This window comes from Cobetia sp. 4B, from assembly GCF_018831605.1.
Lineage (GTDB): Bacteria > Pseudomonadota > Gammaproteobacteria > Pseudomonadales > Halomonadaceae > Cobetia > Cobetia amphilecti.
The window spans coordinates 457475-515145 of the sequence record NZ_CP059843.1 but is presented as its reverse complement, the minus strand read 5'-3'; the positions used below and the strand labels follow the sequence as shown (position 1 = coordinate 515145).

General features: G+C 64.1%; 42 protein-coding genes (1 of these 42 cut by a window edge). 13 read left to right on the top strand and 29 right to left on the bottom strand.

Going from position 1 to position 57671, the window contains the following annotated elements:
* From H2O77_RS02265 to fhuB, 4 genes are all read left to right on the top strand, one after another.
* Positions 1-525, top strand: the 3' portion of a protein-coding gene (locus tag H2O77_RS02265; protein ID WP_215823813.1) for an RNA polymerase sigma factor. Its footprint begins 243 nt before the window's first position; 525 of the gene's 768 nt are visible here — the last part of the coding sequence; its start codon lies off the left edge, out of view; its stop codon occupies positions 523-525.
* Positions 526-624: 99 nt separating this feature from the next.
* Positions 625-1392 (top strand): ATP-binding cassette domain-containing protein, encoded by a 768-nt coding sequence (locus tag H2O77_RS02260; RefSeq protein WP_043333135.1) that lies wholly within the window; start codon positions 625-627, stop codon positions 1390-1392.
* An 8-nt stretch (positions 1393-1400) separates the two neighbouring features.
* Entirely contained in the window at positions 1401-2444 is a 1044-nt protein-coding gene (locus H2O77_RS02255) for an ABC transporter substrate-binding protein (RefSeq protein WP_240548681.1), read from the top strand.
* Positions 2431-4551, top strand: coding sequence for a Fe(3+)-hydroxamate ABC transporter permease FhuB (gene fhuB, locus H2O77_RS02250; protein WP_240548680.1), 2121 nt, complete (start codon positions 2431-2433; stop codon positions 4549-4551). Before H2O77_RS02255 ends, fhuB begins: the two co-directional genes overlap by 14 nt.
* 133 nt (positions 4552-4684) lie before the next feature.
* On the opposite strand, the gene purU is transcribed toward fhuB, so the two are convergent.
* From purU to glyA, 6 genes are all read right to left on the bottom strand, one after another.
* The gene (purU, locus tag H2O77_RS02245; protein WP_054555342.1) at positions 4685-5560 is read right to left on the bottom strand and encodes a formyltetrahydrofolate deformylase; all 876 of its coding nucleotides are present in this window, start codon (positions 5558-5560) and stop codon (positions 4685-4687) included.
* 261 nt (positions 5561-5821) lie between these two features.
* Positions 5822-6523, bottom strand: coding sequence for a sarcosine oxidase subunit gamma family protein (gene soxG / locus H2O77_RS02240; protein WP_240548679.1), 702 nt, complete (start codon positions 6521-6523; stop codon positions 5822-5824).
* The gene (locus H2O77_RS02235) at positions 6516-9623 is read right to left on the bottom strand and encodes a sarcosine oxidase subunit alpha family protein (protein ID WP_215823812.1); all 3108 of its coding nucleotides are present in this window, start codon (positions 9621-9623) and stop codon (positions 6516-6518) included. The genes soxG and H2O77_RS02235 overlap by 8 nt, the downstream gene beginning before the upstream one ends.
* Positions 9620-9946 carry a sarcosine oxidase subunit delta gene (locus H2O77_RS02230; protein ID WP_043333138.1) on the bottom strand — a complete coding sequence of 109 codons (327 nt, stop codon included), beginning with the start codon at positions 9944-9946 and terminating at the stop codon, positions 9620-9622. Before H2O77_RS02230 ends, H2O77_RS02235 begins: the two co-directional genes overlap by 4 nt.
* A 25-nt stretch (positions 9947-9971) precedes the next feature.
* Positions 9972-11222, bottom strand: a complete 1251-nt coding sequence (locus tag H2O77_RS02225; RefSeq protein WP_215823811.1) for a sarcosine oxidase subunit beta family protein — start codon at positions 11220-11222, stop codon at positions 9972-9974.
* Between the two features lie 141 nt (positions 11223-11363).
* A complete protein-coding gene (glyA, locus tag H2O77_RS02220; RefSeq protein ID WP_215823810.1) occupies positions 11364-12674 on the bottom strand; it encodes a serine hydroxymethyltransferase in 1311 nt (436 codons plus the stop codon).
* Between the two features lie 372 nt (positions 12675-13046).
* On the opposite strand from glyA, the gene H2O77_RS02215 reads away from it, so the two are divergent.
* Complete coding sequence (locus tag H2O77_RS02215; protein WP_054555340.1) at positions 13047-13937, top strand: AEC family transporter; 891 nt, start codon at positions 13047-13049, stop codon at positions 13935-13937.
* A gap of 559 nt (positions 13938-14496) precedes the next feature.
* Here H2O77_RS02215 and nhaC read toward each other — a convergent pair.
* Positions 14497-16029 (bottom strand): Na+/H+ antiporter NhaC, encoded by a 1533-nt coding sequence (nhaC, locus tag H2O77_RS02210; protein ID WP_240548678.1) that lies wholly within the window; start codon positions 16027-16029, stop codon positions 14497-14499.
* 215 nt (positions 16030-16244) lie between these two features.
* Complete coding sequence (locus H2O77_RS02205) at positions 16245-17354, bottom strand: hybrid-cluster NAD(P)-dependent oxidoreductase (protein ID WP_043333184.1); 1110 nt, start codon at positions 17352-17354, stop codon at positions 16245-16247.
* Positions 17355-17973: 619 nt separating this feature from the next.
* Here H2O77_RS02205 and H2O77_RS02200 point away from each other — a divergent pair.
* Positions 17974-19257, top strand: coding sequence for an aromatic ring-hydroxylating dioxygenase subunit alpha (locus tag H2O77_RS02200; RefSeq protein WP_043333142.1), 1284 nt, complete (start codon positions 17974-17976; stop codon positions 19255-19257).
* 147 nt (positions 19258-19404) lie between these two features.
* Here the strand turns inward: H2O77_RS02200 and cyoE are convergent, their stop codons facing one another.
* Genes cyoE through cyoA form a run of 5 tightly spaced genes read right to left on the bottom strand, consistent with a single transcriptional unit; the run spans position 19405 to position 24209 of the window.
* Complete coding sequence (gene cyoE, locus H2O77_RS02195) at positions 19405-20259, bottom strand: heme o synthase (RefSeq protein ID WP_043333143.1); 855 nt, start codon at positions 20257-20259, stop codon at positions 19405-19407.
* Between the two features lie 13 nt (positions 20260-20272).
* Positions 20273-20602: a cytochrome o ubiquinol oxidase subunit IV gene (gene cyoD / locus H2O77_RS02190; RefSeq protein ID WP_043333144.1), complete on the bottom strand. Its 330-nt coding sequence runs from the start codon at positions 20600-20602 to the stop codon at positions 20273-20275.
* Entirely contained in the window at positions 20599-21225 is a 627-nt protein-coding gene (gene cyoC / locus H2O77_RS02185) for a cytochrome o ubiquinol oxidase subunit III (RefSeq protein ID WP_043333145.1), read from the bottom strand. The genes cyoD and cyoC overlap by 4 nt, the downstream gene beginning before the upstream one ends.
* A 2-nt stretch (positions 21226-21227) precedes the next feature.
* On the bottom strand, positions 21228-23237 hold the full coding sequence (gene cyoB, locus H2O77_RS02180) for a cytochrome o ubiquinol oxidase subunit I (RefSeq protein WP_052384476.1): 2010 nt from the start codon (positions 23235-23237) through the stop codon (positions 21228-21230).
* A 3-nt stretch (positions 23238-23240) separates the two neighbouring features.
* On the bottom strand, positions 23241-24209 hold the full coding sequence (gene cyoA, locus H2O77_RS02175) for a ubiquinol oxidase subunit II (RefSeq protein WP_084589337.1): 969 nt from the start codon (positions 24207-24209) through the stop codon (positions 23241-23243).
* Between the two features lie 1493 nt (positions 24210-25702).
* Between cyoA and H2O77_RS02170 the strand changes: the two genes are divergently transcribed.
* Together H2O77_RS02170 and H2O77_RS02165 are read left to right on the top strand one after the other, a co-directional pair.
* On the top strand, positions 25703-26332 hold the full coding sequence (locus H2O77_RS02170) for a flavin reductase family protein (protein ID WP_052384477.1): 630 nt from the start codon (positions 25703-25705) through the stop codon (positions 26330-26332).
* Between the two features lie 232 nt (positions 26333-26564).
* Positions 26565-28145 (top strand): BCCT family transporter, encoded by a 1581-nt coding sequence (locus H2O77_RS02165; protein ID WP_043333147.1) that lies wholly within the window; start codon positions 26565-26567, stop codon positions 28143-28145.
* A 127-nt stretch (positions 28146-28272) separates the two neighbouring features.
* Here the strand turns inward: H2O77_RS02165 and H2O77_RS02160 are convergent, their stop codons facing one another.
* The 3 genes from H2O77_RS02160 to H2O77_RS02150 all read right to left on the bottom strand — a co-directional run bounded on the left by H2O77_RS02160 (position 28273) and on the right by H2O77_RS02150 (position 33560).
* Positions 28273-28512, bottom strand: a complete 240-nt coding sequence (locus H2O77_RS02160) for a hypothetical protein (protein WP_043333148.1) — start codon at positions 28510-28512, stop codon at positions 28273-28275.
* A 261-nt stretch (positions 28513-28773) separates the two neighbouring features.
* On the bottom strand, positions 28774-31800 hold the full coding sequence (locus H2O77_RS02155) for a molybdopterin-dependent oxidoreductase (RefSeq protein ID WP_215823809.1): 3027 nt from the start codon (positions 31798-31800) through the stop codon (positions 28774-28776).
* The gene (locus tag H2O77_RS02150) at positions 31797-33560 is read right to left on the bottom strand and encodes an NADH-ubiquinone oxidoreductase-F iron-sulfur binding region domain-containing protein (RefSeq protein ID WP_215823808.1); all 1764 of its coding nucleotides are present in this window, start codon (positions 33558-33560) and stop codon (positions 31797-31799) included. The genes H2O77_RS02155 and H2O77_RS02150 overlap by 4 nt, the downstream gene beginning before the upstream one ends.
* Positions 33561-33981: 421 nt before the next feature.
* Here H2O77_RS02150 and H2O77_RS02145 point away from each other — a divergent pair, with 421 nt between their 5' ends.
* Positions 33982-35571, top strand: a complete 1590-nt coding sequence (locus H2O77_RS02145; RefSeq protein WP_043333742.1) for a BCCT family transporter — start codon at positions 33982-33984, stop codon at positions 35569-35571.
* A gap of 153 nt (positions 35572-35724) precedes the next feature.
* Here the strand turns inward: H2O77_RS02145 and H2O77_RS02140 are convergent, their stop codons facing one another.
* Entirely contained in the window at positions 35725-36117 is a 393-nt protein-coding gene (locus H2O77_RS02140) for a DUF4168 domain-containing protein (protein WP_043333741.1), read from the bottom strand.
* A gap of 543 nt (positions 36118-36660) precedes the next feature.
* Between H2O77_RS02140 and H2O77_RS02135 the strand changes: the two genes are divergently transcribed.
* Complete coding sequence (locus tag H2O77_RS02135) at positions 36661-37362, top strand: DUF4174 domain-containing protein (protein ID WP_215823807.1); 702 nt, start codon at positions 36661-36663, stop codon at positions 37360-37362.
* Positions 37363-37482: 120 nt separating this feature from the next.
* Here the strand turns inward: H2O77_RS02135 and H2O77_RS02130 are convergent, their stop codons facing one another.
* The 10 genes from H2O77_RS02130 to H2O77_RS02085 all read right to left on the bottom strand — a co-directional run bounded on the left by H2O77_RS02130 (position 37483) and on the right by H2O77_RS02085 (position 51452).
* Positions 37483-38388 (bottom strand): electron transfer flavoprotein subunit beta, encoded by a 906-nt coding sequence (locus H2O77_RS02130; protein WP_215823806.1) that lies wholly within the window; start codon positions 38386-38388, stop codon positions 37483-37485.
* A 33-nt stretch (positions 38389-38421) separates the two neighbouring features.
* Positions 38422-39876 carry an electron transfer flavoprotein subunit alpha/FixB family protein gene (locus tag H2O77_RS02125; protein WP_215823805.1) on the bottom strand — a complete coding sequence of 485 codons (1455 nt, stop codon included), beginning with the start codon at positions 39874-39876 and terminating at the stop codon, positions 38422-38424.
* Positions 39873-42062 carry a (Fe-S)-binding protein gene (locus tag H2O77_RS02120; RefSeq protein WP_215823804.1) on the bottom strand — a complete coding sequence of 730 codons (2190 nt, stop codon included), beginning with the start codon at positions 42060-42062 and terminating at the stop codon, positions 39873-39875. The genes H2O77_RS02125 and H2O77_RS02120 overlap by 4 nt, the downstream gene beginning before the upstream one ends.
* A 134-nt stretch (positions 42063-42196) precedes the next feature.
* Positions 42197-44275, bottom strand: a complete 2079-nt coding sequence (gene dgcA, locus H2O77_RS02115; RefSeq protein WP_043333738.1) for a dimethylglycine demethylation protein DgcA — start codon at positions 44273-44275, stop codon at positions 42197-42199.
* A gap of 272 nt (positions 44276-44547) precedes the next feature.
* Positions 44548-45084, bottom strand: a complete 537-nt coding sequence (locus H2O77_RS02110; protein WP_107335564.1) for a DUF5943 domain-containing protein — start codon at positions 45082-45084, stop codon at positions 44548-44550.
* Positions 45085-45183: 99 nt separating this feature from the next.
* Positions 45184-46194, bottom strand: coding sequence for a dipeptidase (locus tag H2O77_RS02105; RefSeq protein ID WP_215823803.1), 1011 nt, complete (start codon positions 46192-46194; stop codon positions 45184-45186).
* Positions 46195-46442: 248 nt separating this feature from the next.
* Entirely contained in the window at positions 46443-47306 is an 864-nt protein-coding gene (gene mtgA, locus H2O77_RS02100) for a monofunctional biosynthetic peptidoglycan transglycosylase (protein ID WP_234368049.1), read from the bottom strand.
* Between the two features lie 182 nt (positions 47307-47488).
* On the bottom strand, positions 47489-48670 hold the full coding sequence (locus H2O77_RS02095; RefSeq protein ID WP_240548778.1) for a GlxA family transcriptional regulator: 1182 nt from the start codon (positions 48668-48670) through the stop codon (positions 47489-47491).
* A gap of 687 nt (positions 48671-49357) precedes the next feature.
* On the bottom strand, positions 49358-50221 hold the full coding sequence (fghA, locus tag H2O77_RS02090; RefSeq protein WP_131431246.1) for an S-formylglutathione hydrolase: 864 nt from the start codon (positions 50219-50221) through the stop codon (positions 49358-49360).
* Positions 50222-50342: 121 nt separating this feature from the next.
* On the bottom strand, positions 50343-51452 hold the full coding sequence (locus H2O77_RS02085) for an S-(hydroxymethyl)glutathione dehydrogenase/class III alcohol dehydrogenase (RefSeq protein WP_043333735.1): 1110 nt from the start codon (positions 51450-51452) through the stop codon (positions 50343-50345).
* A 286-nt stretch (positions 51453-51738) separates the two neighbouring features.
* Between H2O77_RS02085 and H2O77_RS02080 the strand changes: the two genes are divergently transcribed.
* A complete protein-coding gene (locus H2O77_RS02080) occupies positions 51739-52632 on the top strand; it encodes a LysR family transcriptional regulator (RefSeq protein ID WP_054555324.1) in 894 nt (297 codons plus the stop codon).
* Between the two features lie 121 nt (positions 52633-52753).
* Here the strand turns inward: H2O77_RS02080 and H2O77_RS02075 are convergent, their stop codons facing one another.
* Positions 52754-54232, bottom strand: coding sequence for an NCS1 family nucleobase:cation symporter-1 (locus tag H2O77_RS02075; protein ID WP_225996544.1), 1479 nt, complete (start codon positions 54230-54232; stop codon positions 52754-52756).
* A gap of 4 nt (positions 54233-54236) precedes the next feature.
* On the bottom strand, positions 54237-54632 hold the full coding sequence (locus H2O77_RS02070) for a hypothetical protein (RefSeq protein WP_215823801.1): 396 nt from the start codon (positions 54630-54632) through the stop codon (positions 54237-54239).
* A gap of 488 nt (positions 54633-55120) precedes the next feature.
* Here H2O77_RS02070 and H2O77_RS02065 point away from each other — a divergent pair, with 488 nt between their 5' ends.
* Both H2O77_RS02065 and hydA read left to right on the top strand, forming a co-directional pair.
* The gene (locus tag H2O77_RS02065) at positions 55121-56023 is read left to right on the top strand and encodes a nitrilase-related carbon-nitrogen hydrolase (protein WP_215823800.1); all 903 of its coding nucleotides are present in this window, start codon (positions 55121-55123) and stop codon (positions 56021-56023) included.
* A gap of 84 nt (positions 56024-56107) precedes the next feature.
* Positions 56108-57550 carry a dihydropyrimidinase gene (gene hydA / locus H2O77_RS02060; RefSeq protein WP_215823799.1) on the top strand — a complete coding sequence of 481 codons (1443 nt, stop codon included), beginning with the start codon at positions 56108-56110 and terminating at the stop codon, positions 57548-57550.
* Positions 57551-57671: the final 121 nt, after the last annotated feature.

Sequence of the window (57671 nt, the reverse complement as noted above, 5' to 3'; positions counted from 1 at the left end):
CGCCTGACCGGAGACTGGCCCGCCAACCCGCGCGCCTGGCTGTTTCGCATCGCACGCAATCTGATCATCGACCATCACCGCCACCAGTCCCGCGCACCGGAATTCGAATCGGTGTCCGAGGGCGATGAGCGCGTGGCGGCCGCCCATCTGGACCCGGAGAGGAGCCTGGCGCGCCGCCAGAAGCTGCAGGTCGTCGATGCGGCACTCTCCGAGCTGGCGGGCCATTTTCGCCTCGCCCTGACCTGGTATCGCCTCGAGGGCCTGACCAAGCGCGAGATCGGCGAGCGACTCGGCGTGTCCGAGCGCATGGCAGGCCGCTACGTCACCCAGGCGCAGCAGCACTGCGAGATGCGGCTGGCCGCGGCGGGCTGTTATCGCAATGAAGTCAGCCGCGACTGCGCCGCCAGCCAACAGGACACCACGAACTCGCCGCCAGCCGTGCGCCAAACGTCAACCGCGCCCGGCAAGGCGCGACGACGAAGCCGGCGTGATGACGCCCCGACAGCAAGAGGCGATCAGCACTGATGGCCCCGCGGAGCACGGATGGGCGAACGTCTCCGCGTCATGTCGCCCAGAATGAATCGCCCTTAGCCTGACGCCCTGACCACGGATGACGATGCTTTCATGTTCACTCTCGACCACCTGCGCTTTGACCTCGGCGAGCGCTGCCTGCTCAAGACGCAGTCTCTCGATTTCGCCCCCGGCCAGGTGCATGGCCTGATTGGCCACAATGGCTCCGGCAAGTCGACACTGCTCAAGCTGCTGGCGCGTCAGAACACGCCGACCAGTGGCAAGCTGGCGCTGGACGATCGCCCGCTCTCGCAGTTCGGCAGTCGGGAATTCGCGCGGGCGGTGGCCTACCTGCCGCAGCATCTGCCGGCGGCCGAAGCGCTGACCGGCCGCGAGCTGGTCGCCTTCGGCCGTTATCCGTGGCACGGCCTGCTCGGCCGTCCCGGCCCCAAGGATGAAGAAGCCATCGAGCGCGCCATCGCGCTGACCCACACCGAAGCCTTCGCCGAACAGCAGGTCGATACCCTCTCCGGTGGCGAACGTCAGCGCGTGTGGCTGGCCATGCTGCTGGCCCAGGGCAGTCGTTATCTGCTGCTGGATGAACCGCTGGCGGCGCTGGATATCGCCCATCAGATCGAGGTGATGGAGCTGGTCTCGCACCTGAGCCACACCCTCGGGCTGGGTATCATCATCGTGCTGCACGACATCAATCTGGCCGCGCGTTACTGCGATCGCCTGGTGGCGCTGCACGGCGGCCAGGTGCTGGCTGAAGGCGCACCCGACGCGATGATGAACCCCGTCACGCTCAAGGATATCTACGGCGTCGAGATGCAGGTGATCACCCCGCCGCAGAGCCAGCAGCAGATCGCGGTGCCGCTATGAAGTGGCTGTTGGCACTGATCAGTCTGAGCCTGCTGTCGGTGGGGGCCGCCAGCGCTGCCACGACGGATGAGGCAGTGGCAGACGAGACAGCGGCGGACGTGGCTGCGATGAAACAGACAGCGATGAAACAGACAGCCCGGCCACCGGCCGGCTTCGTCGATCGCCCCATCGTGGCACTGGACTGGACCCTGGCCGAGACCCTGACCGGAATCGGGGTACGCGCCATAGGCGTGGGTCAGGTCGCGACCTACGCAAGCTGGGTGGCCCAACCGGCGCTGCCGCAGGGCACGCGGGATCTCGGCCTGCGCACCCAGCCGAATCTGGAGCAGCTGGCCGCCCTCGCCCCCGCCGACATCCTGATCAGCCCGATGCTGTCCAGCCTCGCGCCGCGCCTGTCGGCCATCGCGCCGGTCACCAGCATCGCCATCTATACCCCGGACGCCGACACCTGGCAGACACTGGTCAAGGCGACCCGCCAGCTGGGCAAGCTGACGCAGCGCGAGCCACAGGCCGAACAGCTGATTCGCCTGAGTACCGCTCGCCTCGCCGGTTACAACGCGGCGCTGCGCCAGCAGGCGGCACGCAAGGGTCAATCGCCCCTGCCGCTGTTGATGGTGCAATTCATGGATGACCGCCATGTGCGCATCTTCGGCGACAACAGCCTGTTCCAGGCCGTGATCGAGCGCATGGGCATCGACAACGCCTGGCAAGGGGACACCAACGCCTGGGGCTTCGCCACCGTCAGTCTCGAGAAGCTGGTGACGCTGAAGGGCCGCATGGTGGTGGTGGAGCCATTGCCGCCCGGCGGACACCAGGCACTGGCGCATAACGGTCTGTGGCAGGCCATGCCCGGCGTGCGCGAGAACAGCCAGGCCTCGGCGCCACTGTTCCTGCCGCCGGTCTGGAGCTTCGGCGCCCTGCCCTCGGCCAATCGTTTCGCCGAACTGCTCGCCAGCCATCTACTTGACGAGCATCTGCTCGCCAAGCACACGGACAAGGAGCTCGACGGCGAGTCGACACTTGAGGGGGAGACCACCGATGGCAACCACTGAGCAGGCCATGAGCACCCGCCCCGCATCAGGCCGTCGCCCGCTGCACCTCACGCCGGGCCGGGCCTGCAGCCTGTTGGCCCTGGCCCTTGTGGTGCTGGGCAGCCTCGCGCTCAACCGTGAAGGCCTGAGCCTGATGCAGGGTCTGACCGCACTGTGGGCATCGCCCGACTTCAGCGCTGCGGCCAGTCTTGGCCAGGCAGACAGTGCACTGCTTTCTGCGCAGCTGGTGGCGCATATCAGCTGGTGGCCGCGCCTGGTCTGCGCGCTGCTGGCCGGTGGCGCGCTGGGCATGGCCGGCGTGCTGATGCAGCAGGTGCTGCGCAATCCACTGGCCGCGCCCACTACCCTCGGCGTCGCCAGTGGCGCGAGCCTGGCGATGATGCTGGCGACGCTGTTCGCCCCGGCACTGATGGCCGGCACGGGTCTTGGAGGAGACGGCTTCCAGCTGGGCCGTGAATGGGTCGCGCTTGCCGGTGGCCTGGCCGCCATGGGGCTGGTGTTCGCGCTGGCCTGGGCGCGAGGCATGTCGCCGACCGTGGTGGTGCTGGCGGGGCTGGTGGTCAACCTTTACATCGGCGCGTTGGGGATGGTGCTGTTGCTGTTCAATCAGGAGGCTCTGCACGGCACCCTGGTATGGGGTGCAGGCTCGCTGGCCCAGAACAGCTGGGATGGCGTGATCACGCTGCTCACCCGCCTGCTGCCGGGCATGTTGCTGGCGCTGGTGCTGATGCGTCCGCTGGCGGTGCTGGACCTCGACGAGGCCAATGCCAGAAGCCTGGGCGTCTCGCTGCGCAAGCTGCGCCTGATGAGTCTGGGACTGGCGGTATTTCTGAGCGCCTGCGTGGTCAGCGTGCTGGGCATCATCGGCTTCATCGGTCTGGCCGCGCCAGCCTGCGTGCGCCTGATGGGCGCGCGCCGCCTGGGCCAGCGCCTGCTGTGGGCGCCATTGTTCGGGGCGTTGCTGCTGGCGGTGACGGACCAGGTGGTCGCCAGTCTCGATGGCCTGCTGCCCAACCTGATCCCGACCGGCGCGATGACGGCGGCCCTCGGCGCGCCGCTGCTGCTGTGGCTGATTCCGCGCCTCAAGATGGCGCAGGGGGCTGGCCCCGCCAGCCATCACGGCATGTCACTGACGCATCGCCATCCCCGCCCCGACCGCCTGCTCGGCTGGTTGCTGGCCGGGGTCTGCGTGGCCCTGATGCTGGCCCTGCTGGTCGGCAATGGCGCCGATGGCTGGACCCTGGGCAGTGACATGCTCCAACAGCTGATGGCCGGCCAGGCCAGCGTGCTGGACTTCCGCCTGCCACGGGTACTGGCGGCGGCAGGCGCCGGCGTACTGCTGGCCCTGGCCGGTACCCTGTTGCAGCGTCTGACCAGCAACCCGATGGCCAGCCCCGAGATTCTCGGCATCAGCGGCGGCACCGCCATCGCCCTGATGCTGACGCTGCTGCTGGTCCCGTCGCCGGGGCAGCTGACCCTGCTGGGCGCAGGCATCTGCGGGGCGCTGGCCTGTCTGGCGCTGCTGGTGGTGCTCAATCATCGCAGTGGTTTCATTCCCGAACGCGTGCTGCTGTGCGGGGTGGCGATCACGGCGCTCTACGATGCGGTGCGCGGCATCATCCTTGCCGATGGTGACCCGCGCGGTCAGCAGATTCTGGCCTGGCTGTCCGGCTCCACCTATTACGTGGGCCTCTCCGCGGCGGTCGGCGTGCTCGCGCTGGCGATCATCGCGGTCCTGCTGGTGCGTCCGCTGGCGCGCTGGCTGGATATCCTGCCGCTGGGCATGGCGAGCGCCAGTGCGCTGGGCATCGGCGTGACCCGCGCCCGCCTGGTGCTGCTGGGTGCGGTAGCGGTGCTGACCGCGCTGGCGACCCTGATCGTCGGTCCGCTGTCCTTCGTCGGCCTGCTGGCCCCGCATCTCGCGCGTCTGCTGGGGCTGAGCCGCGCCCGCGAGCACATGCTCGGCGCGGTGCTGTGCGGCGCGCTGTTGATGGTGCTGGCCGACTGGCTAGGCCGCCAGCTACTCTCGCCCTACGAGATCCCCGCCGGCCTGATGGCCTCGCTGATCGGCGGCAGCTACTTCCTGTGGAGCCTGCGCAGAAGCTGACGCGCATACGCACACGCACAAACGACGAAGCCCGCCACCGAAAGGTCGCGGGCTTCGTCGTTGGTGGACGTTTTGGAGCTCGTGAACTGCATGAACTGAGTGAACTGCGTGAACTGACGGACGCAGCTCGGGCTCAGTTTCCGAACACCACCGTGCGCTTGTCATGCAGGAAGACACGACGCTCGAGGTGATAACGCACACCACGCGACAGGGTCAGGCACTCGATATCACGGCCCTTGGCGATCAGGTCTTCGGGATAGTGGGCGTGATCCACCGTCTCGACGCCCTGGGTGATGATCGGCCCTTCATCGAGATCATCATTGATGTAGTGCGCGGTGGCACCGACCAGCTTGACGCCCTTCTCGTAGGCCTGATGATAGGGGCGCGCGCCCTTGAAGCCCGGCAGCAGCGAGTGGTGGATGTTGATCGCCCGCCCCGAGAGCTTCTCGCACATGTCGCTCGACAGCACCTGCATGTAGCGCGCCAGAATCACCAGCTCAGCCCCGGTGTCCTGCACGATCTGCCATACCTGGGCTTCCTGCTCGGCCTTGGTCTCGGCGGTGATCGGCAGGTGGTGATACGGCAGGCCATGCCACTCGGCCAGCGGTGCCATGTCCGGATGGTTGGAGATGACGGCGGTGATGTCCATCGGCAGCTGGCCGATGCGATGCCGGTAGAGCAGGTCGTTCAGGCAGTGGTCCGAGCGCGAGACCATGATGACCACCTTCATGCGCTCATCCGGCGCACTCAGGCTGACGTCCATCTCGAAGTCGGCGGCACGCGTGCCCAGGCCCTGCTCGAAACTCGCGGCATCAAAGCCGTCATCGAGGGCACCGGCCTCGGTCTGCGGACGAAATTCGGCCCGGATGAAGAAACGCCCCGACAGGCGGTCATCGAAGGAATTGAGCTCGGTGATATAGCAGCCCTGCTCGCGCAGGTAGCGTGTCACGACGTCCACCGTGCCGATGCGGCTGGGACATTGGGCGGTCAGAATCCAGGTATCACGCATACGTAGGTGCCTGTCATGTAAGGATTATCTATTGTTGGAAGCAGCAACGTCAGGGTTGCATCCGAGGCCCTGCGCGACAAACCAATATTATTGAGGCGGGCTTCAGTATTTCTGAAGCCCGCCTCCTGGCCCGGGCAAGGCCCCTGGCAGTCGATTCAGGTCATTGCGTGCGCCTGCGACAGACCTCTCTCCAGACGCAGATCTCTCCAGACGCAGACCTCAGGCCTCAGGCCTCAGGCCTCAGGCCTCAGGCCTCAGGCCTCAGGCCTTGATGCAGACCCCGAATTCCTCGCTGGCATCCAGCAGCCAGCGGCCGAGGTAATCGGCGAAGCTTCTGCGCACCACCAGCTCGAATTCGCTCTCGCTGACGCGGCGTAGCACCAGTGTCGCCTTGGCGAACACCGCCGGCACGCCACGTCCGACCGGGAAGGCACGCGGGTGCACATCAGTGGGCGTCGACTTCATCAGCACCTGACGCGCCTGGTCGCCACTCAGCGAGATGACGGTCTGGCCACCGCTGACGTTGACCACCTGATAGCGGCCGGCCAACGCCTCATGCAGCGCCTTCTCGACAGTGAAGGCTTCCTCGCCGGGTACCAGGATCAGCCACTCATCCGGTGACAGCCACTGGATCGAGCGACCGCCCTCATTCTGATGGAGGGTCGCCGGCGTCAACGGCAGCGCCAGACCCAGCGCCGCCTCGACACCCTCAGCGAAGCCCGGCTGCGCGGGGTCACCGCGCAGCGTCAGGTGACCGAGAAACGCCTTTTCCTGCAGCACGATGCCGGCATCGCCGTCATCGCGGGCCGTGAACAGATGCGCCAGCGGCGAACGGGCGCACTGAGCGTGGACCTCGGGCGTCGGGCGCTGGTCGATCACCGACGTCTGAGAACTAGTCATGTCCTGCGGCTGCGCATCGACGGCGGCACCCGCTTGCGGGTCGAGTGTGGTGGCATCAGACATGCTGGCGCTCCCCTTTCTTGTCGTAGAACACCGGTGAGGTGATTTCGGCTTCCAGCGTCGTGCCATCGGCCTGCGGCAGGAACACCGTCTCGCCGATGCGCTTGGCACCGCCCTTGACCACCGCCAGCGCAAAGCCATGTCCCAGCGTCGGGCTGTAGTAGCTGGAGGTCACGTGGCCGACCATCGGCATCGGGATGGCGTGCTCGGGGTCGAAGACGATCTGCGAGCCTTCCGGCAGCACGATGCGCTCATCGCCGGCCTTCTTGCGCGTCGGAATCAGGCCGACCATCTGCTTGCGGTCGTCGCGGCGGGTATCCGGACGCGACAGCGCACGCTTGCCGATCCAGGAATACGGCTTGTTGTAGCCGACGCACCACTGCATGCCGAGATCTTCCGGGGTGATCGAGCCATCGGTGTCCTGACCGACGATGATGAAGCCCTTCTCGGCGCGCAGCACGTGCATGGTCTCGGTGCCGTAGGGCGTGAGGCCGTACTTCTTGCCGCACTCGAACAGACGCTTCCAGACATGCAGCCCGTAGTTGGCCGGCACGTTGAGCTCGTAGGACAGCTCGCCGGTGAAGGAGATGCGGAAGATGCGCCCGGGGATGTCGGCGATCAGCCCTTCACGCACTTCCATGAACTTGAAGCTGTCACGGTCAAGGTCGATGTCGGTCAGCTCGCCGACCAGCGCACGCGCCTCGGGGCCGGTGACGGTCAGGGTCGCCCAGTGATCGGTGACGCTGGTCATCTGCACGTCCAGTTCCGGCCATTCGGTCTGGTGCCACAGCTCCAGCCATTCCAGAATCGAGGCCGCGCCACCGGTGGTGGTGGTCATCAGGAAGTGGTCTTCGGCCAGACAGGTGGTGACACCGTCGTCCATCACCATGCCGTCGTCGTGACACATCAGGCCGTAGCGCGCCTTGCCGACGCCCAGCTTGGCCCAGGCGTTGGTGTAGATGCGGTTGAGGAATTCGCGCGCATCGCGACCGGTGATGTCGATCTTGCCCAAGGTCGAGGCGTCCAGCACGCCGACCTTCTCGCGCACCGCCAGACACTCCCGCTCAACCGCGGCATGCATGTCCTCACTGCCCTGCGGGTAGTACCAGGGGCGCTTCCACTGGCCGACATCCTCGAACCTGGCGCCCTGCGCTACGTGCCATTCGTGCATCGCGGTGTAGCGGATCGGGTCGAACAGCTCGCCGCAGTGGCGGCCGACGATGGCGCCGAAGGTCACCGGCGTGTAGTTGGGACGGAACACGGTGGTGCCGGTGTCGGGGATGGTCTGCCCCAGACAGCGCGCGGCGACCGCCATGCCGTTGATGTTGCCCAGCTTGCCCTGGTCGGTGCCGAAGCCCATCGCGGTGTAGCGCTTGACGTGCTCGATGGACTCGAAGCCTTCGCGGGTGGCGAGCTCGATACCGGCGGCGGTGACGTCGTTCTGCAGATCGACGAACTGCTTGGGCGCGCGAGCGGTGGGCTTGTCATGCGGCACCTGATAGAGCGGCAGCATCGGCGTTTCCGCAAGTTCGGAGATCGCAGGCACCTCGGCCTGGGCGGTCTCGAACTCGCAGGCTTCCACCGCGGCGACACCGCTGGCATAGGCCGCGACCAGCACATCTTCCAGCGCGAAGCTGCCGTTGGCTGCGCCGCAGGCGTCGAAGCCCTTGAGCATCGGTGCGCCCAGCGCGGGCAGGAAGCCGTGGATTTCGTCGCTCCATACCGGACGCGCACCGGTGTGCGCCGCCAGGTGAACCACCGGGCTGTAGCCGCCGGAGCTTGCGATGGTGTCGCAGGCGAGCTCTTCCACTGCCCCCGTCACGCTGAAGGCATCGATATCGATGGCCGCGATGCGCGCGCCTGTCACGCGACGCTCGCCCTTGGCCTCGATCACGGCGGCGCCGGCGATGATGCGGATGCCCGCGGCACGCGCCGCCTCGACCATCACGCCGGCAGGTGCCGGACGCGCATCGGCGATCGCGACCACTTCACGACCGGCCGCCGCCCAGGCAAGTGCCGCGCGATAGGCGTGGTCGTTGTTGACCGACAGCACCAGCTTGTCACCGGCGGCGACGCCGTAACGGGTCAGATAGGTGGTGACGGCACCGGCCAGCAGGTTGCCCGGCACATCGTTGTGGCTGTAGACCAGTGGCCGCTCGTGGGCGCCGGTGGCCATGATGACGCGATGGGCACGCACGCGGTGCAGGCGTGAACGTGCCTGACGCGCACCACGGGCATTCAAGGGCGCGAGGTCGGCCTGATGCTCGGTACGGCGCTCGTGCAGGGTCACGAAGTTGTGATCGTGGTAGCCATTGGCGGTGGTGCGCGGCAGCAGCTGCACATCCTCGCAGGCTTCGAGTTCCGCAAGCACCGCGTCACGCCATTCGATGGCAGGCTGGCCGTCCAGGGTCTGATCGAGGCAGTCCGCCGACATGGAGAGCAGTGAGCCACCCAGCTCTTCCTGCTCGTCACACAGGATGACGCGCGCGCCACTGCGGGCCGCGACCAGCGCCGCCATCAGGCCCGCCGGGCCGGAGCCGATCACCAGCACATCGGTGTGCTGATGCAGGTGATCATAGATGTCCGGATCCTCCTCGAGCGGAGAACGCCCGAGACCGGCAGCCTTGCGGATGTACTTCTCGTAGGTCATCCACAGCGAGGCCGGCGCCATGAAGGTCTTGTAGTAGAAGCCCGGCGGCATGAACTTGCCGCCCAGCTTGCCGACCTGCGGCAGGAAGCGGCTCATCAGGTCCTTCTGCGCCTTGACCCAGCCGCTGACGGCGTGGGCTTCCAGGCCGTCGTAAAGCGCCTGCTGGGTAGCACGCACGTTGGGCACCTGGCCGGCTTCGGTGCTGCCCAGCTGCAGGATGGCGTTGGGCTCTTCAGCACCGGCGGCGACCAGGCCGCGCGGACGCGCATACTTGAAGCTGGCGTTGAGCACGTCGAGGCCGTTGGCCATCAGTGCCGAGGCGAGGGTATCGCCTGCCAGGCCCTGATAGCGCTTGCCATTGAAGGTGAAGGTCAGCGGCGTGGCGCGGTCGATGCGTCCACCCGAGGCGAGACGGCGCGGGGCAGCGGCGGTCTGGTTGTCTTGCTGGCTCATGCGCTCACCCCCTTGGCTTGCGTGGTCGGATCGGCTTTCGTCTCACCGGTGATGGTGGGCTGCTCGCCCATGCGATAGGTCTCGAGAATCTCGTAGGTCACGGTGTGGCGGGTGATGTTGAAATACTTGCGACAGCCCACGGCGTGAATCCACAGCTCGTGGTGGACGCCACGCGGGTTGTTGCGGAAGAACAGATAATCCCCCCACTCGGCATCGGAGCAGGCTTCGGGGTCCTTCGGGCGCTCGATATGCGCCTGGCCCTTGACGTGGAATTCCTCTTCCTCGCGCAGCTCGCCGCAGTAGGGACAGAAGATATGCATCATGGTCGGTCGTCTCCTGACGGCAGGTTCAGTGCGCGACGCCAGCGGCGCCGTGTTCGTCGATCAGCTTGCCCGTGTTGAAACGGTCATAGGAGAAGGGTTCTGCCAGCGGATGGGTGCGCCCCTTGGCCAGTGTCCAGGCAAAGACGTTGCCAGAACCCGGCGTGGCCTTGAAGCCACCGGTACCCCAACCGCAGTTGAAATAGAGCCCCTTCACGGGCGTCTTGGAAATGATCGGACAGGCGTCCGGACAGGTGTCGACGATGCCGCCCCACTGACGGTTCATGCGCACCCGCGAGAAGATCGGGAACATCTCGACGATGGCCTGCAGGGTGTGCTCGATGGTCGGGTAGCTGCCACGCTGGCCATAGCCCACGTAGCCGTCGATGCCGGCACCTATGACCAGATCGCCCTTGTCCGACTGGCTGACATAGCCGTGGACGTGGTTGGACATCACCACGGTGTCGAGAATCGGCTTGAGCGGCTCGGAGACCAACGCCTGCAGCGGGTGGGATTCCAGCGGCAGACGGAAGCCGGCCTTCTCGGCCATCACGCCGGAGTTGCCGGCGGTGACCACGCCGACACGCTTGGCACCGATAAAGCCGCGCGAGGTTTCCACCCCGACGATGGCGCCATCCTGCTTGCGGAAGCCGGTGACTTCGGTCTGCTGGATCAGGTCGACGCCGAGACTGTCGGCACCGCGCGCGAAGCCCCAGGCCACGGCGTCGTGACGCGCCACGCCACCGCGCGGCTGCCAGGAGGCGCCGAGAATCGGGTAGCGTGCGCGGCTCGAGCAGTCCATCGCCGGCACCAGTTCCTGCACCTGCTGGGCATCCAGCACCTCGCCGTCGATGCCCTGCAAACGGTTGGCATTCACGCGGCGCTGGATGTCACGCATGTCCTGCAGGGTGTGGCCCAGGTTGAGCACGCCACGCTGAGAGAACATCACGTTGTAGTTGAGATCCTGGGACAGGCCTTCCCACAGCTTCATGGAGTGCTCGTAGAGCGCCGCCGCCTCGTCCCACAGATAGTTGGAGCGCACCAGGGTGGTGTTGCGCGCGGTATTGCCGCCGCCCAACCAGCCCTTCTCGATCACCGCGACATTGGTGATGCCGTGCTCCTTGGCCAGATAGAAGGCCGTGGCCAGACCATGCCCGCCGCCACCGACGATGACGACGTCGTATTCCTTCTTGGGTTCTGGGCTACGCCAGACCTTCTGCCAGTTCTCATGGTGGCTGAGCGCATGCTTGACCAGCCCGAATCCCGAGTAACGCTGCATTTGCCACCCTCCTCACATCTTTGCCACCGCAAGCGCTGTCCGGTGCTCTCGCCCGAGTGATGTCTGTTGTAGTCACCCGAGTGATGTCTTTGCGCTTGCGGCATGTGTCGTTGTTATCGTTGTCTCTCGCCAGCGCCTTGTTCAGGCAAGCGCGGCGGGGTCGGTCACGCTGTCCGATGCGTAGACCGGGAAGCGGGCACAGACTTCCTCGACCTTGCCGCGCACCTCGGCTTCCACCTTGGCGCTCTCGCCGGTGGCCAGCGCGTCGAGCAGATCACAGATCCAGCCGGCCAGTGCCTCGCATTCCGCCTCGCCGAAGCCGCGCGTGGTGGCGGCCGGAGTGCCGATGCGCAGCCCGGATGTCACGAAGGGGCTCTGCGGGTCATTCGGCACGCTGTTCTTGTTGACGGTGATGTGGGCGCGGCCCAGTGAGGCATCCGCGTCCTTGCCGGTCACGCCCTGACGGATCAGCGAGACGAGGAACAGGTGGTCATCGGTACCGCCGGAGACCACGTCATAGCCGCGCGCCATGAAGACCTCGGCCATCACACGGGCATTGGCGATCACGCGGGCCTGATAGCTGACGAAGTCCTGGCTCATCGCTTCCTTGAAGGCCGCGGCCTTGGCGGCGATGACGTGCATCAGCGGGCCGCCCTGCTGGCCGGGGAAGACGGCGCCATTGAGCTTCTTGTGCAGCGCTTCATCACCGGTGGCGGAGAGAATCAGGCCACCGCGCGGGCCGCGCAGCGTCTTGTGGGTGGTAGTGGTGACGACATGGGCGTAGGGCAGCGGGCTCGGGTAGTGACCCGCCGCGACCAGACCGGCCACGTGGGCCATGTCGACCATCAGCCAGGCGCCGATCTCGTCGGCGATATCGCGGAAGCGACGCCAGTTGACCACGCGCGAGTAGGCGGAGAAGCCGGCGATGATCATCTTCGGCTTGTGCTCACGCGCCAGACGCTCCATCTCTTCGTAGTCCAGCTCGCCGCTTTCGGTCAGGCCGTACTGGATGGCGTTGTAGTGCTTGCCGGAGAAGTTGGGGGCCGCGCCGTGGGTCAGGTGACCACCATGCGCCAGGCTCATGCCGAGGATGGTGTCACCCGGCGAGACGAGTGCCATGAACACGGCCGCGTTGGCCTGGGCGCCGGAGTGCGGCTGCACGTTGGCGTAGTCACAGCCGAACAGCGCACAGGCGCGCTCGATGGCCAGTGTCTCGACCTTGTCGACGAATTCGCAGCCGCCGTAGTAGCGCTTGCCCGGATAGCCTTCGGCGTACTTGTTGGTCAGCTGGCTGCCCTGAGCCTCCATCACCAGCGGGCTTGCATAGTTCTCGGAGGCGATCAGCTCGATATGCGCTTCCTGACGCGCTGTCTCTTCGAGGATGGCCTCGGCCAGTGCAGGGTCGAGTCTGGCCAGTCGGTCATCACGGGTGTAGCCATGTTGCTGAGACATTGCGCGCCTCCGGTAAGCGGATCGTTGTTGTTGGAGTGGATCGATGAAGGGTGATCAGTGATCGTCTGTTCGCTCAAATCCTGTCGAGTCAGCCGGCGCCAAGGCCTTGAGTGGCTGTCTTGACCCGATACTAGCCCTGCCCCCCTGCGGCAAACTGCTTGTCAGCGTCACCCCGCAGCGCGAATGCGACATCGGCAGGCAAAAGCGACATCTCGATGGCCCGTACAGAGCTGCTGCGAATAGTGGCTGCCCGCCACTGGCGCTACACCGAAGCCCCTGCGGGCAGGTATGCTAGACACCGATATCGTGCGATCAGGCGCCGGATGACGACTGATCCATGCAAGCGCGCGCCTGAGGAAGGGAGTTGAGAATATGCTGATGGAATTGCTGGCGGTGATGGCACCGGTACTGTGTGGCGCCGCCATCGGCTTCTTCTGGGTCAGGCTGGGCAACGACTACCCGATGGCCTTCGTCACCCGGCTGGTGCTCTACATCGGCACGCCGGCGCTGATCCTCAATGCGCTGGGCAGCGCCGAGATCGACAACTCGAGCTTTTTGCGCACGGGCCTGGCGACGCTGTCCGTGATGGCTCTGCTGCTGGCGCTGAGCTGGCCCTTCGCGCGCCTGATCGGCAAGCCCTGGAAGGTGGCGGTGGCGCCGTTGCTGTTCTCCAACGTCGGCAACATGGGCCTGCCGGTCTCGCTCTACGCCTTCGGCCAGGCCGGCTTCGCCTACGCCATCACCATCATGGTCACCATGTCACTGCTGCAGTTCACCCTCGGCGCCTGGCTTGCCAGCACCAGCGGCAACCCGCTGCGCAGCGTGGTGCGCTCGCCGACCATCTGGGCCAGCATCGTCGCCACCCTCATGCTGCTCTGCGATGTGCACATGCCACGCTTCGTCGCCAACAGCCTGGAGCTGATCTCCGGCTTCACCGTGCCGCTGATGCTGATCACCCTGGGCGTGTCGCTGGCCAGCATTCGCGTCAAGAATCTGGCGGCGGGCGTGGGCTTCAGTGTCCTGCGCATTCCCTTTGCCGCCCTGTGTGCCTGGGGGATCGGCACCCTGCTGGACCTGCCCCCGCTGGCGCTGCACGTGTTGACCATGCAGATGGCCATGCCGGTGGCGGTCTACAACTACATGTTCGCCCAGAAGGCCGGGCGTGAGCCGGAGTACGTGGCCACGCTGGTGTTCTGCTCGACGCTCGCCGCCTTCCTCTATCTGCCCATGCTGCTGGCGGCGATGGGGGCGACACTGGGCTGACCCGACGGAAGCGGCCCGAGCATTCCCCCAGTGAATGACAGGCACAAAAAAACCACGCGAGCCTGAGCTTGCGTGGTCGTGTGACACCTTCCTGCGGAAACTGCCGTGCCGTGAAGAAGACGGTATTGCACCATCCCGATATTGAGCAGCACGGCGCTTCCTGTTGCGACGATCAGCCTTGTAGTCCTGCTGGCACCCGCTCCCGGCCTGGAGGTGGCGCACTGTTCCCCTGTGTCATCATTGCCCTTTTGACCAAACCCGTGACTGGAGTGGCAGTCGTGGACCTGACGTGAACGCTCTCCGCTCTCGACCCGCAGCTGAAGGTGGCATGCAGCCCAACGGGGCCTTGTGCTTATGGCACCAGGGCAAACCCTGGCATGGCCTGGCGGGACTTCCCGCAGAGCCCCCTGCACTGCATGCGCTCATTCACGTGGCAACATCTGAAGGGTAGCCCCGAAGTCGTCTGCACCTCCAGATGGTTTGTGCCGTCTTCCTGCGCGAGTCGACTTGCTCATGAACCTGAGCATGAAGTCTTAGAGCACTCATGCCGAGCAGACTGTCAGCGCACCTCGGGCGTGGCGGCTGGCAGTCCCGCCAGGCCCTCGGCCTGCTGCTGACGCAGCTGGGCCAGCGTTGTCACGGCATGTCCCCTCGCTTGCCATTCGGCGCGCTCATCATCATCGGCCCGAATGATGAAGCGTCCAAGCAGGGTGTAGAGCAGCCCCAGCAACGGTGACAGCCAGCAGGCGAAGGCCAGCGGAATGTACAGCAGCCCCTCCATGCCCGCGCCACCGGCCATCAGCCCCAGTGAACTGACCACCACCGCACCACCGGCATTCCAGGGAATCAGCGGCGAGATCAGCGTGCCGCCCTCTTCCAGTGAGCGCGACAGATTGAGCGTCGAGTATCCCTCACCCCGATAGATCGGCGCGTACATGCGTCCCGTCAGAGCGATGGAGAGGTAGGGGTCGCCCGCGATGACATTGGTCAGCGCCGCCGTGGAACTGGCCGCGACCTGCAGCCCGAAGATACCGCGCACCTTGACCAGCACCGCGGCACACAGCGCCTCCAGACAGCCGATGATTTCCAGCAATCCCCCGAAGGCCAGTGCGATCATCACCAGCAGGATGACCCAGGCCATCGACATGATGCCGCCGCGATTGAGCAGGCTGTCGATCTCGCTCACGCCGGTGCTCAAGGCGTAGCCGCCCTGCATATAGCCGAACAGCGCCTTGACCGCCTCGCCCTGTACGCCGAATGCCACGACCGCTCCGGCCAGCACCCCGACGAACAGCGCCGGGAGTGCCGGCATGCGCGCAACGGCTAGCGTCATCACCAGCAGCGGCGGCATCAGCACCCACAGATTGAAGGTGAAGTGTCCGGAAAGCCCTTCGGTGATGGCGGTGATGCGCTCGAGATCCAGTACCTGACCGGCGGCGAGCAGGTTACCGGCGATCAGGTAGATCACCAGTGCGATCAGCATGGCGGGAATGGTGGTCGGCATCATGTTGCGGATATGCGCGAACAGATTCACGCCCGTCACCGCCGGCGCCAGATTGGTGGTATCCGACAGCGGCGAGACCTTGTCACCGAAGAAGGCGCCGGACACCACCGCACCGGCGGTCCACCACGGCGGAATGCCGAAGCCGGCCCCGATGCCCATCAGCGCAAGCCCCACCGTGCCCACGGTGCCCCAGCTGGTACCCAGCGCTACCGAGACCACCGCGCACAGCAGCATGGCCGCCGCCAGGAAGTATTCCGGCGAGACCAGCTTGAGTCCGTAGTAGATGATCATCGGCACGCTGCCGGAGGCGATCCAAACCCCGACCGTCATGCCGACCAGAATCAGGATCGCGATGGAAGGCAGGCCGACACGCACGATGCGCATCATGCCCTCTTCCATCGCCGACCAGCCGTGGCCCAGCTTCCAGCCGACCAGCGCCGTCATCGCGACGCCACAGATCAGCGGTACGTGCGGAGTGAATTCACCGAAGACAAACAGTTGCAGGGCCAACACGGCCAGCGTTGCCAGGATAGGCAAGCTGGCCATGGGCAGGGAGGGGCGTTGCGGTGCATCGACATCACGAGTCATGAGACATTGCTCCATTAGCCAGTTTTACTTGTTGTACCCCCACGCTAACCGACCCATGTCCCGACAGATGACTGACAGCGTCACCGGCCTCCCTGTATGCGACATCGTCTACGACTTTCCGCCTATCACTTGCGCGAGATTCATTCACCTCGCCGGGGACTGTCACCAACTTCATCTTGTGGTGAAAAGACGCTCTCCACTAGAACCTCAGATCCTCAGTAATCGATCACCACATCGCCATTGGGCACACTGCAGCAGGACAGGATGAAGCCTTCGGCGACGTCTTCATCGGTGATGCCGCCGTTGTGTTCCATCTCGACCTCGCCCGAGACCTTCTGCACCCGGCAGGTGCCGCAGATGCCCATGCCGCAGGCCTTGGGAATATGCAGGCCGAGCTTGGCGGCGGCGGCGTGGACGGTCTCGCCCGGGGCGATCTGCACCGACTTGCCGGTGGCGGAGAACTCGACCCGCGTGAGATCGGAGCGGTCCAGCTCATCGGCCAGCACCTCGGCCTGTTCGGCCTGCTCGATGGCCTCTTCCTCGACATCGACCGGCGTGGCACCGAAGGATTCCTCGTGATAGCGGCTCATGTCGAAGCCGTGGCTGCGCAGCAGATGCTTGACCGCATTCATGTAGGGCGTGGGGCCACAGCAGAAGATCTCGCGCTCCATGAAGTCCGGCGCGATCATCTCGAGCATCGCATCGGTGAGATAGCCGCGATAGCCGGACCAGGTCTGGCCGGTCTCGAAGCGTTCACAGATGACGTGCATGTTGAACTCCGGCACGCGGGAATCCATGAACTCGAGCTGACGCCAGAAGATGATGTCGCGCGGGCTGCGCGCACTGTGCACGAAGGAGATGTCCACATTGGCATTGGTATCGAAGTACCAGCGCGCCATCGACATCAAGGGCGTGATGCCCACGCCACCGGACAGCATCAGAATGCGTTCCGCCGGGTAGTCGATGCAGTTGAAGTTGCCGACCGGGCCGTGCACCGCCAGCACATCGCCTTCATTGAGGTTGTCGTGCAGCCAGTTGGAGACCAGCCCGCCCGGCACGCGCTTGACGGTGATCGAGAAGCTGTAGGGCACCGACGGTGAGCTGGAGATGGTGTAGGAGCGCATGATCTGCTGGGCATCGATCTCGAGCTCCAGGGTCACGAACTGCCCCGGCTTGAAGAAGAACATCACCGGCTGTTCGGCCATGAAACAGAAGGTGCGAACGTCCCAGGTTTCCTGAATGACCTTCACGCAGCGCACGCTATGTCGACCGTTGGTCCAGGTCTGCGTCGTAACTGGATTGAAGTTGCTGAGAGTGGTGCTCATGAAGGCCTCGCTGGGCATGTTGTTCTTGGAGACATGTTCTTGAAGAGACAGTGTCAGGCCACCCTGCGCTGCGTGCGCGGCCAACGGTGGGACATGCTCAGGATTGTCGAGTCAGCGCCCGGCAAGCATTTATCCGTGCACGACAGAAACATGCCCGATCACTCCAATCCCGCCCCCGCAGCGCCCTGCCGCCGCCTCATCGCTACGCCTGCCTGTGCCTCAAAGCCCCTGCGCAGACGACCGGCGTCGGAAATACATCATTGAGCGTCGCCATCAGACATAAGTCGTGACTTGACCTCAGCCACACTGCGATCCATGCGTGGCAATGCCACTCAGATGTCATGCGGACTGCCTGAACTTCCACGCTGACTATCCTGTCGAGCGAGCGGCACTCTGCCTGCGCCGCCCTCGACACCCGAACCGACCAGGACGGGATGACGCACCGCGCGATGCATTGGCACTCCCTCATGGGGCCCCGATGTAGCCCCGCGGTGCTGCCCGGCAATGGTCTGTTCACTCGTTCCCTCTGTCCCGGCTTCACAACAACAATGATCAGCACACTCACTCAACCCAAGGCGACCCTGCTCCCGGCGCCTACCGACCGTGCGAGGACACCGCGATGAGCGACTTACTGGAACACGCTCAGGATCAGCAGCGTCAGGCGGTACGCGAGGCCGCCGCGCGGCTTCTAGAGGCCCGCAGTCCCGGCTACACCCTGCCCCAGCCCTTCTACAATGATCAGCGCCTGTTCGATCTCGACATGAAGGAGATCTTCGAGCGCGAGTGGCTGTTTGCCGGTCTCAGCAGCGAGATCCCGCTCAAGGGCAACTTCATGACCATGGATGTAGGCAACAGTCCGATCATCATCGTGCGCGGTGACAACGGGGCCATCCATGCCTTCCATAACGTCTGTCGCCATCGCGGGTCCCGCCTGTGCAGCACCGAGCGTGGCAAGGTCGCCAAGCTGGTGTGCGGCTATCACAAGTGGACCTATGAGCTGGATGGCCGCCTGCTGTTCGCCGGTTCCGACATGGGTACCACCTTCGATACCAGTGAATACGGCCTGCACCCCGTCCACGTGCGCTCAGCCGGCGGCATGCTGTTCATCAACCTCGCCGAGCAGCCCGAGAACTGCGAGCCGTTCTTCAAGACGCTGGAGTTCTACCTCAAGCCCTACGACATGGAGAACGTCAAGGTCGCGGCCAGCTCCTCCATCATCGAGGAAGGCAACTGGAAGCTGGTGATCGAGAACAATCGCGAGTGCTATCACTGCGATGGCTCCCACCCGGAGCTGCTCAACACCCTGCAGGAATTCGATGACACCGATGACCCGCGTGCCACCGAGGCCTACAAGGCGCTGGTCGCCAAGAAGCAGGCCGACTGGGATGCCGAGAAGGTGCCCTATCAACTGGTGCGCTTCGGTCGCCGCAATCGCATGACGCGCACGCCGCTGCTGGAAGGCACCGTCTCGATGACCACGGACGGCACCCCGGCGTGCAAGAAGCTGCTGGGTCGCCTGCAAAGCCCCGACATGGGCTCGCTGCGCATCCTCAACCTGCCCAACTCCTGGAACCACTTCATGGGCGATCATGCCGTGGTCTTCCAGGTCGACCCGATCGGCCCCCTCAAGACCCGCGTGACCACCAAATGGCTGGTGCACAAGGACGCGGTGGAAGGTGTCGACTACGACCTGGCGAAGCTGCGCAAGGTGTGGGACGCCACCAATGATCAGGACCGTCAGCTGGTGGAAGAGAACCAGCGCGGCGTCAACTCCAGCGCCTATCAGCCCGGCCCCTACTCGGCGACCTTCGAGTTCGGTGTCGTCGACTTCGTCGACTGGTATGCCGAGCGCATGCAGGAAGCGCTCAAGGGACAGCAGGAGCCGCATCTGCAGCTGGCCTGAGGGCTTGAGTCCTTGAGTCCTCGAAACCTGAGACTCTGAAAGACAGGCAAGAAAAAACCCGCCACCGGCAAGCCGGTGGCGGGTTTTTTTGGCTTTCACTCGGGCAACACGCCGATGGCGGGTCACCCGAGAGGTACTACGGCTGGATTACAGCTGCGTGTCCAGGCTCATCATCAGGCTGAGCGCCATGACGATGATGATGGAGAAGCCGAACAGCTTGCGTGCCCAGGAGGCATCAGGCTGATCCTTGAGGCGCCAGGCGGCCAGATACAGCCACCAGCCACCCGTGACGGTCGCGACTACCAGATACCAGATGCCGGTATATCCCCACAGTGTCAGCAACAGCGACACCGGGATGAAGCCGGCAATGTACCCCGTCACTACACGCTTGGCATGCTCCATGCCTCGCGCTACCGGGAGTACCGGAATATTGGCGGCCCGATAGTCATCGACACGAAACATGGCAATCGCATAGGAATGCGGCATCTGCCACATGCTGAAGATGATCAACAGCAGCAGCGCCCCCATGTCCGCCTGACCGGTGACGGCCAGGTAGCCGACCACTGGCGGCGCAGCGCCGGACAGTGAGCCGATGAGGGTGCCATACACCGAGCCACGCTTGAGCCACATGCTGTAGGCCCCGACATAGATCACGAAGCCCAGCCCCACGGCGATCATCGCCATGAGATTGGTCATCGCGGCCAGAAGCCAGAAGCCTGCAAGGCCCAGCACGCTGCCGAAGACGAAGGCCCCCTTCAGCGAGATGTCGCCCTGCACCAGAGCACGGCCCTGGGTACGTGCCATGTGGCGGTCGATATCGCGATCGATGCAGTTGTTGAACACACAGCCTGAGGCCACGATCAACGCCACCCCGACCAGGGTGGCGATGAACAGCGCCCAATCCACCTCACCACCGGAAGCGAGAAAGAAGCCGCCGCTGACGGTGATCAGGTTGCCGAAGATAATGCCCGGCTTGGTGGTACGCAGGTAGTCCTTGATCATCAGGCTCACGCTATCAGATGGGCATCATGTTCTGATTCAGCTCGATCATGATCCATATGGAACCACCAACGACGATTGCCACGATCACCACGGTGAACAGCATGGCCATGACATTCCAGCTCTGCTCCTTGGAGCCGTCCAGGTGCAGGAAGAAGTACAGCTGCACGAAGACCTGAGCGATGGCGAAACCGTAGATGGCCCAGATCACGCCGACACCCGGATCATCCATCATCATCACCATCCCGAACGGGATGATGGTCAGGATGATGGAGAGAATCAGACCGGTCACGTACTGCTTGACGCTGCCGTGATTGTCGTTGTGGTCGTTGTTGGAATGGCTCATAGCATCACTCCTGTGAGATAGACGACGGTGAAGACGCAGATCCAGATGACGTCCAGGAAGTGCCAGAACAGGCTGAGCATCATCAGACGACCGCGATGCACTTCCGTCAGACCTTTCTTCTTGACCTGGAAGATCAGCAGCGCCATCCAGATCAGACCGACGGTCACGTGCAGACCGTGGGTGCCGACCAGGGTGAAGAAGGCAGACAGGAACGCGGACTTGTCCGGACCCTGGCCGTTCACGATCAGGTGGTAGAACTCATAGATTTCCATCGCGATGAAGCCTGCGCCACAGGCGAAGGTGATCATCAGCCACTTGATCACCGCGGAGCTGTCTCCGCGGTTCATGCCCAGCATCGCCAGGCCGTAGGTGAAGCTCGAGGCCAGCAGCAGCGCGGTCTCGACCAGCACGAAGTTCAGCTCGAAGATCTCGGCGCCCGTCGGGCCACCGGCATACGCCTGGCTCAGTACCACGTAGACCGCGAACAGCATCGCGAACAGGATGCAGTCGCTCAGCAGATAGAGCCAGAAACCGAAGACCTTCAGGCCGTTGGTATCGTGATGCTCGTGATCGTCATGGGCGTCATGCGCCCCATCGTGAGATGTCATTGCATTATTCGCCATGATTACCCCTGAACCACTGTGTCGTTAGGTGTGCGGGCGCTGGGCAGGGCGCGACGCTCGCGACCCTCACGCTCGACACGCTCCACTTCCTCGACGGACACGTAGTAGTCGATGTCGTAGTTGAAGGAGCGCACGATGAAGGTAGCGATCATGCCGACCAGCCCGACCACGGCCATCCACCAGATGTGCCAGATCAGTGCGAAACCGAACACCAGGCTGAAGGCGGAGATGATGACGCCAGCAGCGGCGTTGCGCGGCATGTGGATCGGCGCATAAGGCTTCTTGGCCTCCTGCTCGATGCCACGTTCCTTCATTTCCCAGAACTCGTCGAGCTCGGAAACCTGCGGCTCGTGAGCGAAGTTGTAGAACGGTGCCGGTGAAGTGGTGCTCCACTCCAGGGTACGACCGCCCCAGATATCGCCAGTGGTGTCCTGCAGCTGCTTGCGGTTCTTGATGCTGACCGCGATCTGGATCACGGTGCACGCGATACCGATCAGGATCAGGACAGCACCGATGAAGGCGACGACCAGGTACGGCACCCACAGCGGGTTGTCGACGTGCTGCAGACGACGGGTCATGCCCATGAAGCCGAGGATGTACAGCGGCATGAAGGCGAGGTAGAAGCCAGTGATCCAGAACCAGAAGGAACGCTTGCCCCACTTCTCGCACAGCATGAAGCCGGTCGCTTTCGGGAACCAGTAGGTGATACCGGCCATCGCACCGAAGACCACGCCGCCGATGATGACGTTGTGGAAGTGGGCGATCAGGAACAGCGAGTTGTGCAGTACGTAGTTGGCGCCCGGAACGGCCAGCAGAACGCCGGTCATGCCACCGATGGTGAAGGTGACGATGAAGCCCAGGGTCCACAGTACCGGAGAGGTCATTTCGACGCGACCGCGGTACATGGTGAACAGCCAGTTGAAGATCTTCACACCTGTCGGGATCGAGATGATCATCGTCGCGATACCGAAGAAGGCGTTCACGTCAGCGCCGGCACCCATGGTGAAGTAGTGGTGCAGCCAGACGATGAACGACAGGACGGTGATGACGAGAGTCGCCCACACCAGCGAGGTGTAACCGAACAGCTTCTTCTTGGAGAAGGTGGCGATGACTTCGGAGAACACACCGAAGACCGGCAGCACCAGGATGTACACCTCAGGATGGCCCCAGGCCCAGATGAGGTTGACGTACATCATCATGTTTCCACCAAGGTCATTGGTGAAGAAGTGGAAGTCGAGGTAGCGATCGAGCGTCAGCATCGCGATGGTAGCGGTCAGAATCGGGAAGGCCGCGACGATCAGGACGTTGGCGCACAGTGCGGTCCAGGTGAAGACCGGCATCTTCATCAGGGACATGCCCGGCGCACGCATCTTGAGGATGGTGGCGATGAAGTTGACACCTGTCAGCAGGGTACCGACACCGGAGATCTGCAATGACCAGATCCAGTAATCCACCCCGACCCCGGGGCTGTAATTGGCCCCCGACAACGGCGGATAGGCCAGCCAGCCAGTCTTGGCGAACTCACCCAGACCCAGAGAGATGTTGACCAGCAGCGCGCCGACCACGAACAGCCAGAAGCTGAGCGAGTTCAGGAACGGGAAGGCCACGTCACGTGCGCCGATCTGCAGCGGCACGACAACGTTGATCAGACCGATGACCAGCGGCATCGCCACGAAGAAGATCATGATCACGCCGTGGGCAGTGAAGATCTGGTCGTAGTGATCCGGGGGCAGATAGCCCTGACCACCACTGGACGCCAGCATCTGCTGGGAACGCATCATGATCGCATCGGAGAAACCACGGATCAGCATCACCAACGCGACGATGATGTACATCATGCCGATCTTCTTGTGATCGACAGAGGTGAACCACTCATTCCACAGGTAGGCCCACTTTTTCTTTACCGTGATGAAGCCGACAAGGGCTGCACCACCGAGGATTACCGCCGCAAGCACGATCATGATGATCGGCTCGTGATACGGAATCGCCTCTAATGTGAGTTTTCCAAGCATTGCTTATTCCTCGGTTGCCATCGCAGATTCAGCGTGACCAGAAGCGTCATGATCGGACATGCCGTCTTCGGCGCTGTCGTGATGCATTCCACCCTTCTTCATGTGGCGCATCTGATCATCGCTCATGCCCAGCTCCATGCCGTCCATGTAGGGCGCCATGATCTGCTCATACAGGTTCGGCTTGACCTGACCATAGAAGGTCGGGGCGACGTCCTCGCTCGGCTCCTTGAGAGCGGCAAGACCAGCGTCATCCAGCACCTTGCTGCTGCCGCGTGCCTTCTCGATCCAGGCGTCGAAGTCGCCTTCGCTCATGACATGCGCCTTGAAGTGCATGTCGGCGAAGCCGGCGCCGCTATAGCTGGCAGAGATACCGTCGTAGGTACCCACTTCACTGCCGATCAGGTGCAGACGGTTTTCCATCCCCGCCATTGCATAGATCTGGCTACCGAGCTGCGGGACGAAGAACGAGTTCATCACCGTGTCGGATGTGATGTGGAAGCGAACCTGACGATCCACCGGCATGGCCAGTTCATTGACCGTCGCGATGCCCTGCTCCGGATAGATGAACAACCACTTCCAGTCCATGGACACGACCTGCACCTCGATCGGCTCACCGCCGTCGACGATCTCGGCACGCGGGTCCAGCTCGTGCGTGCTCTTCCAGGTCAGGATGCCCAGAGCGAGGATGATCAGGCACGGAATGCCCCAGACCACGATCTCGATCTTGGTGGAATGCGCCCAGTTGGGCGTGTAGGTCGCCTTGCTCTGCTTGGTATCGCGATAGCGCCAGGCGAACCACAGCGTCATGAAGATGACCGGGATAACAACCACGAGCATCAGGTAGGTAGCAGTCAGGATCAGCGACTTTTCGGATTCACCGATAGGCCCCTTGGGATCGAAGAGTACGGCGTCACAGCCGGACAGCATCAATAATCCCGCGAGGATAGGGAGTCCCCGCAGAGCCCCCCGCATTAGGCTTTTTCTCATCTCACGACCTCGTTGGAACACGCCATGGCGTCATGACGAGCCCACATGTGGAACACAGCGTTCGAAGAAATGACCAACAGGAAGCCGTCGATCTTTCGAACGAAATCAGAAGATTTCCCGCAGGCGGGCACAGGATAGAGAAAAGACAGGGGGGCTGACTACGGGGCAGGATGACGCACCAGGGGCCACATGCGGATGACTTCGGCCATCCGGTGCGCGCCAATCATGCCTTGAGCGGCATGAGTTCTCTCACGCTCGAGGGAGGTTAAAGCAGCGGGATCGGAGGGGGAAGCCGACACTCACGGCAATGATGTCGCGACAGTGCATGCCTTGCAGGGCCAGACAGCTCGTCATTCACCGGCCTTCTCCGCGATGCCAGCCCCCCTGCCCTGCTTGATGATGCCCGTGAGAATCACGACCTTGTCGCGTCACAATTCAGTGCATCCCCACAGATGTCCTCGCCATCGGCGCACCAGGTGGCGTCGAAGCAACCACTACCGCCACACGATACTGCGCAACAAAACCCCAATAAACAGCCACCAATTGAAATTAAATGCCAAAAATTGTACCGATAAGCCTTTCAAAAGTTGCTGAAGTACTCCCCCAACCCGGGCGAGAGAGGCATTTTCCCGACATGATACTTGTATGAGGCCGGCGTTCATTGACGAGAAAACATGCATCATTATCGATCATTACCTGACAGGTAAATGCACCATGATGCGTCTCACATGATGCTGGCATTCCCGATCAACAGGGGACACTTTTTCGCAACCTTGGCATGCCATTCTCATGATCAATGCCGAACCAAATGGCCTGATGAGTGTCATTTTCCGTCATTCATTTACGCGGACTCACCACCTTTCTGCCAGATGACGCCCAGCCTTCCATCATAAAAAATACACAAATAAACACACCTCAGAAACTCTCTGGTTACCAATTTTGCACAAAAATCCGGTTTCCCGCCCCCATTGTGTGACTTGAGTCAGACAAGGAATGAACTCGACCGCGGCGTCAGGAACAACATCCTCGAAAAAGGTCAAGACCTGCGACAATTGACCACACCAAAAATAGGGACAATGATCTGGGAGAATTTCCCGGGGCCTTTTCCACGCCCAGCGGCCACACAGGTCTCTCTTCACCAGCACCATCGGCCTGAGGTCAGGCGCGATTCGCGTTCCCCATCAGCGATGATTCGCGGCCGCCACTCGCCGCGACGGCCAGATTCTCGAGCTCTCGGTCTAGCGGTCTCTTGGCTTGCCGGGTCTCTTGGCTTGCCGGGTCTCTTGGCTTATCGGGCTCTGGGCCTGGCGGGCTCACACTCTCTCCAATGTCAGGGCCGTGCGACATGCTGCCTGAGCGGGTCGAGAGCCATGCCCTGAAACGCCCGCTTTGCGATGACAGCTCTGCGATGACAGCTCTACAGCTACAGCTCTGCAATGACAGCTCTACAACAACAGCCCTGCAACGAGAGCCCTACCATGACTGCCTCCTCGACCACGCATTCCCTCATCGCCGCCGACCAGCTTCCCGCAGGCATCCTCTATCGCCTGTTCTCGGGCAGCATCGCGCCCCGGCCGATCGCCTGGGTCTCGACCATCGATGCGGCAGGCAACACCAACCTCGCGCCCTTCTCGTTCTTCACCATCGCCAGCATCAATCCGCCGGTGCTCGCCTTCAGCCCGCTGCGCAATGGCGAAGGCAAGACCAAGGACACCCTCAACAACCTCGGGCAGGTCGCGGAATGCGTCATTCACATCGGTGGCGAGGCGATGAGCGAGGCGCTCAATCTCACCAGCGCCAGTCTCGCCGCCGACGAGGATGAGTTCACCCACGCGGGCCTGAACAAGGTGGCCATGCCGCCGCTTGCGGTCCCGCGCGTGGAGGGCGCCCCGATCGCCTTCGGCTGTCGACTGCGCGACATCATCTCGTTCGGTGATCAGCCGCTGGCCGGTTCACTGGTGCTGGCCGAGGTGGTGGTGATGCATGCCGACGCAGCGGTCTGGGATGGGCGGCATGTCGACAATGAGGTGCTGCGTGCCATCGGGCGCATGGCCGGCAGTGACTATGCACGCACGGATAGCCTGTTCAGTTTACAGCGCCCCGAATGACTTTCCGGCACGGATAGGAAATCCATAAACCTTAATACAATCAATGCCTTTCAGCGCACGACAAGGATGGCTCAAGGTTTGACGCCACCACCTGCAACTGGCAGAAAGGCGCATGTTGCACAAGGCTTCAGACCAAGGTCTGAACGCTTCCACCAGGCGGGACAAGGTCCCTCATTCTGACTCGAGATGCCCACAGGAGCGGCTATCGAAAGAAAACATACGAGGTAACTCCATGTCATCGAATCCGTATGTGACGGATTACCAGATCGGTCAGGACAATGTTCAGCGACTCGGGCTGGATGTCCACAAGCCGGTCTTCACCATCAGTGCGCTGCTGATCGTAGGCTTCATCCTGTTCACGCTGCTGATGCCCGAGTCGGCCGAGTCGGCACTGGGCGGCGCCAAGGCATGGTCCATCACCCATGGTGATTGGCTGTTCATGCTCTCCAGCAACTTCTTCATCCTGTTCTGCCTACTGCTGGTCCTGCACCCGGTCAGCCGCCTGCGTCTGGGCGGACGCGACGCCAAGCCGGAATTCAGCCGGATGGCCTGGTTCGCGATGCTGTTCGCGGCCGGCATGGGCACCGGCCTGATGTTCTGGGGGGTCGCCGAGCCAGTGGCGTACTACACCGACTGGTCCGGCACGCCACTGAACGCACCACCGCGTACGCCGGAAGGCGCAACGGCGGCACTCTCGGCCACCGTCTTCCACTATGGGCTTCACCCGTGGGCCATGTATGCCGTGATCGGCCTGTCGCTGGCCTTCTTCGCCTACAACAAGGGCCTGCCGCTGACGCTGCGCTCGGTGTTCTACCCCTTGCTGGGTGAACGTGTATGGGGCTGGAGCGGCCATATCATCGATATCGTCGCGGTGCTCGCCACCCTGTTCGGCCTTGCCACCTCTCTGGGGCTGGGCGCGGCACAGGCGGCCTCGGGGCTGGACCATCTGTTCGGCATCGGCGATGGGCTGGTCAGTCAGATCGGCGTGATCGTGGCGGTCACGCTCGCGGCCATCTACTCGGTGAGTCGCGGCCTGGATGGCGGCGTCAAACGCCTCTCCAATCTCAACATGATGCTGGCCGCGCTGCTGGTGGTGTTCCTGTTCATCGTCGGCCCGACCATGGACATCATCACCGGACTCGGCACCACCAGCGTCGGCTATCTGGAATATCTGCTGCCGCTCTCCAACTGGATCGATCGCCCCGACGAAGGCTGGTTCCATAGCTGGACCATCTTCTACTGGGCCTGGTGGATTTCCTGGTCGCCGTTCGTCGGCATGTTCATCGCGCGTATCTCGCGCGGACGCAGCGTGCGCGAATTCGTCACCGCCGTGCTGGTGGTACCGACCCTGGTCACCATCGTGTGGATGACCGTCTTCGGCGGCACCGCACTGGAAGAGGCACGAGCCGCCGGCAGCGAGCTGGCCCAGGGCATCGACACTCCCTCGATGGCCATGTTCCAGATGTTCGACAGCCTGCCGCTGTCCTCCATCACCTCCTGCGTCGCCATCGTGCTGGTGCTGGTGTTCTTTGTGACCTCCTCCGACTCCGGCTCGCTGGTGATCGATTCCATCACCGCCGGTGGCAAGCAGGATGCTCCGACGCGCCAGCGCATCTTCTGGGCAGCGGCCGGCGGCCTGATCGCCTGTGCCCTGCTGTATGGCGGCGGCAGCACCGCACTGAGTGCGCTGCAGGCGGGCGCCATCTCCACGGGACTGCCCTTCACGGTGGTGCTGCTGGTGATGTGCTTCTCGCTGTTCCGCGGTCTGCGCTGGGAGAAGCGCGAATACGATCGCGCCAACGCAGCGACCTGAGCCACTGCGCGCAGTGAAAAGAGGCGAGTGAGCACCCACGCAAAAGGGCCTGTCAGTCGACAGGCCCTTTTGTTCATCTGGCAATCAGTGTCAGCGCGCGGCGCGCAATCTTTCAGGAGTGCCGCGCCTAGCGCAGTCCCGGCAGCAGATACTTGTCCAGCGCCTGGCGCACCGACGGCAGCAGGATATCGGAGTGCATCACCAGCTCGCGCACCAGTTCCTGCAGGCCCGGCACGCCCACCTCGGCATGCTTTCTGAGTGCCATGCGCGCGCAGGTATCCGCGCAGGCATGCTCGGAAATCTGCACGCCCAGCGCCACCAGCCGCTCACGAAAGTCTTCGTGATCAATCAGCTCCACGATCATCATCGTCATTCTCCTTGCTCGCTGACGGCGGGCATTGTCATTGGTATTGACCCACTCTGTTCTGAGCATAGCCTTTCTGAGGATAGCCGAAATGCACGACGGGCTGTCTCCGACATTCTGGTCAGACCGGGGCGCCCTCTGCGTGCCTGCCCACGCCACTGGCGTAGGCATTTGCGTCAGGCGCGTCTGGCTCGGTTGCGGTCTATTGCCTCGATCTATCCGCTCGGTCCAGCCCGCTTGCCATGTCCGCCTCACATGTCTGCTTCAGCTCTCCACACCCGCCGAGGCGGGTTCGGCTCTGGCCAGACGGCAGGCGGCGTACTTGAACTCGGGAATCTTGCCCACCGGATCGAGCGCCGGATTGGTCAACAGGTTGGCGGCGGCTTCGGCGTAGCAGAATGGCACGAAGACCATGCCGGCCGGCGTCAGCGGATCGGCGCGGGTAGCGAGGGTGATCTGGCCACGTCGCGTGGTGATCGAGAGCGGCTCGCCCGGCGTGATGCCCAGGCGCTCCAGCTCCACCGGATTGAGCGTGGCCACAGCGGCCGGCTCGAGATTGTCGAGCACCGCCGCGCGGCGCGTCATCGAGCCGGTATGCCAATGCTCCAGCTGACGGCCGGTGGTCAACACCGTCGGATAGTCGTCATCCAACGTCTCATCCGGCGGCGTGGGCCAGGTCGGCACGAAGCGGGCACGGCCGCTGGGGCGCGGGAAGCCCTCGCCGAACACCACATCCTCGCCCTCGCCTCCCGGCGTCAGGCACGGATAGGTCACCGAGTTCTCCTCGGACAACCGCGCCCAGTCGATGTTGTCGAGGGAATCCATGCCCTTTTGCATCTCGGCGTAGATCTCCTCCGGCCCGGCGTAATCCCAGTCAAGCCCCATGCGCCACGCCAGCTGCTGGGTGATCCACCAGTCCGGCTTGGCCTCGCCCGGGGCACGCAGTGCCGCCCGCCCACGCTGCACCTGGCGGTTGGTATTGGTGACGCTGCCGTCCTTCTCCGGCCAGGCGTACGAGGGCAGCACCACATCGGCGAACTGTGCCGTCTCGGTGACGAAGATGTCCTGCACCACCAGGTGCTCCAGATGCGCCAGCGCGCTGCGCGCATGCTCGAGATCCGGGTCCGACATCGCCGGATTCTCGCCGAGAATGTACATGCCGCGGATCTGATCGGCGTGGATGGCGTGCATGATCTCCACCACCGTCAGGCCCGGCGTCGCCGAGAGCGGGGTCTGCCACAGCGCTTCCAGACGCTCGCGCGCCGCCGTGTCACCCACCGGCTGATAGTCGGGGAACACCATCGGAATCATCCCGGCATCCGAGGCGCCCTGAACGTTGTTCTGCCCGCGCAGCGGGTGCAGGCCGGTGCCTTCACGCCCGACATGACCACACACCAGTGCCAGCGCGATCAGGCAACGCGCGTTGTCGGTGCCGTGGGTGTGCTGCGAGATGCCCATGCCCCAGAAGATCATCGCGCGCCTGGCGGTCGCGTACTCGCGGGCCACGGCGCGAATCTCTTCTGCCGCCACGCCACACAGCGGCGACATCGCCTCCGGCGTCAGCGCCGCGACATGCTCCGCCAGCGCGGCGAAGTCCTCGGTGTGTGCCTCGATATAGGCCTGATTGGCCAGCCCCTCGCTGATGATGACGTTGAGCATGGCATTGAACAGCGCCACGTCCGCCCCCGGCGTGAACTGGATCGAGCGATGCGCCTGACGACGCAGCGCCAGCGCACGCGGGTCGATCACCACGATGCGCGTGCCACGCTTGGCGGCGCGCTTGAAGAAGGTCGCCGCCACCGGATGATTGACGCCCGGATTGCAGCCGGTCAGCACGATGAGATCGGACTGCTCGGCCTGCATGAAGGAGGCACTCACGCCGCCCGAGCCGACGCCTTCCATCAGCGCCGCCACCGAACTTGCATGACACAGCCGCGTGCAGTGATCGACATGGTTGGAGCCGAAACCGGTGCGCACCAGCTTCTGGAACAGCCACGCCTCCTCGTTGGTGCACTTGGCGCTGCCGAAGCCCGCCAGGCTGTCGGGGCCGTGCGCGCGCTTGAGGCGCATGAGCCCCTCGGCCGCGACCTCGAGGGCCTCGTCCCAGCTGGCCTCACGGAAGTGGGTCAGCGGATGGGCGGGGTCAAAGTTCGCATCCAGCCCCTTGGCCACGCCGTCACGGCGGATCAGGGGGCGGATCAGACGCTCCGGATGGCGCGGATAATCGAAGCCGAAGCGCCCCTTCACGCACAGCCGCCCATGGTTGGATGGCCCATCGCGCCCACTGACCGCGATGATGTTGTCCAGCCGCGTATCCGCGACACGCTGCCGGCGCTTGTCAGTCTTGAGGGAGCCGCCGTCCGCCATGCCCTGCTGGGCATCCGCCAGGGTCGCGACCGGCTGCCCCTCGACACTCAACGCCTCGCCGCTGCCACGGCTGACCTGATACTCCAGCTGACAGCCCACGCCGCAGTACGGGCAGATGGAGGCGACGCGCTCATCGACGGCGGCGCTGTCGCCGAAGCCCTGCTCATCCACCTGGGCGGCGGGCATCAGGGCGCCGGTCGGGCAGGCCTGCACGCACTCGCCGCAGGCGACGCAGGTGCTGTCGCCCATCGGGTCCTCGAGATCGAACACGATGCGCGTATTGCTGCCGCGCCCCGCCAGCCCGATCACGTCATTGACCTGCACCTCGCGACAGGCGCGCACGCACAGGCCGCAACTGATGCAGGCGTCATGATTGACCGCCATCGCGGTATGGGAGTGATCGAGAGCGCTGGCCTGCGTCGGCAACCACTCCTCCACGCTGTCACCCAGCCACTCGCGGACCGTCTCGCGGGCGCCGCCCAGGGTCTCGCGCGCGTGCCCGACATCCACCGCCAGCAGCTCGGCCATCGCCATGAAGTGGCTGCTGACATCGGGGTTGTGCGCCTCGGCGGGCATGTCGGCGGCGAGCAGCTCCACCACCATCGCGCGCGCCTCGCCGGCGCGCCGTGAACTGGCACTGCGCACCACCATGCCCGCCCGCGCCTCGCGGATGCAGCTGGCAGCAAGGGTGCGCTCGCCGTCGATCTCGACCATGCAGGCGCGACAGTTGCCATCGCCGCGATAATCCGGCGCTTCGCTGTAGCAGAGGTGGGGAATCGTCTCGCCGGCACGCTTGGCGATCTTCCATAGCGTCTCGCCGGGATAGGCCGTGACCTCGGCACCATCCAGCGTGATGGTGAAGCCATCCTCGCGCAGCGGCTGATCATCCGAGGATGAGTTGCCCAACCCTGTCAGCGCATTCATGCCTCACCTCCCGTGGTGTCAGCCGCGTGGCTCGTGGCGATCAAGCGCACCCCGCTGCTGGCGAGGGTCTCCCGGAAGTCCTTGAGCAGGCCGAGCACCGGATTGGGCGCGGCCTGGCCAAGCCCGCAGATCGAGGCGTCCATCATCACCTGCGACAAGCGCGTCAGCAGCGTCTCATCCCACTCATCGCCGCTGAGCGCCGCCAGCATCTGACGCGTGCCGACACGACACGGCGTGCACTGGCCGCAGGACTCGTCCATGAAGAAGCTCATCAGATTGCGTGCCACCGCCGCCAGGTCGTCCTTATCCGACAGCACCACCACCGCGGCCGAGCCGATGAAGCAGCCGTGGGCCTGCAGGGTGTCAAAGTCCAGCGGCAGGTCCGCCTTGCTGGCCGGCAGAATGCCGCCGGAGGCCCCGCCGGGCAGATAGGCGCGCAGACGATGGCCGTCGGCCATGCCGCCGCCGTATTCCTCGACCAGCTCGCTGAGCGTGATGCCGGCCGGCGCCAGATACATGCCCGGGCGTCTGACGCGCCCGGAGAGCGAGAAGCTGCGCAGCCCCTGACGTCCCTGACGCCCGGCCGCGACGTAGTGGTCATGGCCTTCGCGATGGAGCCGCGCGATCCAATAGACCGTCTCGACGTTGTTGACCAGGGTCGGGCGACCGAACAGCCCGCGCTGGGCCACGAAGGGCGGCCGCTGACGCGGCTTGCCGGGCTTGCCTTCCAGCGACTCGATCAGCGCCGATTCCTCGCCACAGATATAGGCGCCGGCGCCACGCCGCAGCTGGATGTAGCCCGGCGCGACGAGGCCTGCGGCTTCCAGCTCCGCGATGCACTCGCGCAGCACCTCATTCAGGGTCGGGTACTCGTCGCGCAGATAGAGGTAGAGCGCCTCGGCCTCGATGGCATGCGCACTGGCCAGCGCGCCCTCGAGGAAGGTGTGCGGCTCACGCTCCAGATAGCAGCGGTCCTTGAAGGTGCCGGGTTCGCCTTCATCGGCGTTGATCACGCAATAGCGCGGCCCCGCCTCGGCGCGCACGAAGCCCCACTTGCGAAACGTCGGGAAACCCGCCCCGCCGAGGCCACGCAGTCCGGCCCGTTCGATCATCTGCGCCAGGTCCTCGATGCTGACCTCACCGTCATCCAACGCGGCGAGCAGCCCATAGCCGCCACTGGCGCGATATTCCGCCAGCCGCGGATAGTCGAGACTCGCAGCCGGCGCGGCATGCACATGGCCTTCGGCAATCGCCGCCGTGACGCCTTCCACGCTGGCGTGGCCGAGATGGTAATGCCCGATCTCCGCCACCGGCGCACTGTCGCAGCGCCCCATGCAGGGCGCACGCAGCACGCGCACCTGTTCGGGGTCCAGCCCCGAGGCGAGGCCGGCACGCAAGGCTTCGGAGCCGGCCAGCTGACAGGACAGCGAATCACAGACGCGCACGGTCAGTGCCGCGGGCGGCGTCTCGCCATCGCGAACCACGGTGAAATGGGCATAGAAGGTGGCCGTCTCGTAGACCTCGGCCATCGGCAGGCGCATCCACTCGGCCAGCGCGCGCAGATGGGCCAGCGTCAGGTAGCCGACCTCATCATTGAGCACGTGCAGATATTCGAGCAGAAGGTCACGCTGCGCCGGGGCATCGCCCAGCAGGCGCTGTACCTCGGCCCAGGCCTCGGCATCCAGCGGACGGCCGCGCAACTGGCTGCGCGAACGGCGGCGAGCGACAGGTGTCGGCTCGGTCAGGGTCTCAGGCGTCATGGCGGCACCACGGTGTTGTTATTGGGCAGGAGCAGGCAAGTACTGGCGTCTCGCGCGAGGAGTGAAGTCTCGGGCGCGAAAGTGGTGCGCGGTCAGGGAGTACGCACCACTTTCCTTCACTGTAGATCGCAATCTACAAAGCGGGCACACCTGCGACAACCGCTCTGAGCGCTGAATCGCCCCCTGTGTCAGTCACGCATATGCCGGCGTCGTATCCAGCTAACTCGCTCTCGCTCAGCCCTCACACAATCACGAGGGCCGGTGGCGACCTGCCCCGCAGTCAGACTCGCCACCGCGCTCCGGATTGCCATTCCACCCCCCTTCCCACATCGCAGCCCCGGGAGACACCCACGACAACACCTCGCTTCACGCCAGCTGCCCTGCCCGACAGGCGACACCAATAACAACATGAGGTCACCACATGTCATCGAATCCGTATGACACGGACTACGAGATCGGCCAGGACAATGTCCAGGTCATGGGTCTCGATGTTCACAACCCCGTCTTCGCGATCAGCGCCGTGCTGATCGTCAGCTTCATCCTGTTTGCCATCCTCTTCCCAGCGGGCGCGGAAAGTGCCCTGGGCGGCGCCAAGGCCTGGTCCATCGCACATGGCGACTGGCTGTTCATGCTGGCCGGCAACCTCTTCGTGCTGTTCTGCCTGCTGCTGATCGTGCACCCGGTGGGCAAGCTGCGCCTGGGCGGTCAGAAGGCGAAGCCCGAGTTCTCGACACGCTCCTGGTTCGCGATGCTGTTCGCCGCTGGCATGGGCATCGGGTTGATGTTCTGGAGCGTCGCCGAACCGGTGGCCTACTACACCGACTGGTACGGCACGCCACTGAACGCACCCGCCGGGACGCCGGAAGGAGCACGCGCCGCGCTGGGCGCCACCATGTATCACTGGGGCCTGCATCCCTGGGCCATCTACGCCGTGGTCGGGCTGTCGCTGGCCTTCTTCACCTACAACAAGGGCCTGCCGCTGACCATCCGCTCGGCGTTCTACCCGATACTCGGTGAGCGCACCTGGGGCTGGATGGGGCATATCGTCGATATCCTCGCCGTGCTGGCGACCATCTTCGGTCTGGCGACTTCGCTGGGGCTGGGCTCCGCTCAGGCAGCATCGGGGCTGGACTACCTGTTCGGCGTCGGCGATGGCCTGCCGACCCAGATCGCGATCATCATCCTGGTGACGCTGGTGGCCATCTACTCGGTCAGTCGTGGCCTGGACGGCGGCGTGAAGCTGCTTTCCAATATCAACATGATCATCGCCGCTGTCCTGATCATCTTCATCCTCATCTTCGGGCCGACACTCGCCATTCTCATGGGCCTGGGCACCACCACCCTCAGCTATGTGGAATATCTGCTGCCGCTGTCCAACTGGATCGGCCGCCCCGATGAAAGCTGGTTCCACGGTTGGACCGTCTTCTACTGGGCGTGGTGGATTTCCTGGTCACCGTTCGTCGGCATGTTCATCGCACGTGTCTCGCGCGGCCGCACCGTACGCGAATTCGTCACCGCCGTGCTGCTGGTGCCGACACTCGTCACCATCGTGTGGATGTCAGTCTTCGGCGGCACTGCACTGGAACAGGCCATCAATGGCGTAGGCGCGCTGGCCAATGGCATCGATTCCGTGTCGCTGGCCATGTTCCAGATGCTCGACAACCTGCCGCTGTCCGGTGTGGCGTCCTTCATCGCCATCCTGTTGGTACTGGTGTTCTTCGTGACCTCCTCGGATTCCGGTTCGCTGGTGATCGATTCGATCACCGCCGGCGGCAAGGTGGATGCACCGATCAGCCAGCGCATGTTCTGGGCAGCGATGGAAGGCCTGATCGCCGGTGCCCTGCTCTATGGCGGCGGAAGCGCTGCGCTGGGCTCGCTGCAGGCGGGCGCCATCGCCACGGGGCTGCCGTTCACGCTGGTACTGCTGGTGATGTGCTATTCGCTGTTCCGTGGCCTGATGCAGGAAAAGAAGGCACAGGACATGCTCATTCGTCCGGTCGCCGGCGCCTGACATGCGGCGCTGACCATAGCTTTACTGACCAAAGCTTTACTGACCAAGGCGGTACTGACTGACAGGCCGCAAGACATGGGCACAAAAAAACGCCGCCCCCGGCAACCGGGGGCGGCGTTTTCATTGGATGACCCGAACGTCATCCAGGCGAGATCAGGAGTTTTCCTGAGCCAGCTTCTGCACCTTCTTCATCAGGTCCGGGTCGTTCTGGACCGCTTGACCGATGGAGTTGAAGGTGGCGACTTCCAGACCGGAGTCTTCGACAGCGCTGACCATCTCGTCGTTGGCTTCCTGACGCACGCTCTGCTTGGCAGTCTCGTCGTCGGCTTTCTGCAGCTTGCCGGCGAATTCCTGAGAGATGCGTGCGATGTCCTGAGAGGCCGCAGCGAACTGTTCCAGCTGAGCGTCAGTGAAATCGCCAGCCTGAGCCTGTGCCGCCTGGGCAGTAGACTGACCCTGGGCCGGTGCGTCAGCAGCGAACGCCGGTGCCGACATCATGCCCGCGGAAATCAGGGCAGCCGTCATGTATGCAGTCATCCGTTTCATTGCAGCCTCCAGCAGTGATCAATAAGTGTTTGCCCTAACTCAGACGGGCCTGACGGCAGGATGTTCATTTTTTCATGCAACTCTTTGAAAACATTCTGTATCGCCAGAGTTACATGAGTCGCAGATCAGCAACGTAAAAACCGCGGGGCCGCGCATGGCGGGCGTCATGACGGCTGGACGCGCATACAGCTTGCGCCACGATTGTGAAAATATCTGCAGCAAGGCGCGTGAAGTCTGCCCGCCATGCACTCGACCCGCCCTCGATACCGACATGCCTCTGCGCTCGCTACGCGCTCTAGCAAGGCATGTCACCTGTTGCCGCCGCTATCGGCATGTCGCCATTGGCCTTTTCACAGGCTGAATGAGGGCGGCATGTCGTGAAGTACCACATAAATCGCGCGCCAACGGGCAGCAAACTCTCGGCGACTGTCTTAGTCTTGAAGGAGAGGCTGTCATCCCGGGTGTGCCATTCTCCTGTGCAACCTGCTTCTGCAGCCCAGGCTGGCTAGCCCAGCTCATAACATTCGTTGCCGGAGGACTGCCATGTCCACGCACATACTGTCCACGCTGCCTCGACGGCTCTCGCATCACAGGCTGATGCCGGGCCTGATGAGCCTCTTGTTGCTGGCTCTGCTGCCGGCCCTGCTGCTGAGCTCGCCGGTGCATGCCATCAGCCTGCTGGATTCGGACGCCGACCTGAACGCGCCCGCCGAGACATCCACTGGCGCACCACCGCCCCCGACCTCGCCGGACACCGCGGAGACCACCATGACCGCCGCCAATGTCGACCCCGCCGCCAATCCGCTTTTGGGCGAGACCTGGAACCGACGCTCGCTGGTGCTGATCGCGCCGGATGAACAGGACCGGGACCTCGAGCGTCAGCGCGAGGAACTGCGTGCCACGCGTGGCGAGATGCAGCAACGCGACATGACGCTCTATACGCTGATGGGCACGCGCGGCATCCACGATGGCGTGCCGATGAGCTTCGAGGAGGTGCGTGCCCTGCGTGATGCCATGCAACTGCGCGAGGGCGCGCCCTTCACCGTCATCCTGATGGGCAAGGACGGCGGCAAGAAGATGCAGCAGGAAGGCTTCGTCTCCCCCGACCAGATCTATCAGGTGATCGACAACATGCCGATGCGCCAGCGCGAAGCCAGTCAGGCAGCGCGCAAGCCCCCCCAGGGCACCGACGAACACACCTCGCCCGCCCCCTTGAACGATGAGGACTGGCAGTGGGAGGAGTGACCTCTCTGTAAGGAGCGACCTTCTGTAAGGAGCGACCTTCTGTGAGAAACGACCTTCTGTGATGCATGAAAAAGCCCCTGCCAGCCGAGCTGACAGGGGCTTTTTACCGTCTGCGTGACTTCAGCGCAGTACGCCTTCTTCACGCAGCAGCTTGAGGATTTCCGCCGCGCCCTCCTCGGCGCTCACGCCTTCCAGACGCTTGCCACCGCCCCCTTCGGCCTTGGCGGCCGCGGCCTTGAAGCGGTCCCGCGCGCTGGTCGCCTTGATACGCTTCAAGCGCTTGGGACGCTTGCGAGCCGGGGCCACGCCGAAGGCCTCGGCCTGTGCATCATGCACCAGCTCGCCGCTGGCCAGTGAGGAAAGCTCACCACGCCGCGCCTGCGCGAAGGCCGACTGACGCGCCGCCGGCGCCGCGGAATCGACGCTGACAAGTGCCGGCAGCTTCACGCGCAACCGTCGCCGCTGGCCACGCGGCAGCGCCTGCAAGGCGGTGAGATGCAAGCCATCGCAGCTTTCGATCGCGACGATACCCTCCACCAGCGGCCAGCCGAGACTCTCCGCCAGCAGATGCGGCAACAGGCCACTGCCCTCACCGGTCTCGCCCTGGCCGCCACACACCACCAGCTGCGGTGCCGCCTGCTTGAGGCGCGTGACCAGCAGCGGCCAGACATCGATGACCGGCTGATCAGCAGCCTTGAGCGAATCGACAGCCTTGAGCGGGTCAGCGCCAGGAGCATCCGGCGTCACCAGCGTCAACGAATCCAGCCCCATGCCCAGATAGCCGCGTAGCGCCTGGTCCTGCTCGCTGCCGGGCGCGATCTCGCTGCCACTGGCGTGCCAGCCGCTGAGGCTTACGGCACCGGGTGCCGACTGACGCTCCAGCGCCAGACACAGCTCTAGGGCGCGGGCGTCCTGCTCGGCGCGCCGCAGACGCCCCGAAACCGGGTGCTGCCCCAACGACACCAGACTCACGACCTCAAGCGGTGCCGAGGCCTGCTGCGCAACGGACGAACGATCTGCCTTCATGTCCTTCTCCTTTCCCCTGTCGCAGGCGCGAGTTCAGGCCGCGTCGGCGGCAAGCGTGGCGGATGACGTACTGGATGACACCGAGGCCGCGGCAGGCACCTGACCCGCCACCGAGGCATCACCGCCGGCACTGCGTTCGGCCTCGAGCTGCTGGCAGAGACTGGCGAGAATCGCCCCGGCGTCACCGATCACCGAAAGATCGGCACGCTTGACCATGTCACAGCCGCCATCGGTGTTGATGGCCACCACCTTGTCGCAGCGCTGGATGCCCTGCAGATGCTGGATAGCCCCCGAGATGCCCACCGCGACATAGACCCGCGCCGTCACCCAGGTACCGGTGGCGCCGACCTGGCGGGCACGCGGCATGAAGCCGTCATCCACCGCCACCCGCGAGGCGCCTTCGGTGGCGCCCAGCAGGCTGGCGGCACGGTGGAAGCCATCCCAATCGCGGATGCCGTTGCCCGCCGAGAGAATGAATTCGGCCTCGCCCAGCGCGATCGCGGAGGGGTCGACGGCCACCGGGCCAAGATCTTCGATTACGTCTGGCACGGCGTGCGCGGTGCTGGCCGCCTCCCACTCGAGCGGCAGCGCGGCGTGGCGCACATCTTCCACCGGCTCGGCGCATTCCGCCTCGCACAGCACGATACGGGTCAGCGGGCGGGTCAGGTCCTGCTGACCATTGCCGCTGCGCCCGGTGACGTTCACCTCGGCAAGCTCGCCACGCCCGATGGCGGCAAGCTCGCCGTCGAGCTGATAGGCATTGCCGCTGGGCCGCGCCAGCGCATCGCCCTGACACAACAGGCGCGCACCGAGACGTCGGCCGCGTTCACCGCCGCCGGTACGGGATTCCGGCAGCAACCACAGCCGTGGTGCCAGCTTGCCATCGATGGCCTCAAGCTCCGCCAGCTGGGCCAGCGGCGCATAACCATCGTGGAGGGTATCGGCGAAGTGCAGCCAGCGATCGGCCCCCGCCGCACCGAGCCCGACACTGTCGGCGGCGTCACCATCCTCACGCAGCGTGCCGAAGGTGATGGCCAGCACCGCGCCCTGATGCGCCGGATCGGCATCGGCGATCTGACGCGCCAGCCCCAGTACATCGCGGTCGTGACTCGACAGTCGCCCACCGGTCATGTCCGGCACTACCGCGATCAGGAAGGCGGGTGATGCGATCTCGACCAGCGGCAGCACGCGCGCCTTGGCCACGACCGCGGGCTGGCCAGCGCCCGCCGCGGCAGGCCCGGAGCGGCCACTGCGGTCGATGCGCTTGCGACCATTGGCGGCGATGAAGTGGCCGACGTGCGGGTCGCGACGCATCACGCCCTGCGGGCCCATCCAGCGTTCCTGAGGGGCTGCCGCGCCGCGGCCCAGCGCCTGCAGCGCGATGAGATGCTGCGGGTGCAGGCGATTGCGTGCCTGCTGCTCCAGGCGCGGGTCACGGCGTGGCAGTGACTCACGCTCGGTTGCTTGTGGATCGACGGGAATCGTCATGCCGCCACCTCCGCGTCAGTGGGCTGCGTGGTCGACGCCGCCAAGCCTTGCGTGGACGCTTCCAGTACCAGCGCCCGCGCCATCAGTTCCGCCAGATCCAGCACCTGGGGTTCGGCTTCACCGGCCGGAGCCACCACGCCTTCCAGCATCGCGGTGCACTGCGGGCAGCCGACCGCCACGACCTCGGCGCCGGTCTCGCGCACATCGCCCATGCGCATGTCGGGGATACGCTGCTTGCCGGGGATGTCCGTCACCGGCGCGCCACCGCCACCGCCGCAACAGCGCGAGCGGAAACCGGAGCGCTGCATCTCGCGCACTTCCAGCCCCAGCGCCGCCAGCAAGCTACGCGGCGCCTCGAATTCACCGTTATAGCGCCCCAGATAGCAGGGGTCGTGCCAGGTGACCGAGCCGAGCGTGGCCAGTCTGGTGGCATCGAGGCTCAGACGACCCGCCGCCAGCAGCTCGTTCATGTAGCTGGTGTGGTGGTTGACGAGGTAGTCGCCACCGAAGGCGGCATATTCGCGCCCCAGCACATGGAAGCTGTGCGGATCGCAGGTGATGATGCGCGCAAAGCGATACTTCGACAGAGTGGCGATATTGCGGGTGGCCAGCGACTGGAAGGTCGCCTCATCCCCCAGACGACGAGCCACGTCGCCACTGTCACGTTCTTCCGCGCCAAGGATGGCGAAATCCACCCTGGCGGCGCGCAGTACCTGCACGAAGGCGCGCAGCGTGCGCTGGTTGCGCATGTCGAAGGCGCCATCGCCCAGCCACAGCAGCGCTTCCACCGGACGCGGATCACGCGCCGCCTCGCGGGCGGCCTGCAGCTCGGCGATGCGCGGCAGGTCGAGATCCGCCGCCCAATGCAGACGCGCTTCGAGCGCGAAGCCGCCCGGGTTGTCGGTGGCGATCAGGTTGTCGAGCACCTCGACACCCTTGCCCGGTGTCGCGCCCTGCTCCAGCGTCATGTGACGGCGCATGTCGACGATGGCATCGACGTGCTCGATCATCATCGGGCACTCCTCGACGCAGGCTCGACAGGTGGTGCAGGCCCACAGGGTTTCCGGCTCGACCAGTACCTTGAACTCGTGGATCAGCTTGTCGCCATCTGTCGCCTCACCTGCAGCGCTCGGTGCCGCCTTGATCTGGATCGGCCCGGATGATGCTGCCTGAGTTGCCGGGCGAGCATGCGGAGAGACCCCGACGATGGCCTGCTGCGGGCCGCCGCCATGCTGGCCGAGCGCGCGCCTGGGCTCATCGCCCGGATAGGGCGAACCGGCATAGGCGGCATCGCTGCCACCGGCCATGCCCACCACCATGTCCTGGATCAGCTTCTTGGGATTGAGCGGCTGACCGGCCGCGAACGCCGGGCATACCGCTTCACAGCGCCCGCACTGCACGCAGGCATCGAAGCCCAGCAGCTGACGCCAGTTGAAATCGGACGGCTTGCCGACACCCAGCGGTGCCTCGGGGTTGGTCAGGTCCAGCGGCAGCAGCGCGCTGTCGCGGATGCCGGCACTGTCACGAGTGCTGAAACGTGCCGGACGCCGATGGAAGGCCAGATGCAGCGCACCGGCGAAGGCATGCTTCATCGGCCCGGTGATGCGCGAGCCGCCGCCGGTCATGCCGACGATCATCTCGAGCAGCCCCCAGGCGATGCCCACCACCAGCACCAGCCCGAGGATACCGCCGGAGATCATGCCGCCGACGCCTTCCGGCAGCACCAGTGACAGACTCATCACGAACAGGCTGGCGGAGAACACCAGCAGGCTCTTGGGCAGACGCATCCACGGGCCACGCGACAGGCGCGCCGGCGGGTCGAGGCGACGACGACGCACGAACAGCGCGCCACCGAACATCGCGCCACTGGCCAGCAGCAGCAAGACGCCCAGCCAGGCGGAGTCGATGCCGAAGCCGTAGACCACCACCATCAGCAGCGCCGCGGCCACGAAGCCACCCCCGGTGGCGACGTGGGTGTTGGCCATGTAGCGGTCCCGCGCGACCACGTGGTGCAGGTCCACCCCGTAGCGGCGCGGCACCTTGGCAAGGCTCGCGATCAGCTCTCCCATGCTCATGGACGTGGCGTCCGCCCGCCCCTGGCGCCACAGGCCGATGCGCTTGACCGCGCCGATGGCAGCCAGCGCCAGCGCGGTGAAGATCAATACCGACAAGATCGTGTCATTCATGCTGCTCACCCTCTTTGCTCAAGCCCGCTCAGTCTCTCTTTCAGACCCACTCAGCCGCTTTCCTCAAGCCCGCTGTCGACCGGACGACTGCCGAGCCGGCGGCAAAGGCGCGGCCGGCTCGGCAGATCACGTCATCAGAAGTCCTTGCACAGACGCAGGGCGTCATAGATGGCGGCGTGGGTGTTGCGCGGTGCGTTGCAGTCACCGAGGCGGAACAGCAGGTAATCATTGCCCTCGGTGGCCTGGCTCAGGCACGGCTGCGGCTTGATGGCGTAGAGCGACTCGACGTCGATCTGGCCCTTGTTGAGTGAACCGTCCTTGAAGGCGTAGTAGAGCGCCTCATCCGGGCGCACGCCGTTCTCGACCACGATCTGATCGACGACGCGCTCTTCCAGCGTGCCGGTGTATTCGTTCTCGAGCACCGCCACCAGGCCCTCGCCTTCGCGGTAGACCTCATGCAGCACCATGTCGGAGGTCATCACGACTTCCTTGGCATACAGGCTGCGGTAGTAGGTCGGGAAGGTGGTGCCGCCGACCGCCGCACCCGGCTTGATGTCGTCGGTGACGATCTCGACCCTGGCGCCCTTGTCGGCCAGATAGTCGGCCACCGAGACCCCGGAGAATTCGCAGATGCTGTCGTAGATCAGCACGTTGCTGCCCGGTGCGACGCGCCCATCCAGCACGTCCCACGAAGAGACGATCAGGCTCTTGGCCGGGTCTTCGTCATAACCCCAGGACGCGAACTGGTCCATGAACGGACGACCGCCCACCGCGAGGATCACCACATCGCCACGCAGGTCACGGATGGTGGCCTCATCGGCTCGGGTACCGAGGCGCAGGTCGACCTTCAGGCGCGCCAGTTCCAGCTGGTACCAGCGCGTGATGCCGGCGATCTGATCACGCTGCGGCGCCTTGGCGGCGATGGTGATCTGGCCGCCAAGCTCGTCACGGGCCTCGAACAGCGTCACGTCGTGGCCGCGTTCGGCGCACACGCGGGCCGCCTCCATGCCGGCCGGACCGCCGCCGACGATGACGACCTTGCGCACCGGGCCGCTGGTCTTCTCGATCTGGTGCGGCAGGCCCATGTATTCGCGCGAGGTGGCGGCATTCTGGATGCACAGCACGTCGAGACCCTGATACTGGCGGTCGATGCAGTAGTTGGCGCCGACGCACTGCTTGATCTGGTCGAGCTGACCCATCTTGATCTTGGCGATGATGTGCGGGTCGGCGATGTGGGCGCGGGTCATGCCGACCATGTCGACATAGCCGCCTTCCAGAATGCGCTCGGCCTGGTTGGGGTCCTTGATGTTCTGGGCGTGGATCACCGGAATCGAGACGACTTCCTTGATGCCGGAGGCCAGGTGCAGGAAGGGTTCCGGCGGGTAGGACATGTTGGGAATGACGTTGGCGAGGCTGTTGTGGGTATCACAGCCGGAGCCGATCACGCCGAAGAAGTCGAGCAGACCGGTGGCATCGTAATAGGCCGCGATCTGCTTCATGTCGTCGTGAGACAGGCCATCGGGATGGAATTCATCGCCACAGATGCGCATGCCGACCACGAAGTCGTCGCCGACTTCGGCGCGCACCGCCTTGAGCACCTCGAGACCGAACTTCATGCGGCCCTCGAAGCTGCCGCCCCACTCATCGGTGCGCTTGTTGACGCGCGGGCTCCAGAACTGGTCGATCAGATGCTGGTGCACGGCGGATAGCTCGACGCCGTCCAGGCCGCCTTCCTTGGCACGCCGCGCCGCCTGGGCGAAATCGGCGATGATGCGCTGGATCTCCTCCACCTCGATGGTCTTGCAGGTGGAGCGGTGCACCGGCTCGCGGATGCCGGACGGTGACATCAGCGAGGTCCAGTCGAAGCCGTCCCAGCGCGAGCGACGGCCCATGTGGGTAATCTGGATCATGATCTTGCCGCCATGCTTGTGCACGGCATCGGCCAGATTCTGGAAATGCGGAATGATGCGGTCGGTCGACAGATTGACGGAGCTCCACCAGCCCTGCGGGCTGTCGATGGAGACCACCGAGGAGCCACCACAGATGCACAGGCCACACCCGCCCTTGGCCTTCTCTTCGTAGTAGCGAACGTAGCGCTCGGTGGTCATGCCGCCATCGGTGGCATACACCTCGGCGTGGGCGGTACTGACGACGCGGTTGCGGATGGTCAGCTTGCCGATCTCGATCGGCTGGAAGAGTGCGTCGAATGCCATGGTGAGAGCTCCTCGCCGGGGAGAGCGCCGCCTCGTCACGCTGGCCTGGCCTGCCCGCCGCCACGAGTCGTTGCTGGTGGCGGCGGGATTGGCGTCAGGCGTCTTGCATGTCAGGTAAGGCGGCGCTCAGGCGTTGCGTTGTCGTTGTTGTGGGTGGTGAGTGTCGTGACAGAGAGATGCTCGGGCAGCCGGCTTGTGCTGTTGCCTTTTGCCTGGGCCGGGCCTGGGCCTTGACCCGAGTCATGGAATAGAGAGTGGCGGATCCGAAAACGTCACACTGTTCCGGGAGCGACCTCGAAATATCCCACGTCACAGCCTTCCTCACCGCCGCTCTGGGTCTGCACGGCGACGGTGCGCAGCTCGCTGCCACGCGCAGCCAGAATCTGGTCCATCGCGCCGGCGAACCAGCCGGTGAACATGTACTCGAGCCTGGTGCCGGTCTTGCCCTGCTGATAGACGAAGCAGGAGTGTTCCAGGCGCACCTTGCAGGTACCGCGCTCCAGATCGATCTCCTCGGTAATGAACAGACCCCAGCCGCGCTGCGACAGGCGCTTCATGTAGTGCTCGAAGACTTCCACGCCGACCAGGCCATGCAGCTCGGCTTCCTTCTCGCACCAGTGCCAGGCGCTCTTGTAGCCGGCGTGATAGAGAATCTCGGCGTATTTCTCCACGCCCAGCGCCTCTTCCACCGCGACATGGTTGTTGATGAAGAAGTGGCGCGGCACGTACAGCATCGGCAGCGCATCGGACGTCCAGACGCCAGTCTCGCTATCCACTTCGATCGGCAGTTCAGGGGCCATCTTGCTCATATCGGTGTCCTCCAAAGGGGGCTTGAGGGAATTGCAAAAGAGAGATCAGGAAAGAGAGATCAAGTAAAAGCGATCAATAAAGGGCACAGGCAGCCAGACTCAGCCGCCCCAGACGTTTTCCAGCGTGCGCAGCCAGTTCTCGCCCATGATCTTGCGCACCTGATGCTCGCTCATGCCGCGACGCAGCAGCGCCTCGGTCAGATTGGGGAACTCGCCGATGGTACGGATGCCTTCCGGATTGACGATCTTGCCGAAGTTGGTGAGACGGCGGGCGTAGCCCTTGTCGTGGGTCAGCCACTCGAAGAAGTCCTGGCCGTGACCCTGGGTGAAGTCGGTGCCGATGCCGATGGCATCCTCGCCGACCAGGTTCATCACGTATTCGATGGCCTCGACGTAGTCGTCGACGGTGGCGTTGACGCCGGCCTTGAGGAAGGGGGTGAACATGGTGACGCCGACGAAGCCGCCGTGTTCGGCGATGAAGCGCAGCTCGGCATCGGACTTGTTGCGCGGGTGGTCCTTGAGACCGGCCGGCGCGCAGTGGGAATAGCAGACAGGTACCTTGGATTCGAGGATGACTTCCTCGGAGGTCTTCGAGCCGACGTGGGAGAGATCACACATCACGCCGACGCGGTTCATCTCGGCGACCATCTCGCGCCCGAAGTCGGACAGGCCGCCGTCGCGCTCGTAGCAGCCGGTGCCGACCAGATTCTGGGTGTTGTAGCACATCTGCACGATGCCCACGCCGAGCTGCTTGAAGACATCGACATAGCCGATCTGGTCTTCATAGGCGTTGGCATTCTGGAAGCCGTAGATGATGCCGGTCTTGCCGGCGGCCTTGGCGGCGCGGATGTCGGCGGCCGTGCGCGCCACGCAGACCAGATCACTGCTCTCGGCGATCAGCTGGTTGCTCTTGACGATGTTGTTGACGGTCGCCTGGAAGCCTTCCCAGACCGAGACAGTGCAGTTGGCAGCGGTCAGACCGCCCTTGCGCATGTCCTCGAACAGCTCGCGCTGCCACTTGGCGATCACCAGACCATCGATGACGATGCTGTCATCGTGCAGGGCGCGGGCCGCATCGGACCCACCGAAGGAGGAGGAGAATTCGGACATCATGTCGCTCCGGCGCTGGGCAGGCGGCTCTGGAAGTCAGGTCACTGCCCGTACCCGGCGGACAGGGCCTGCCGGAACACGATCTCCAGCAGGCTGTGCCAGCATAGTCCTGCCCTCTTTCCCCTCTGACGCCAGATGCGACCCGTGGCTATCGAATCGCGTCAGGGCTGTCGTTTCTGAAACGACGACGCCCCGACTCGAGAGAGCCGGGGCGTCGTGGGACAGCCGATGGTGTAGCGTCAGGCCGGTCAATGCGCGGGTGACAGCTCCTTCAGCGAAGGCAGCAGGTCCCAGCTCAGCCAGCCACGCGGCTGTTCCAGACGCTTCAAGTAGCCCATGCCGAGATTGTTCATCTGACGGCGCGTCCAGCTGGCGCGGCGCTGGATATAGGCCGAGGGCTTGCCGGCATTGAAGCGGATCGGGTTGGGCAATACCGCCGCCAGCAGACTGGCCTGATAGGCGGAAAGGCTGGCGGCATCGGTATTGAAGTGATGCTCGGCCGCGGCCTCGACGCCGAAGACGCCCGGCCCCCATTCGGCGACATTCAGGTAGACCTCGAGAATGCGCTCCTTGGGCCAGATCATCTCGATCAGGATGGTGAACCAGACCTCCAGCCCCTTGCGCACCCAGCTGCGCCCGTTCCACAGGAAGACATTCTTGGCGGTCTGCTGGCTGATGGTGCTGGCGCCACGCAGACGCTCACCGGCCAGCCGTGCATCGATGGCCTTGACGATCTGATCGACATCGAAGCCGTAGTGATCGGGGAATTTCTGGTCTTCCGAGGCGATCACCGCCAGACGGGCATTGTTGGAAATCTGCTCCATCGGCACCCAGTCATGCTGCAGCGCCATCGGCTCGCCGGTGACCAGGCCATAGCCCCACTTCTCGAGCATCACCATCGACACCGGCAGCGGCACGAAGCGCAGCAATACCACCAGGCCGATGCAGGCCACCATCCAGCAGGCGATGACCTTGAATGCCCACACCGCCAGCCAGCGCAGGCGCTCCATCGGGCGCATGCCGGCACGCGGCGCCGGGCGGCGTGTCGCCCCGCGCCGAGCACCCGCCACACGCTCCGTGCCTTCCTGCCTGCGTTGCTGTCCTCGTGCCATCCCTTGCCGTCCCCTGTCGTGCGTGTCGTGGCTCGCCGCCGAGCCATTGTCGTGTCAGCCACTGATTCCTGGTGCCTTCGAGTGTACCAGAGCGTGCCGGTGGCTCCTGTGAAAACGACAACGCCCCTGCCGGAGCGGCAGAGGCGTTGGGCATTGCGGGAAGCTGCTGTCAGTCGGCGGCGTCAGCCCTGCAGACGCACGCTGGCGTAGGTCGGCTCACCGCGCGCATTGGCCAGTGCCAGAATCGCCGAGGAGACGGGGGACTCGCTGGCCGGTTGCAGGGGCGCATTGCCGACCATGCTCTGGCCGATCGACTGGTGCAGCAGCCCTTCCAGGCTGGCGACACCGGTCAGCTGGTGATCGCCATCGGCGCGACACGGCACCTCCAGCACGCTGACACTGCGCTCGCCACCGATGCGCTCATCACGCGGCGGCATGCCGAAGTACTCGCGGTAGCACTTGGAGAAGTGCGGCGTGGACACGAAGCCACAGGCCGAGGCCACCTCGATGATCGACAGCGCCGTCTGCTTGAGCAGCTGACGCGCGCGGGTCAGGCGCAGCTTGAGGTAGTAGCGCGACGGTGAGCAGTGCAGATACCGCTGGAACAGCCGCTCCAGCTGACGGCGCGAGACATCGACATAGTGCGCCAGCTCGTCCAGGCCGATGGGCTCTTCCAGATTGGCCTCCATCAGCGCGACGATTTCCAGAAGCTTGGGCTGGGTGGTGCCCAGCACATGCTTGAGCGGCACGCGCTGCTGGTCCTGCTCGCCACGTACGCGATCGCAGATGAACATCTCGGAGATGCCCGCCGCCAGCTCGCGGCCATGCTCGCGACCGATCATGGTCAGCATCATGTCCATCGGCGCGGTACCGCCGGAGGCCGTGGCGCGGTCCTGATCGATGTAGAACAGTCGTGTGGTCAGCGGCACGCGCGGGAAGGCTTCCTGCATCGCGGCCAGACACTCCCAGTGGATGCTGGTCTCATGGCCTTCGAGCAGCCCTGCCTGGGCCAGCGCCCAGCTGCCGGTGCAGACGGCACCCAGCTTGCGACCGGCACGCGCCTGGGCCTGAAGCCAGCTGACATGCGGGCGATGCACGGAGCGCTGGATGCCGACGCCACCGCACACGATGACGATATCCAGCGGCGGGCAGGCCTCGGTGGAGGTATCGGGCGTGACCTGCAGACCATCGCTGGCGCGCACGGGGGCGCCTTCCAGCGTCACGGTATACCAGCGGTACAGCTCGCGTCCGGCCAGCTGATTGGCCATGCGCAGCGGTTCCACCGCCGAGGCCAGCGAGATGAGCGTGAAGCTGTCGAGCAGCAGGAAGCCGATGGTCTGCGGCTGGCGCGTCTCGCCGGCCATTCCTGCAGCGGATGAGTGAGCTTCATACGGGCGGGCGAAACGGCCACTGGTCAATGCCATGAGGGGAGTCCTTCTCTATATCTGCTTGAGTGGCAGACCGGGGCCTCGTGGTGCCCTCTCCCGTGGCCTGATGAGGCCGGCGGGGGTCCGCAGTATTATCGTTATTGGGTCTCAGCAGGGAGCGAACCTTGAGGGGGCAGCTCCAGCAGCGACGACATCGGCGATCGGCCCCCTCAGGGGAAGGTCAATAAGCGACCTCTGCAATTCCGATAGCGTCAGGGATGTCGTGATTCACTGCCTGGACGTCGTGCGTTGTCCACCTCTCGACAGTAAACCATCGCGCCTGCATGGCGCAGTGACTTTATCGCCGCTGTGCAGCAAATCATCGTTGCCGTACGGCACAGAATAACGCCTGAGTTGGCTACCACTGACGCAGCATAAGCAAACGCCACCAGAACGGGCCTTCATGCCTGAAGGTTCTGAAAAACGCCGCCTCTCATGACGAAAAAACGACAGTCCCGCTATCCATCAATCGATAGCGGGACTGTCGTTTCTGTCTTTCACGCAGTGTCTCTGCTCGGCGAGCGATCAGCTGCGATTGGCACTTTCATACCTCAACGCCTGAGGCTCACCTCAAAGCAGGTGTTTCGCATGCCTTTCATTTCTATCGGCGACCACACTCACACCTCAAAGGAGGTGTTTCGCGTGGTAGGTCAAATGCTCATCGATGAAGCTGGCCATGAAGAAGTAGCTGTGGTCGTAGCCGGGCTGACGACGCAGGACCAGCGGGTGATCCAGCTCGGCGCAGACCGCCTCCAGGCGCTCCGGCTTGAGCTGCTCCTCGAGGAACTGATCACTCTCGCCCTGCTCGACGAACAGCTCCTGACGCGCGGCGCCGCTCTTGCTCGCCTGCTTGACCAGCTCGCAGGTATCCCACTGCGCCCACTGGGTGCGGTCATCGCCGAGATAGCCGCTGAAGGCTTTCTCGCCCCACGGGCAGGCCATCGGATTGACGATCGGCGCGAAGGCCGAGACCGAACGATAGCGGCCCGGATTCTTCAGCGCGCAGATCAAGGCGCCGTGGCCACCCATGGAGTGACCGGAGATCGACTCACGCTCGCCATCCACCGGGAAGTGACGCTTGACGAGCGCCGGCAGCTCCTCGGTGACGTAGTCATACATGCGGTAATGACGTGCCCACGGCTCGCGGGTGGCATTGACGTAGAAGCCTGCGCCACTGCCGAAGTCGTAGCTGTCGTCTTCGCCGTCCAGATTGACGCCGCGCGGACTGGTGTCCGGGCAGATCAGGGCGATGCCCAGCTCCGCCGCCTTCTTCTGCGCGCCGGCCTTCTGCATGAAGTTCTCGTCGGTGCAGGTCAGCCCCGACAGCCACCACAGCATCGGCACCGGGCCCTGTTCGGCCTGGGGTGGCAGATAGATGGCGAACACCATGTCGCAATCCAGGCTGCCGCTGCGGTGACGGTAACGCTTGAGCCAGCCGCCATGCACCTTGTTGGCGCTGACCAGCTCGAGTTGTTCGGTCGCGGTCATCATGCTCTCCCTTGTGATATCGCCCATGAAAACGGCGTCGGCAAGCCGACGCCGTTTCGCGTTCCAGACCTCACCGGGCAACAGGTGTTTCCCTGTTGCCCGGCGGCAATTCAGCCTCGGATCAGAAGCTCAGCACGGTACGGATCGACTTGCCTTCGTGCAGCAGATCGAAGGATTCGTTGATCTTCTCGAACGGCATCTGGTGAGTGATGAAGTCGTCCAGATTGATCGCGCCGTCCATGTAACGCTCGACGTAGCCCGGCAGTTCGGTACGGCCCTTGACGCCACCGAAGGCGGAGCCTTTCCAGACGCGCCCGGTCACCAGCTGGAACGGACGGGTGGAGATCTCTTCACCGGCACCGGCGACGCCGATGACGATGGATTCGCCCCAGCCCTTGTGCGCGCACTCAAGCGCCGCACGCATGACATTGACGTTGCCGATGCACTCGAAGGAGTAGTCGACGCCGCCGTCGGTCATGTCGACGATGGCTTCCTGGACCGGCACGGACAGCTTGCTCGGGTTGACGAAGTCGGTGGCGCCGAACTTGCGGGCCAGGTCGAACTTGTCTTCATTGATGTCGATGGCGATGATGCGCGACGCCTTGGCCATCACCGCACCCTGGATGGCGGCCAGACCGATGGCGCCGAGGCCGAAGATGGCGACGGTAGAGCCCGGCTCGACCTTGGCGGTGTTCATCACCGCGCCGATACCGGTGGTGACGCCACAGCCCAGCAGGCAGATCTTGTCCAGCGGCGCTTCCTTGGACACCTTGGCCAGCGAGACTTCCGGCACCACGGTGTATTCGGAGAAGGTGGAGGTGCCCATGTAGTGGTGCAGCATCTTGCCATCGAGGGAGAAGCGCGAGGTGCCGTCCGGCATCAGGCCGCGACCCTGGGTGGCACGCACGGCGCTGCACAGGTTGGTCTTGCCGGAGAGGCAGAACTTGCACTTGCCGCATTCGGCGGTGTAGAGCGGAATGACGTGGTCGCCCGGCACCAGGCCAGTCACGCCTTCGCCCACTTCCTCGACGATACCGGCGCCTTCGTGGCCCAGCACGGACGGGAACAGGCCTTCCGGGTCTGCGCCGGACAGGGTGAACGCATCGGTGTGACAGACGGCGGTATTGACGATGCGTACCAGCACCTCACCGGCCTTCGGCCCTTCGACATCGATCTCGACCAGTTCCAGCGGCTTGCCGGCTTCCAGCGCAATCGCAGCACGTGATTTCATGAATCTCTCCTAGTGAGCATCAATAGCGGTAAACTGGCTGCCAATCTCATGCCCCCTGGTGTGGTGATGATCACCACGGAGGCCACCCTGAAAGGTAGCAGCACCTGACAGGTTGCATGGATGAGTCGCCCGAGGGGCTCCCCACGCGACAGGCACTGGGCTCGTCCTTGCGGTTCATCCTTGCGGGCTTGGCATGGAGCACAGTCTACGCAGTCATGCGGGTGGGATTAAGCCATCGGCACTCAGATGATTATTGCCACTCAACAACAATGAAAGAGGAGCCAGCATGCAGCGCTGGGACCGTATCGAAGCCTTCGTGGAAGTCGTCAGAATCGGCTCATTTTCCGGTGCTGCCCGTCATCTCGGGGTGTCCAGCTCACATGTCAGTCGTCTGATCAGCCAGCTGGAAGCCCAGCTCGATACCCAATTGCTCTACCGCACCACCCGTCAGACGCGTCTCACCGATGCCGGACAGGTGTATTTCGAGCACTGCCATCACCTCTTCGATGGCTTCCGCGCCGCCGAACAGGCCATCGGCGACTTCCACGCCCGCCCCAGCGGCGTGCTCAAGCTGACCAGCGCCACCACCTTCGGCGAGCGCTACGTCGCGCCGCTGGTCAACGACTTCCAGCTGCTGCACCCGCAACTGGAAGTGCAGATGCACTTCACCAACCGTCCGGTGGAACTGATCGACGAGGGCTTCGACGTCGCCATCCGCATGGGCGTGCTCAAGGACTCCTCGCTGATCGCAAGGCGGCTGGTGGACCGCCGCGAATTCGTCGTCGCCTCGCATGACTACTTCCAGCAGGCGCCGCGTCCGCACACGCTGGCCGAGCTCTCCAGTCACCGCTGTCTGGCCGGTTCCAAGCGCGAGTGGCTGTTCGAGGTCGAGGGCCAGCGCCGTGAAGTGCGCATCACCGGCAGCTGGCAGGCCAACTCAGGTCCGGCACTGTTGGACGCCACGCTCAAGGGCCTTGGCCTTGCCCAGATTCCCGACTATTACGTCGCGCCCCATCTGGCCAGCGGCAAGCTGATCTCGGTGCTGGATGAGTACCAGGTGCGCGATACCGGGGTATGGATCGTCTATCCCCGCCACCGCCACCTCTCGCCCAAGGTGCGCCAGTTCGTCGACTTCATGGTCGAGCGCTTCGAGGGCGGCATCCCCGGCCTTGACGCATGACGCGCCGCCGCGGATGAGCTGCTGAGTTGATGAGCGAATAAGTTGATAAGCCGACGAACGACAGACGGGCTGCCAATCGGCAGCCCGTCTGTCATTGCACTCACCATTCTCATCAGCGGCGTCAGGCGCGCTGCGCCCCGCTGCCCGGTACTGCCTCGGGCAGATGCACCGGCGGTGCCTTGACCAGCAACTTGCTGGCCACGAAGTAGACCAGCGCCCCCAGCAGCGAGCCGGTGAACCAGCCGTAGTCGTAGAACCAGGAAAGCCCGGGCTGCGAGAAGCTGATCACCGTCAGTCCCACCGGCACGAAGAAGGCGATGAAGCCCGCCGGATTGAAGGCCGGATAGGTGCTGCCATCCAGATAGAGTGCCGGCAGATCAAAGGACTGACGACGGATCACGAAGTAGTCGACGATCATGATCCCCGCGATCGGCCCCAGCAGACTCGAATAGCCCAGCAGCCAGTTGGAATAGAGGCTCTCGAGACTCACGTCCGAGACGATCCAGCCCATCTTCTTGATCAGCTCGAAGCCCATCAGCAGCACCCCGACCAGCCCGGTCAGCAGCACGCCGCGCGTCTGGTTGATCAACTTCGGCGCGATGTTCTGGAAATCATTGGTCGGCGAGACGATGTTGGCCGCGGTATTGGTGGAGAGCGTCGCGATGATGATCAGCACCATGGCGATGGCGACCCAGCCGGGGCTGTCGATGCGACCGATCAGATTGACCGGGTCGGAGATGGTCTCGCCCACCAGCGAGCTGGACGCCGCGGTCAGCACCACGCCGAGCGCAGCGAAGAAGAACATCGTCAGCGGCAGACCGATGATCTGACCGACGATCTGGTCCTTCTGGCTCTTCGCGTAACGGCTGAAGTCAGGGATGTTCAGCGACAGCGTCGCCCAGAAGCCGACCATCGCGGTCAGGCCCGCCATGAAGTAGCTGGCCACGCCATCGCCTTCGGGACGATTCGGCGGCTGAGCCAGCAGCTCGCTGATCGAGGTATGCGGCAGCGCCCACACCATCAGGCCGACACCCACCGCCAACAGCAAGGGCGCGGAGAGCGTCTCCAGCCACTTGATGGATTCCGCGCCGCGAATCACCACAAACAGGTTGAGCGCCCAGAACACGAAGAAGCCGATGACCTCGCCTACCCCGCCCAGCGCCTTCCAGTCGGCCGAAAGGCTCGACAGCAGCAGGTGGATCGCCAGCCCGCCGAACATCGTCTGGATACCGAACCAGCCACAGGCGACCACCGCACGAATCATGCATGGCACGTTGGAGCCGATGATGCCGAAGGAGGAACGCAGCACCACCGGGAAGGGAATCCCGAAGCGCGTGCCGGGGAAGGCGTTGAGGGTCAGCGGAATCAGTACCACCAGGTTGGCGACCAGAATCGTGAACAGCGCCTCGCCGACGCTCAGGCCGAAGTAGGCGGTCAGGACGCCACCCAGGGTATAGGTCGGCACGCAGATCGACATGCCGACCCACAGTGCGGCGATGTTCCAGCGCGACCAGGTGCGTTCGGCACTCTTGGTCGGCGCGATATCCTCGTTGTAACGCGGGCTGCGGGCGACATCCTGTGCCACCACCAGCTCGATCATTTCCTCATTGCTGCGCACCATGTGCGAGCGCGTCTGTGTCGGGGCCATGAGTCCTCACCTGTTCAGCTGTTGTTATTGTTGAGGGTGATGCACTGCGCTTGCCTTGTGTCACTTGTCGTTTCCTGTCTTCCTCACCTTCTCCGTCGCTTTCCTGACTCCTCTTCGCTCCTCCCCGTTCGGCACACTTCTTCAGGCACACTTCATTCGGCACTGCATGCAGAAGATTCTGATGCAGAAGATTCTGCGGCAGACGAATCTGTGGCAGGCCGTGTAGAAGAAACACCTTGCGCATTTCGTGTGCAAAATCCTGTGGCAAATCGCATGCCGCCGGCCGGATTATTGCCGACAAATCAAACCTGTCTTGCAAGACAACTTGAGATGCAATGGCGCGTATTTTCATGCATGACGCCTGTCAGGTGGCGACAAGCCGTGTTCGCGCCAACTGTCAGTATGGTCAGGTTCCAAGCTGGTGCAAGGCGGTCTTGCGCAATGCCCCCGCAAACGATCACAAGCCACTGTTGTGCATCGTCTTTTCCCTTGAAAATCACGTGAACCACGCTGATTCTTCAGGCACCACAATGGTGAAACATGGCCTTTTCTTGAACAAAAATTCTTTGATAACAACAAGATAAATCCACAAGACTTTATTTGACACTTCATCTTGCCGAACGCGGGAACACTGTCTAATGTTCATTAAGCTGACTGGTGAGACAGGATTTAAATCGGACCTTTCCTGACCCATGACGCCTGCCAGTGGCATGCAGACTTGCCAGGCAGGCGGTGTGTTTTTCCTGGGCCCATTCTCGCGCTATCCCTGCTCACCCGTTCAGCCCACCAGCACTCATTGAAGACAACAACAACCGGCGCCAAGCGCCCGATGAGGAAGACATGTCGAACGATTCCCGCATCTCCTATACCGAAGATGCCGGCAAGCTGCGCTGCGCCGTCATCCAGATGGGACTCAACGTCTCCACCGACCTCGAGCCCGCGCAGATCCGTGATGCCATGAACGAGGCCCACCTGCCGCTGATCGACCAGGCCGGTGAGGCAGGCGTCAAGATCCTGTGCTTCCAGGAAGTCTTCAATCAGCCCTATTTCTGCCCGAGCCAGGATGCCAAGTGGTATGCCGCCGCCGAGCGCGTGCCCGACGGCCCCACCGTCACCCTGATGCAGCAGTACGCGAAGAAGCATCAGATGGTGATCATCGTGCCCATCTACGAGGAAGTGCAGCCGGGGGTGTACTACAACACCGCCGCCGTCATCGATGCCGACGGCAGCTATCTGGGCAAGTATCACAAGACTCACATCCCGCAGGTGGCGGGCTTCTGGGAGAAATTCTTCTTCAAGCCGGGCAAGTCCGACTGGCCGGTCTTCGACACCGCCTACGGGCGCATCGGCGTCTACATCTGCTACGACCGCCACTTCCCGGAAGGCTGGCGCGCACTGGCGCTCAACGGCGCCGAGATCATCTTCAATCCCTCCGCTACCGTCGCGGGCCTCTCCCAATACCTGTGGGAGCTGGAACAGCCCGCCTCCGCCGCCGCCAATGGCTGCTACATCGCCGCCATCAACCGCGTCGGCCATGAACAGCCGTGGGATATCGGCGAGTTCTACGGCTCCTCCTACTTCGTGAATCCACGCGGCCGGATCGAAGCCCAGGCCAGCGCCACCGAGGATGAGCTGCTGATCCACGACCTCGACATGTCGATGGTGCGCGAGGTGCGCAACAACTGGCAGTTCTTCCGCGACCGTCGCCCGGACGCCTATACCCGCCTCACCGACGGCGAGTGACGGACTGACGACCCGCACGACAACAACAAGACGAACTGACACTCAATGCCGGACAAGGCCGCGCGATGCGGCCGGGAGAGACTCATGGCAATCCTGATCAAGGGCGGCAGCATCCAGACCCACGAAGAGCGCTATACCGCCGATGTGCTGTGTGACGGCGAGACCATCACCGCCATCGGCACCGACCTGGACGTACCGGACGACTGCGAGGTGATCGACGCCAGCGGCTGTCTGGTGATGCCCGGCGGCATCGACCCGCACACCCACATGCAGCTGCCCTTCATGGGCACCGTGGCCAGCGAAGACTTCCAGACCGGCACCGCCGCGGCGCTGGCCGGTGGCACCACCATGATCATCGATTTCGTGATCCCCTCCCCCCAGCAGCCGCTGATGGAGGCCTATCACACTTGGCGCGAATGGGCCGAGAAATCGTGCTGCGACTACAGCTTCCACGTCGCCGTCACCTGGTGGGACGAGAGCGTCAGCCAGGACATGGCGACGCTGGTCACCGATTACGGCGTCAACAGCTTCAAGCACTTCATGGCCTACAAGAACGCCATCATGGCGCCGGACGACACCCTCGTCTCGAGCTTCGCGCGCTGCCTGGAGCTGGGCGCGATTCCCACCGTGCATGCCGAGAACGGCGAGCTGGTCTACCACCTGCAGCAGAAGCTGCTGGCCGATGGCATCACCGGCCCGGAGGCGCATCCGCTGTCGCGCCCACCGCAGGTCGAGGGCGAGGCCGCCAGCCGCGCCATCCGCATCGCCGGCACCCTGGGCACGCCGGTGTATCTGGTCCACGTCTCTACCGCCGATGCGCTGGAGGAGATCCGCTACGCCCGCGAGCACGGTCAGCCGGTCTACGGCGAGGTGCTGGCAGGCCATCTGCTGATCGATGAAGAGGTCTATCAGAACAAGAGCTGGGAATTCGCGGCCGGCCACGTGATGAGCCCGCCGTTCCGCTCGCTGGAACACCGCCAGGCACTGTGGGGCGGCATCCAGTCCGGTGATCTGCAGACCACCGCCACCGACCACTGCTGCTTCTGCGCCGAGCAGAAGGAGATGGGCAAGGACGACTTCTCGAAGATTCCCAACGGCACCGCCGGGGTCGAGGACCGCATGGCGATGCTGTGGCACGAAGGCGTCAACACCGGGCGCTTCTCCGCCGAGGACTTCGTCGGCCTGACCTCCACCAATGCGGCCAAGATCTTCAATCTCTATCCGCGCAAAGGCGCGATCCGCGTCGGCAGCGACGCCGACATCGTGGTCTGGGACCCCAACGCCGAACGCACCATCTCGGCCAAGACCCACCACCAGAACATCGACTTCAATATCTTCGAAGGCCGCACCGTCAAGGGCATTCCGCGCCACACCATCAGCCGCGGCGACTGGGCATGGCGCGATGGCGAACTGCATGCCAAGCGCGGCCACGGCCAGTATGTCGAGCGTCCGGCCTACCCCAGCGTGTTCGACCAGCTCAAGGCCCGCGCCGAGAGCAACGTCGTCAGCGCCGTGGATCGCAGCTGACGGTCGGCGAACGACCCACCTGAGACAAGCACTACACGACTGAACGACGGCCTGGCGGCGCACCTGACGCGCTGCCAGTCCAGAGGCGCTACAAGTCAAGAAACGCAACCCGACTCGCCTG

Coding starts and splice junctions, on each gene's coding strand:
- H2O77_RS02260 (WP_043333135.1), top strand. CDS start 625: ATGTTCACTCTCGACCACCTGCGCTTTGACCTCGGCGAGCGCTGCCTG.
- fhuB (WP_240548680.1), top strand. CDS start 2,431: ATGGCAACCACTGAGCAGGCCATGAGCACCCGCCCCGCATCAGGCCGT.
- purU (WP_054555342.1), bottom strand. CDS start 5,560: ATGCGTGATACCTGGATTCTGACCGCCCAATGTCCCAGCCGCATCGGC.
- soxG (WP_240548679.1), bottom strand. CDS start 6,523: ATGTCTGATGCCACCACACTCGACCCGCAAGCGGGTGCCGCCGTCGAT.
- H2O77_RS02235 (WP_215823812.1), bottom strand. CDS start 9,623: ATGAGCCAGCAAGACAACCAGACCGCCGCTGCCCCGCGCCGTCTCGCC.
- H2O77_RS02230 (WP_043333138.1), bottom strand. CDS start 9,946: ATGATGCATATCTTCTGTCCCTACTGCGGCGAGCTGCGCGAGGAAGAG.
- H2O77_RS02225 (WP_215823811.1), bottom strand. CDS start 11,222: ATGCAGCGTTACTCGGGATTCGGGCTGGTCAAGCATGCGCTCAGCCAC.
- glyA (WP_215823810.1), bottom strand. CDS start 12,674: ATGTCTCAGCAACATGGCTACACCCGTGATGACCGACTGGCCAGACTC.
- H2O77_RS02215 (WP_054555340.1), top strand. CDS start 13,047: ATGCTGATGGAATTGCTGGCGGTGATGGCACCGGTACTGTGTGGCGCC.
- nhaC (WP_240548678.1), bottom strand. CDS start 16,029: ATGACTCGTGATGTCGATGCACCGCAACGCCCCTCCCTGCCCATGGCC.
- H2O77_RS02205 (WP_043333184.1), bottom strand. CDS start 17,354: ATGAGCACCACTCTCAGCAACTTCAATCCAGTTACGACGCAGACCTGG.
- H2O77_RS02200 (WP_043333142.1), top strand. CDS start 17,974: ATGAGCGACTTACTGGAACACGCTCAGGATCAGCAGCGTCAGGCGGTA.
- cyoE (WP_043333143.1), bottom strand. CDS start 20,259: ATGATCAAGGACTACCTGCGTACCACCAAGCCGGGCATTATCTTCGGC.
- cyoD (WP_043333144.1), bottom strand. CDS start 20,602: ATGAGCCATTCCAACAACGACCACAACGACAATCACGGCAGCGTCAAG.
- cyoC (WP_043333145.1), bottom strand. CDS start 21,225: ATGGCGAATAATGCAATGACATCTCACGATGGGGCGCATGACGCCCAT.
- cyoB (WP_052384476.1), bottom strand. CDS start 23,237: ATGCTTGGAAAACTCACATTAGAGGCGATTCCGTATCACGAGCCGATC.
- cyoA (WP_084589337.1), bottom strand. CDS start 24,209: ATGCGGGGGGCTCTGCGGGGACTCCCTATCCTCGCGGGATTATTGATG.
- H2O77_RS02170 (WP_052384477.1), top strand. CDS start 25,703: ATGACTGCCTCCTCGACCACGCATTCCCTCATCGCCGCCGACCAGCTT.
- H2O77_RS02165 (WP_043333147.1), top strand. CDS start 26,565: ATGTCATCGAATCCGTATGTGACGGATTACCAGATCGGTCAGGACAAT.
- H2O77_RS02160 (WP_043333148.1), bottom strand. CDS start 28,512: ATGATGATCGTGGAGCTGATTGATCACGAAGACTTTCGTGAGCGGCTG.
- H2O77_RS02155 (WP_215823809.1), bottom strand. CDS start 31,800: ATGAATGCGCTGACAGGGTTGGGCAACTCATCCTCGGATGATCAGCCG.
- H2O77_RS02150 (WP_215823808.1), bottom strand. CDS start 33,560: ATGACGCCTGAGACCCTGACCGAGCCGACACCTGTCGCTCGCCGCCGT.
- H2O77_RS02145 (WP_043333742.1), top strand. CDS start 33,982: ATGTCATCGAATCCGTATGACACGGACTACGAGATCGGCCAGGACAAT.
- H2O77_RS02140 (WP_043333741.1), bottom strand. CDS start 36,117: ATGAAACGGATGACTGCATACATGACGGCTGCCCTGATTTCCGCGGGC.
- H2O77_RS02135 (WP_215823807.1), top strand. CDS start 36,661: ATGTCCACGCACATACTGTCCACGCTGCCTCGACGGCTCTCGCATCAC.
- H2O77_RS02130 (WP_215823806.1), bottom strand. CDS start 38,388: ATGAAGGCAGATCGTTCGTCCGTTGCGCAGCAGGCCTCGGCACCGCTT.
- H2O77_RS02125 (WP_215823805.1), bottom strand. CDS start 39,876: ATGACGATTCCCGTCGATCCACAAGCAACCGAGCGTGAGTCACTGCCA.
- H2O77_RS02120 (WP_215823804.1), bottom strand. CDS start 42,062: ATGAATGACACGATCTTGTCGGTATTGATCTTCACCGCGCTGGCGCTG.
- dgcA (WP_043333738.1), bottom strand. CDS start 44,275: ATGGCATTCGACGCACTCTTCCAGCCGATCGAGATCGGCAAGCTGACC.
- H2O77_RS02110 (WP_107335564.1), bottom strand. CDS start 45,084: ATGAGCAAGATGGCCCCTGAACTGCCGATCGAAGTGGATAGCGAGACT.
- H2O77_RS02105 (WP_215823803.1), bottom strand. CDS start 46,194: ATGTCCGAATTCTCCTCCTCCTTCGGTGGGTCCGATGCGGCCCGCGCC.
- mtgA (WP_234368049.1), bottom strand. CDS start 47,306: ATGGCACGAGGACAGCAACGCAGGCAGGAAGGCACGGAGCGTGTGGCG.
- H2O77_RS02095 (WP_240548778.1), bottom strand. CDS start 48,670: ATGGCCGGCGAGACGCGCCAGCCGCAGACCATCGGCTTCCTGCTGCTC.
- fghA (WP_131431246.1), bottom strand. CDS start 50,221: ATGACCGCGACCGAACAACTCGAGCTGGTCAGCGCCAACAAGGTGCAT.
- H2O77_RS02085 (WP_043333735.1), bottom strand. CDS start 51,452: ATGAAATCACGTGCTGCGATTGCGCTGGAAGCCGGCAAGCCGCTGGAA.
- H2O77_RS02080 (WP_054555324.1), top strand. CDS start 51,739: ATGCAGCGCTGGGACCGTATCGAAGCCTTCGTGGAAGTCGTCAGAATC.
- H2O77_RS02075 (WP_225996544.1), bottom strand. CDS start 54,232: ATGATCGAGCTGGTGGTGGCACAGGATGTCGCCCGCAGCCCGCGTTAC.
- H2O77_RS02070 (WP_215823801.1), bottom strand. CDS start 54,632: ATGAAAATACGCGCCATTGCATCTCAAGTTGTCTTGCAAGACAGGTTT.
- H2O77_RS02065 (WP_215823800.1), top strand. CDS start 55,121: ATGTCGAACGATTCCCGCATCTCCTATACCGAAGATGCCGGCAAGCTG.
- hydA (WP_215823799.1), top strand. CDS start 56,108: ATGGCAATCCTGATCAAGGGCGGCAGCATCCAGACCCACGAAGAGCGC.